This window comes from Aeromonas sp. CU5, assembly GCF_002586745.1.
GTDB lineage: Bacteria > Pseudomonadota > Gammaproteobacteria > Enterobacterales > Aeromonadaceae > Aeromonas > Aeromonas sobria.
In genome coordinates this window covers 861,996-919,063 of record NZ_CP023817.1, presented here as the reverse complement: position 1 = coordinate 919,063, position 57,068 = coordinate 861,996, and the positions used below count along the sequence as shown (strand labels likewise).

Here is a 57,068-nt window from a genome sequence, read left to right as displayed (position 1 = left end):
TTACCCCGTTTTGTCTGGCCATTCCCATCATCGCTATGGCATGGCGCTATGGCTGGCAGGGGGCGCTGCTCGCCACCCTGATGAACACCATCGCCCTACTGGCGAGCCAGGCCTGGCATGATCACCCCCTCGACCTGCTGCTCTCCCTGCTGGCCCAGAGCCTCACCGGCCTGCTGCTCGGCGCCGGGATCCAGCGCCAGCGCGAGCTCAATCAGGCGCTAACCCGCCAGCTTGCCCACAATCGCCAGCTCACCGAGCGGCTGCTGGAGACCGAGGAGAGCATCCGCAAAGAGGTGGCGCGCGAGCTGCACGACGATATCGGCCAGACCATCACCGCCATTCGTACCCAGGCTGGCATAGTGCGCCGCCTCGCCCCCGATAACGCAGGTGTAGGTCAGAGCAGCGCCCTCATCGACACCCTGTCGCTCGGGATCTATGACGCGGTGCGCGGTCTGCTCGGGCGGCTGCGCCCGCGCCAGCTCGACGATATGACCCTGGAGCAGGCGGTGCGCGCCCTGCTGCGGGAGCTGGAGCTGGAACGTCACGGCATCGTCACCCGACTGGAGTGGCAGCTGGCGGATGGGGATCTCTCCGATGCCCAGCGGGTCACCCTGTTTCGGGTCTGTCAGGAGGGGCTCAACAACGTGGTCAAACATGCCAACGCCCACTCGGTCACCATTCGCGCCCGAGCCAGTGGCGAACAGTTGCAACTGGTGCTGGAAGATGATGGCCGCGGCCTGCCACAGATTCGCCCGCAACAGGGCTATGGCCTGCTCGGGATTCGCGAGCGGGTACAGGCGCTCGGGGGCAGTCTGCAACTATCCTGCATCCACGGCACCCAACTGACGGTCAACCTGCCCAGTCGCAAACGGGAGGAGAGTCATGGCTGATCACCATCATCACCAGAGGGCAAGCCTGTGCTGAGTTTTATGAGAAGCGCGCCGCCCCAACCCCTTATCCGGGATCAGGCCGAGATCGACGCCACCTATCGCCACTGGCGACTGCACCTGCTGCTGACCATGTATTTGGGCTACGCGGTCTTCTACTTCACCCGCAAGAGCTTCAACTTCGCCATGCCGGACATGCTGGCGAGCGGCATGCTGGACAAGTCCGACATCGGCATGCTGTGGACCCTGTTCTATCTCACCTACGGCTGCTCCAAGTTTTTCTCCGGCATCATCAGTGACCGCGCCAATCCGCGCTACTTCATGGGGGTCGGACTGATGGCCACCGGCGTCATCAATATCCTGTTCGGCCTCTCGTCAGCCCTCTGGATGTTTGCCGCCCTCTGGGTCGCCAACGCCTTCTTTCAGGGCTGGGGCTGGCCCCCCTGCTCCAAGCTGCTCACCAGCTGGTATTCGCGCACCGAGCGCGGGGTCTGGTGGTCGGCCTGGAACACAGCCCATAACGTGGGCGGGGCGCTGATCCCCCTCATCGTTAGCACCATCGCTCTGCAGCATGGCTGGCGCTACGGCATGATAGTGCCCGGCCTTATCGCCATCGTCGCGGGGTTGTTCCTCTGCTGGCGGCTGCGGGATACCCCGAGCGCCATGGGATTGCCGACAGTGGGCGTGTGGCGAAATGATGCCATGGAGCTGGCCCAGCAGACCCAGGATGCGGGGCTCTCCCACCGCCAGATCCTGAGTAAATATGTGCTGGGCAACCCCTATATCTGGCTGCTCGCCTGCTGTTACGTGCTGGTCTATGTGGTGCGCACCGCCATCAATGACTGGGGCAACCTCTATATGACCGAGCAGCGCGGCTTCAATCTGATGAGCGCCAACTCGGCCATCTCCATGTTCGAGGTGGGGGGCTTTATCGGCGCCCTGGTGGCGGGCTGGGGATCGGACAAGCTGTTCAATGGCAACCGGGGCCCGATGAACCTGATCTTTGCGGTGGGGATCCTGCTGGCGGTGGGGTCGCTGTGGCTGATGCCTTTCTTCAGCTATGTGATGCAGGCGGCCTGTTTCTTCACCATCGGCTTCTTCGTGTTTGGCCCGCAGATGCTGATCGGCATGGCGGCGGCGGAGTGTTCCCACAAAAACTCGGCGGGGGCCGCCACCGGCTTTGTCGGCTTGTTTGCCTACATGGGAGCGGCGCTGTCGGGCTATCCGCTGGCCAAGGTGATGGAGATCTGGCACTGGAACGGCTTCTTCGTGGTGATCTCGGTGGCCGCGGGCGTCTCGGCCCTGCTGCTGCTCCCCTTCCTCAAGGCGCAGGCACCGAGAACAGCTCAAGCGAATTCAGAGTAGCGGGTGGCAGCTGGCAAGCCAGATCCGGCAAGCGGAAACAGGCAGGGCGCGGATCACCGCGCCCTGCTTTTATCCTTGAATCTATCCCTGCATCAGGCAGCCTGACAGACTCGGTTCTTCCCTTCCCGCTTGGCCCGATAGAGGGCATCGTCCGCGCGGCGAAACAGGCGGTCAAAGTGCCACTCCCCCTGCCAGTGGGCGACCCCCATGCTGACGGTGATATGGATCCCCTCCACCTCGCTGGCCGCAAGCTGAACCAGCAGTGACTGGCAATGGGCGCTCGCCTCGTCTGCGGTGGCATGGCGAAACAGCAGCACAAACTCCTCGCCACCAAAGCGACCGGCCAACACGCCCTCCCGCTCGCGCAGCACCAGCCCGACTCGCTCCAGCACCCGATCGCCGACCTCATGGCCATACCGATCGTTGATCTGCTTGAAGTCATCCAGATCAAGCACCACCAGCGCCCCCTGTGGTGCAGGCCGTCTCCGGGCCAGACGTTCCATAAAACCACGGCGATTGAACAATCCGGTCAGCAGGTCATGGCTGGCCTGATAGCGAAGCTCCAGCGCCCGGTGCTGGTTGCAGAGCAGTAACACCCCGAAAGTAAGCATGGAGCTACCCACCAACATGGATACATAGGGCAACACGTTGAACAGCTGGCGCTGGAACGGGCTTTCGATCACCTCGCCCCACACGGCAAACATCCGCATCAGGGTCATGGCAATCAGCACCAGATGCAGGCCAATCAGCACCCAGACCGCCACCTGATAATCGGGTCGGCCGTGACGCCAGAGCTGCCAGATGATGAGCGTACTGAGCACGAGGAAGGTAGTGCTGCTGGTCATCACCCGCACCGCAATCCTGCCATCGATGGCGACCGACCAGGTCATGATGATGGCAAACAGCAGGATAAATCCCCAACAGGCACGCCAGCCGGGCAGTTGACGGAAGAAACAGCGTTGGGCGATCAGCAGCAACAACACATGAAAAATCAGGAAGACATTGCCAATCCAGGAGCCATAGGGGGTAGGGGTCAGTAGCAGACTGGCAAATCCCGCCTGACCCAGCATGGCAAACAGGCTGGACCACCACCAGACCCCGATGCCGGGAATATCGTTGTGGGTAACACGAATGATGGTGAGAGTGAGGAAACCGAGACAATAGCCACACAAGGCCATGATCATCAAAGTAAAAATATCCAGCTTGAGCAGTAGTGAGGCGTCCATACCAAAGCCATGCAGAGAGGGTAACTGAGTATATGAGAAGCGTTTGCCAAGACCCAGAGGCCCCTGACCGTTTTCACAATAAAAACATCCAGTTCACCTGTTTTCGCGCTGCCATATCACTATCGCCATTCCGTCACCAGATGCTCGATTCATACCCGCTAATGAGAACAACCAGACTAAAGCCACATGCGAGCCCCTCGCTGTGTAACAAAATGTCTTAAGCATAATTTGGGCTTGAACCCACCCCATTAGATAGATATGTTGTTTTCGTGTGATTTTATGAATGAAGCCATGGGCAATAAATGTCTCTAACCTGTTGAGTCTTCTGACACAATCTGTTTTTGGTACATTTTTCACTCAACCACTATTCATAGCATCTCATATGGGGCTTTTGTCCCGCTCAAGACATTCATCCTGTCTTGCCTGTTGCCGGATGCAGCAGTCTCTTGTGCCACGGAGTCGCACGGGATCAGGTTCAAGGCCGAACACACCACCGACAGAGACGTCACTTATGATCAAAAAACTGATTCTTTCTACCCTGCTGTTTTGCGGGATCGCCACGGCGGCCCCGACCCCAGCCCCTACGTCCACCCTGGATGCCGTGCTCGAACGCGGCGTGCTGCGAGTCGGCTTCGATGCGGGCTATCAACCCTTCGAGATGACCAACAAGCAGGGCCAATACATCGGCTTTGACGTGGATCTCGCCAAGATGGTCGCCAAAGAGATGGGCGTGAAGGTCGAGTTCGTCAACACCGCCTGGGACGGCATCATTCCGGCGCTGCTGACCAACAAGTTCGACGTCATCATGGGCGGCATGACCGTCACTCCCCAGCGCAACCTGCGGGTCAACTTTGCCGACCCTTACATCGTGGTCGGCCAGACCATAGTGCTGCGCACAGAGAAGGCGGGCGAAATCAAATCGTTCACCGACCTCAACGATCCCAAGTACAAGATCGCGGTCAAGCTCGGCACCACCGGCGAGCAGGCGGTCAAGCGCCTGATCCCCAAAGCCACCCTGCTGCAGTTTGAAACCCAGGATGACGCTAAGCTGGAAGTGATCAACGGCAAGGTCGATGCCTTCGTCTATGACCTGCCCTACAACGCCATCTTCGCCTCCCAGAATCAGGGGGCCGTGGTGCACCTCGACAAGCCGTTCACCTTCGAGCCGCTGGCCTGGGCCATCCGCAAAGGGGATCAGGACACCCTCAACTGGTTCAACAACTACCTGCGCCAGATCAAGGGCGATGGCAGCTACGACCGTCTCTACAAGAAGTGGTTCGAATCCAACGCCTGGCTGAACCAGCTCAAATAACCTCCGGGGGGCGGCATATGCCGCCCCTGCACCACGCAGCTCCCCACACAATAACGAGAAGAGGTTGTGACTGTGCACACACCCAAACCGACAAGACAGATGGAAAAACAGCCCAATCAACTGCTCTGGCATGGGATCTTTCTGCTGATGCTGCTGGTTGCCGTATTCGGCATCTACAAGGCTGTCCAGTCCGTGGATTACACCTGGCGCTGGGAACGCATTCCCCAATACATCGCCTATCAGGCGGAGCAGAATAATCTGGCCAAATTTGACGGCACCGTGATTGCAGGCACCAGCGAGGCTGAGAAGGGCAAGCTGTTCCTGCAAGACGATCTCGACCCCAATGTGCGGCAAGCCATCGCCAGCACCGGCGTACAAGTCGCCGAAGGGGATACCATCTTTCGGGGCGACACCCTGGATACCGAACTCACCTGGACCGCGGGCCCCATCGCTTGGGGCGTCTGGGTCACCGTCAAGCTCTCGCTGGTGGCGGGCATCTTCGCCATCCTGCTCGGCACTCTGGCCGGGCTGGCGCGCCTCTCCCCCAACCCCGCCCTGCGCAATCTGGCGGTCACCTATGTGGAGCTGATCCGCGGCACGCCGCTGCTGGTGCAGATCTTCATCGTCTACTTCTTTATCGGCACCGTGCTGAACCTCGATCGCTTCACCGCCGGGGTCGCCGCGCTGGCGGTCTTTACCGGCGCCTATGTGGCGGAGATCGTCCGCGCCGGTATCAGCTCCATCCACAAGGGGCAGATGGAGGCAGGTCGCAGCCTGGGGATGACCTCGGCCCAGACCATGCGCTACGTCATTCTGCCGCAGGCGTTCAAGCGGGTGCTGCCGCCGCTGGCAGGGCAATTCATCAACCTGATCAAGGACTCCTCGCTGGTCTCGGTCATCTCCATCACCGATCTGACCAAGGCGGGGCGCGAGGTGGTCAGCTCCACCTTCAGCCCGTTCGAAGTGTGGTTTACCGTGGCCCTGCTCTATCTGGTGCTCACCGGCACCCTCTCTTTCCTGGTACGCCGTCTGGAGGTGAAATATGCGCGCAGCAACTGATCCCATTATCAAGGCTCAACAGAAGTCGAGAAGTGCTGCCATCACCGGCACGCCCCGCGCCTTCCCGGTTCGTTTTCTGGAGGCGAAATATGCGCGCAGCAACTGATCCCATCATCAAAGCGACCGGAGTAGAGAAGTTCTACGGCACCGAGGTGCACGCCCTGAAAAACGTCAGTACCGAGGTGGCCGAAGGGGAAGTGGTGGTGATCGTCGGCCCCAGCGGCTCGGGCAAATCGACCTTCCTACGCACCCTCAACCAGCTGGAGACCATCAACGACGGCAACATAGTAGTGGACGGCATCTGCCTGACCGAACCGGGCGACGTCAACAAGCTGCGGGAAGAGGTGGGCATGGTGTTTCAGTCCTTCAACCTCTTCCCACACCTCAATGTGCTGGACAACATCAGTCTCGCGCCGCAAAAGGTACGCGGCCTGTCGCGCCGTGACGCCGAAGACCGGGCCAAGGCGTTGCTGCTGAAAGTAGGGTTATCGGTGAAAGCGGCCAGCTATCCTTCCCAGCTATCCGGCGGTCAGCAGCAGCGGGTGGCCATCGCCCGGGCGCTCGCTATGCAGCCGCGTATCATGCTGTTTGACGAGCCAACCAGTGCGCTCGACCCTGAGATGGTGGGGGAAGTGCTCGATGTGATGAAAGGGCTGGCCCGCGAAGGGATGACCATGGTGGTGGTGACCCACGAGATGGGTTTTGCCCGCGAGGTGGCGGATCGGGTGCTCTTTATGGAGAGTGGCGAACTGCTGGTGGATGAAAAACCCGCTGACTTCTTCGACAATCCCCCCTCCCCTCGCCTGCGCCAGTTCCTAAGTCAGGTGCTGTAGCAAACACGCTCTACTGGATAAACGAAGAGGGACCGCATGGTCCCTCTTCTTGTTGCCCTTCACGCTGGAGCAGACTCAACCCAGCTGAACCCGAGTCCCCATCTCATTGGCTCAGCGCGGGGACTTTCCCAAGTAGCGCTCCACGATGACTTTCACCCCGTCACGTTTCTTGAGCTGATAGAGCTCCTTGTCAAACTGTTCGATAAAGGCCTGCTTGTAGGGATACTCCCCCTTGCGGCTATAGCCGAGAAACCCCTGCTCCTTGCTGAGCACAGGCCCCTGTTTGAGCAGTGACATATCGGCCACCGCCAGCTGATCCCCCTTGATCATGTTAAGCAGTTCATAGAGCAGGGAGAGGCGGTCATTGACGGTGCAATCGACCCGGCCACGGACAATCTTGAGCAGATTCTCCCGATTGCTTTTCACCTCCTCTACGTCGATCTGCTTCTCCTTCACCGCCTGCCAGAAGGCATCGCCACCAATTGCAAATCCGGCATTCATGCCAAAGCGCAAACCGTGATAGTCGAGCGGAAACCTGGCCTGCGGGGTATTGGCCGCCACACTGGCACCACACATCACCACCAGCTCTTCATCCAGCATCGGCTGGGAGTAGGGCCAGATATAGGGTCGAGCATCAGGCAGATAGTAGGGCGGAAAGATGGCAAAAGCAGAGCCCTGCTCCACCATGCTCAGGCCCCGCCGCCACGGCATGGGCTTGAGCACCACCTCATAGTCACTCATGGAGGAGGTCACCTCGCGGATGATGTCGGCATAGATGCCCCTTACCTCCTCCCCTTCCTGCCAGGAGTAAGGAGGATAGGCAGAATCCGCCAAGATCTCGACCCGGGTCTTGGCGTGAATGCCGCTACAAAATACCAGCAATAAACAAATCCATAAGCGCATAAGCTCGATACTCCCGCAACACAGCATGCATCAAGCATAGCCAGCCCATGTCATTTCCTGAGCACCTGTTGCAACTTTCAGTCACGGTGAACCCGCCAGCCAGCGCCTCTACATGTACCAGCACCCGCGCCGACAAAATGTTAATGAAATATTAAAAGCATCCTTTATGCTGGAGAGCAATTGCTCTGAATGGATGGCCGCTTATGGATGTGCAACTGCTCCTGCTCTATCTCTCCCCGATTTTTCTGGCCTTTATCGGCTGGGAGATGCTCTACCTGCGCAAACATGGCGCCGCCTTTCCCAGCGCCACCTACCAGTGGCGGGATCTGTTCGCCAACGCCGCGCTGGCCCTGATGCATCAGGGGGGCGATGCACTGGCGGCCATCGCCATCGTTTATCTGTATGACACCCTCTGGGGCTGGCGGCTGTTCGATATCGAGCTCACCTTCTGGAGCGTGCTACTGCTGTTCTTGCTGCAGGATCTCTGCTACTGGCTGTTCCACTTCACCAGCCACCATGTGCGCTGGTTGTGGGCCTCCCACGTGGTGCATCACAGCTCGGAGCGACTCAACCTCTCCACCGCCTTTCGCCAGAGCCTGATGTATCCGGTCTCCGGCATGTGGCTGTTCTGGATCCCGATGATTGTCATCGGCTTCCCGCCCGAGGCGGTGGTCGCCACCGTGCTGCTGAGCCTGGGCTTTCAGTTCTTCGTCCACACCCAGGTGGTGGGCAAGCTTGGCCGGCTTGAGTGGATCTTCAACACCCCCTCCCACCACAGGGTGCACCACGCCAGCAATGCCAAGTACATAGACCGCAACTTCGCCGGGGTGCTGATCATCTGGGATCGGCTGTTTGGCACCTTTGTGGAAGAAGACCCGGCCGAGCCGTGCCGCTTTGGCATCACCAAACCGATCCACAGCTTCAACCCCCTCACCCTCACCTTCCACGAGTGGCGTGACATGCTGCGCGACACCCATGGCCTGCCGTGGCGACAAAAACTCGCCGTGCTGTTTGGCAAACCGGCCGGGCCAGCCAGTCGCTGAACCTTCGCCCCGAATAGCAACTCCCGGATAGCAAGTCCCTGATAACAAAGAGAGCGCCACTGTGGCGCTCTCTTTTATGGTCAGTCACATCTTCGGTGTCAGAGATGGGCGAACGACCAGACGGCGGGGATCAGGCTCAGCAAAGTCACTCCGGCCAACCATCGCTCGCGGCCGCTCAGGCGCAGATCTGCCCCCAGCTGACGACGGCTGTAGAGAAACAGCAGCAGACCCGGCCCGTAGAGCAGTAAGGAGAGCAGCAGATACTCCACCCCAGCAGCATAGAGCAGCCAGAAGCCGTAACCGCTCGACACCAGCGCAACCGCCAGCATCAGGCTCCGGCCCTGCCCACACTCCCCCTTCCTGCTGAAAGAGAGTTTGAGCAGAAACAGACCGATCAGCAGGTAGGGCACCAGGATCATCGAGGTGGAGATAAGCAGCAAACTGGTGTAGCCCTTGCCGAGCAGCCACACCAGCAGCAGGCATGTCTGCACCGTCAGACTGGTGAGCCAGAGCGAGGCGATGGGTGTGCCGTTGCGGTTCTGGCGCCGGAAGATGGCGGGAAAGGCACCATGACGGGCCGCGCTGAACGGCACCTCGGCCGAGAACAGGGTCCAGCTCACGTAGGAGGCGAGCACCGAGACAATGAGGCCGACACTTATCAGCAGCTTGCCCCAGGATCCCGTCATCTGGGCCATCAGCCCCGCCATGGAGGGGTTGGGCAGCGCCGCCAGCTCAGGCCGACTCAATATCCCCAGCGCCAGCACCGAGATAAGCACATAGAGCAGCAGCGCCAACACCACCCCAAGCACGGTGGCCGTGCCCACATCCCGCCGGTTTCTGGCGCGGGCCGACAAAACGGCCGCCCCCTCGATGCCGGTGAAGACCCAGAGGGTGATTAGCATGGTGTTGCGCACCTGCTCGGAGACCGGTACCGCCAGGGTGCTGCCCTGCTGATCCGCCGCGAAAGTGACCGGGTCGAACCAGTAGCAGGCGAACAGGATAAACAACAGCAGCGGCAGGCTCTTGGCCAGGGTCGCCACCAGATTGAACAGCGCCGCCTGCTGCACGCCACGGGCCACCAGCAGGTGCACCGCCCAGAGGATGCAGGACTCGCCGACAAAAGCCGCCAACGTATTGCCGTCACCAAACCAGATCTGTTCAGGGGTATCGACAAAACTGCCAAGGGCGGCGAACGCGATCACCAGGTAACCCACCACACCTATGGTGGCGCACAGCCAGTAGCCCCAGGCGGAGAAGAAACCCACCAGATCGCCAAAGCCTGCGCGGGCATAGCTGTAGATGCCGCCATCGAGATCCGGTCTTAGCCGCGACAGGTAGAGAAAACTCGCGGCGAGTGCCAGTATGCCCACCCCGGTCACACCCCAGCCGATCAGCACGGCGCGGGCACCGGCCACCTCGGCCATGTTCTGGGGCAGGCTGAAGATCCCCGCCCCCACCATGGAGCTGAATACCAGCGCGGTGAGGGACCAGAGCCCAATCTTGCTCTCTTTCATGGGTGCTCCTTAGCGCAACCGGCTGCTCAGCGCCTGAATATGCTCGGGGCCGATGCCGCAGCAACCGCCGATCAAATTCGCGCCGGCCGCGCGCCAGCGCTCGGCCCAGCCAAGGTAATCCAGCGGCCCCAGATCGCCGCGGATCTCGTCCAGCCCATCGTTGGCGGTGGCCTCTTTGGGTTGCGGCGGGAAGGCGTTGGCATAGGCACCGAGGCGAATATCAGCGCGGCCCACTGCCTGCAATCGGGCGCGGGCAACCTCGAGGGCACCCTCAATCACCTCGGGCTGACAGCAGTTGAACAGGATGGCATCAACCCCGGCCGCCACCAGCGCGGTAACCGCATCGGCCACCCGCTCGCCGGAACGCAACGCAGGCTCGTGGCCCGGCGCCTCATCTTCCAGCGTGAAAGAGACCCAGAACGGCTTGCCATCTTCCGGCAGCAGCGCTCTCAGGGCCAGTGGCTCGGCGATGAGGCTCATGGTCTCGGCCAGCCAGATATCCACATGGGGCGTCAGCGCCCGGATAAGCGGCATTGCCAGCTCGCTCACCCTGTCAACCTCGAACAGATCGGCGCGGTAAGAGCCAAACAGCGGTGGCAGGGAACCCGCCACCTGCACAGCGCCCTTCTGCGCGTCAGCCACCTCACGGGCCAGTTGACCAGCCAGCGCTGCCAGCCCCTCCCCTTCGGCAAAAAAACGTTCATCGCCGATATGAAATGGCACCAGCGCATAGCTGTTGGTGGTGATGACCCGGGCTCCACTCGCCACATAGGCCTGATGCACTTCGCGCACCGTCTCTGGCGCCTCCATCAAGGCCAGCGCCGACCACTCAGGCTGGCGAAACGGAGCCCCCCGCCGTGCCAATTCGCGCCCCATGCCCCCATCCAGCACCCACAATTCCCTGGTTTCCATCTGTCGTGTCTCTTTGTTATGTGCGTTGTTTATTTGCGTGTTTATCTGTTTGTCTTGTTGATCTGCGGTTTCGCGCTGAATCGCTGCAGATCGTCCGGCTTCATCCTGGTGAAGCACCTTTATAACTCAGCCATAAAAACATGCGGACGTTTAGACGTCCAAAGCAAGATAAAACAAAGCACCATTGGCGGCAATCAGTATCAGCAGAAATCAGCATGCAAACGGCTGGGCAAACGCAGAAATGCAAGAGGCCACCCGAAGGTGGCCTCATCACTATCTTGATCCGCTGGCGGCTTAACGCCCGGCCAGCACTCGCTTGATCTGTTTAACCCAGTCGGAAACCCGACCCTGCTGCGGCAAGCCGCGCCAGATCTGCTCCCACTGGGCAGGGCTGAGCGGACGACCCAGCCTGCGCTGCACACCCGCATAGAGGTAGTCATGGGCCGTCATGGCTGCATGCTCGGAGGTAAGGAATTTGGAGACAGGATCGGTTAGCCGCACATCCCGCATGCCGAGCAGCGGATAGTCGTTGTGCACCGCCGCCAGCATGGTCTCGCGCATGGCGGACTCGATGTAACCGCGGGCAAACAGGGCGGTCACTGACTCCAGCGAGCCCTGATCCGGGCCGTGATACTCTTCATCGAACACCGGGCTCGGCTCTGCCATGCCGCTTTGCACCACCGCATCGGGATCCGGCTGCGGCACCACCACGGCGGGCAGGGGAGAAACCGGCTTGGCTGCCACTGTGGCTTTGCGCGGTGCACTCTGGCTACAGGCACCCAGTGCCAGGGCGAGCGCGGCACAGGCAAACACTCGGGAATGAGACTGCATCTTCATGACTCTTATGTCGCTCCTTTACGATTCCTGAGCTGGCTTCTCGGCCACCACCGGCTCAACCCGGGTAACCAGCAGCTGATCAATCTTGTAGCTGTCGATATCCACTACTTCAAACTTGTAACCGGCGTAGGTGACCGAGTCGGTACGCTTGGGGATCTTGCGCAGCATAAACATAATAAAACCAGCGATGGTTTCGTAGTTCTGGCTTTCCGGGAATGCCTCTATGTCGAACGATCGCATCACATCCGAGATGGGGGTCACCCCGTCCACCAGCCAGGAGTTTTCGTCGCGCTGCACAATCTGCTCTTCCACCACGTGGGTCGCCCACTCACCCATCACGGTACTCATCAGGTCGTTCATGGTGACAATCCCCACCACCAGCGCGTACTCGTTCATCACCACGGCAAAGTCGCCACGATGATTCTTGAAGTACTCCATCGCCTCATAGAGGTTCAGGGTATCGGGGATGATGATGACGTTCTGCACCAGGTTGCCACCGATGAGATCGATGCTCTGGCCGCCGATAACGCGGATCAGCAGCTCTTTGGCATCGACAAAGCCCTTGATGCTATCGAGGTTGTGGTCACAGACCAGAAACTTGTTGTGGGGGTGCTCGGCGATCTTGGCCTTGATGCTCTCTTCGCCCTCTTGCAGAGTGAAGTAGATCAGGCTCTCGCGGGCCGTCATGGCGGAGGTTACGCCAAGGGACTGCAACTCGAACACATTCTCGATCAGCTGGTGCTCCTCGCGCTGGATAACCCCAGCCTCGGCGCCGGCATCCATCACCGCATAGATATCGTCGGAGGTGATCTCGTCGTTGCGGATCATGGAGACCCGCAGCAGGCGGAACAGTCCGTTCGCCATGCCGTTGAAGAACCACACCAGCGGCATCAGCAGGGTCACGCACAGCAGCATGGGGCGCACTACCACCACGGCAACCCGCTCCGGCATACTCATGGCAAGGCGTTTGGGCATCAGGTCGGCGATCAGGATAAACAGGCTGGTAACGACGACGAAAGAGACGATCGAGCTTATCTCGGAGAGCCAGGGGCCTTGATAGAAGCGAGCGACAAACAGCTTGATAGCGGGGTTCAGGGCTGACTCACCCAGAATACCGCCCAAAATGGCGACAGTATTGAGGCCAATCTGTACCACGGTAAAAAAGTTGCCCGGCTGGGCTTGCAGCGCCAGCACCTTTTCGGCCTGGCGATTACCTTCGTCCGCCATCACCTGCAACTTGATCTTGCGAGAGGCGGCGAGAGAGATCTCGGAGAGGGAGAAAAACACACTACCGCCAACCAGCAGCATTAAAAAAAACACACTATCGGCAAAACTCATGATGAACCTATTGCTACACCCGTCTTAGCACAAGACGGTAAACTGGGCCTGGGAGACCAGACCGTGAGCCCATCCGGGACCCACACAGGGGCGCTATTCTACCAGAAAACAGCGTATTGGGTGCTTTATCTTACTCTGCGGACAGGTGCAACAAAAAAAGGCGCTTGGCGCGCCTTTTTATTCACTTCAGCTTAGTCCTTACCCAACAGGGCACCCAAGTCATCTCCCTTGGTATGACGCACATCCTTGCCTTTCACGTAGTAAACGATGTATTCGCAGATGTGCTGGCAACGATCGCCGACCCGCTCGATTGCACGTGCCGCCCACAATACGTTGAGAACCTGAGGGATGGTGCGGGGATCTTCCATCATATAGGTCATCAGTTCACGAATGATGGACTCGTACTCCCGATCAACCTTGTCATCTTCCTTGTAGACCGCCAGCGCCGCATCCAGATCCATGCGGGCGAAGGCATCGAGCACATCGTGCAGCATCTTGATGGTGCGACGGCCCATGTTCTCCAAAGAGACCAAGGGTGGCTGAGGCTTGTTGGCGTTATCGGTCAGCATGCGGGCAATTTTGTCAGCCACATCACCGATCCGCTCCAGATCTGTGATGGTTTTGATGATCGCCATCACCAGCCGCAGGTCGGAGGCGGTAGGTTGACGCTTGGCGATGATGCGGGTGCACTCCTCGTCGATCGCCACTTCCATCGCATTGACCGCATGGTCTTTGGCTACGATTTTGCGCGCTGCATCGAGATCCTGATCGTGGATGGCGGCGATGGCATCGGTGAGTTGTTGCTCTACCAGTCCTCCCATCACCAACACCTGATTGCGCACGTTTTCGAGCTCGGCATTGAACTGACCGGAGATGTGTTTATTGAGGTTCATATTGTCCATACAAATAATCCTTGATGCTCCGATTATGCCTTAGCCGTTGAACTGGCTGGTAATCTGTTTATTGATGCTCATGTTACTGATCCCCCTCATTGCGCCACCAGCGGCTTAGCCGTAACGACCGGTGATGTAATCTTCGGTCTTTTTCTTGGCCGGGGTAGTAAAAATGGTGTTGGTATTCGAGTACTCGATAAGCTCGCCCATATACATAAAGGCGGTCTGATCCGACACCCGTGCCGCCTGCTGCATGTTGTGGGTCACGATCACCACGGTGAACTGGCTTTTCAACTCGTTGATCAGCTCCTCGATGGTGAGGGTAGAGATCGGGTCAAGTGCAGAGGTCGGCTCATCAAGTAACAATACTTCCGGCTCGATAGCGATGGCGCGGGCAATCACCAGACGCTGCTGCTGACCACCAGAAAGACCAAACGCGTTGTCGTGCAGACGATCCTTTACCTCCTCCCACAAGGCTGCACCGCGCAACGAACGCTCGGCGGCTTCATCCAGCGTACGGCGATCGTTGATCCCTTGCAGGCGCAAGCCATAGACCACGTTCTCATAGATGGACTTGGGGAACGGGTTGGGACGCTGGAACACCATGCCCACCTGACGGCGCAGGGCGGAGACATCCACGCTCTTGTCATAGATGTTGTGACCATGCAGTTGAATTTCCCCTTCGATGCGGCAGATATCCACCAGATCATTCATCCGGTTGATGCAGCGCAGCAGGGTCGATTTGCCACAACCGGATGGCCCGATAAAGGCGGTTACCTGGCCTTTGGGGATCTTCATGTTGACGTTGAACAGCGCCTGCTTGTTGCCGTAGTACAGGTTGAGATCCTTCACCTCCAGCGCGGTCTGCTGCGGGCTCAGGTTCAGCAAGTCCAGTGCGGTGTGCTGGGTGGCGGTGGTCATTACGTTGATCATCTGTTACCTCAAATCAGTCTGGGGTGGCTGGCACCGCTCGATGCCAACCACCTGAATACCTACTTGGTAACGATGGCGGCAGGCACATTTGCCGCCAATCGATTACCGCTATATCAATCTGGGGTGGCTGGATTAATGCTCCAGCGACCGGAATTTTTCACGCAGATGGTTACGAATACCGATAGCCGTCAAGTTCAGGCCAACGATCACCGTCACCAGCAGGAACGAGGTGGCATACACCAGCGGCCGTGCGGCTTCGACGTTGGGGCTCTGGAACCCGACATCATAGATGTGGAAGCCAAGGTGCATGAACTTGCGCTCCACATGCAGGTACGGGAAGTTGCCATCCATCGGCAGGGTCGGCGCCAGTTTCACCACACCGACCAGCATCAAGGGGGCCACTTCCCCCGCAGCACGGGCAATCGCCAGAATAAGGCCGGTCATGATGGCCGGGCTCGCCATCGGCAACACGATACGCCACAGGGTTTCTGCCTGGGTGGCACCGAGCGCCAGTGACCCCTGACGAATGGTACTGGGAATACGGGACAGTCCCTCTTCAGTGGAGACAATCACCACCGGCAGGGTCAGGATCGCCAGGGTCAGTGCCGACCAGATAACACCGGGTGAACCAAAGGTCGGGCTCGGCAGCGCCTCCGGGTAGAACAGCTGATCCAGTGAACCACCCAGCGTGTAGACGAAGAAGCCCAGACCAAACACACCGTAGACGATGGAGGGCACGCCAGCCAGGTTGATCACCGCGATCCGGATAATCTTGGTCAAACTGTTCTTGCCTGCGTATTCGTGCAGATAAACCGCAGCCACCACTCCCAGCGGCGTGACAATGATCGCCATCAGGATCACCATGAACACGGTGCCGAAGATGGCCGGGAACACGCCACCCTCGGTATTGGCCTCACGGGGATCGTCCGAGACGAATTTACCGATCTGGTGGAACCAGTAACCCACTTTGGCTATCAGGTTCATATCGTTGGGCCACACCACATCCAGCACCTTGGACATCGGCATGGTCACCAGCTCGCCGCGCATATCCTTGACGGTAATCGAGTCGCGGTCTGCCTGGCTGCGCAGAGAGAAGAGCTCCTTCTCGAGCACCTGATAACGGTCGTTCAGCGTCTTTCGCTCGCTGGCCAGTTCGGCTTTGAGCTGCTCGGTCAGCTTGTCATCCAGCTCGGCCTTGCGCTCTTTCAACCGCAGCCGCTCCAACTGATAGTTGATACTGCCAATGTCCCCTTTTTGCAGGTCGTTGGCCTGCTCGGAAAGCGAATTGGCACGGGCCAGCATCCGCAACAATGCAGGATGGAGATCCGCGGTAAACTCGCGCCCATCCTCTTTCACCGAGGCGATGTAACCATAAAAGTTACCATTGGTAGCACGCTCCACCATGGTCAGCTCAGCGGGCTGGCTTTGGGACTTGATATCGGTCTCCAGCACCCAGCGAAAATCGAGGTCGACGAACTCGCGGTTGCCGGTCTTGACCAGATAGCGGGTCAACACCTCACGCTCTTCCCCTTCCAGCGGCAGACCTGCGGCGCGCAGTCGCTCCACGGGCACCAGCTCGCGATCGTTGATCTCGCCGATCAATACACTTTTATTGCCACTGGCATCTTCAAGTTGCCATTCATAGATGGGGTGAGGCCAGAAGTAGACCAGACCACGCCAGCCGATTAGCAGTAGCAGACCCAGCACCGCCACCAGACTCAGGCTGACGGCGCCGCCGGTCATCCAGATCCAGGGGGCCCCTGATTTAAACCACTTACCCATTGTCGATTCCTTGTCCATTACAGAGTCGCCCCTTACATCGAGCTGTATTTTTCACGCAACCGCTGACGGACAAACTCGGCCAGGGTGTTGAAGAAAAAGGTGAACACAAACAGGACGAAGGCCGCGAGGAACAACACCCGATAGTGAGAACTGCCCACTTCCGATTCAGGCATCTCCACCGCGATGTTGGCAGCCAACGTACGCAATCCCTGGAACATGGAGAAGTCCATGATGGGGGTGTTGCCGGTCGCCATCAGTACGATCATGGTCTCGCCCACCGCGCGGCCAAGGCCCATCATCACCGCCGAGAAGATACCGGGACTGGCGGTGAGGATCACCACCCGGCTCAAGGTCTGCCACGGGGTCGCACCGAGGGCCAGCGAGCCCTGAGTGAGGTGCTTGGGCACCGAGAAGACCGCATCTTCAGCAATCGAGAAGATGGTGGGAATGACCGCAAAGCCCATGGCGATACCGACCACCAGCGAGTTGCGCTGGTCAAACTTGATGCCCATTTCGTGGGTCAGCCAGATACGCGAATCGCCGTTCATAAAGACATTCTCGATGAGCGGGCTCAAGGCAAAGGCCCCCCAACCGATGAACAGCAGCACCGGGATCAGCAAGATAGCGTGCCACCCTTCAGGCAACCATGACTTGCCACGCTCCGGCAGATAGTGCCAAAGCAACGCGGTCAACAGCATTCCCATCGGCAGCAATATCAGCAACAAGATGACGCCCGGCAAGGCCCCTTCGATGATGGGTGCTAACCACAGCCCGGCCAGGAAGCCGAGAATAACGGTCGGCAGCGCCGCCATGATCTCGACGGTCGGCTTGACGTATTTGCGCAACCCCGCCGACATGAAGTAAGCGGTGTAGATGGCGCCAGCCACGCCGAGCGGCACCGCAAACACCATGGCGTAGAACGAGGCTTTCAGTGTGCCGAACACCAGCGGTACCAGGCTCAGCTTGGCTTCGAAGTCGTTGCTGGCAGAGGTGGATTGCCACACATATTGCGGCTCCGGATACCCCTCATACCACACCTCTTGCCACAGGGCAGACCAGGTGACCTCTGGGTGATCGTTCTCGACCGCAAACACGGTGAAGGTATTGCCCTGCTGCATCAGCAGCGTGTTGTGACGAGGAGAGATCGCCAACGCAGACAGCTCACCGCCCGCGACCTTCTCACTCAGCAACTTGGTCTCGCCAGTGGCATGGAAGAAGCTGATTGCGCCATCCTTGTCGGCACTGACGAAGCCTTTGCGGTAATGCTCTGGCGTCAGCAGATCCACAGCGCCATCGCCTTTAAAGTCACGGATTTGGGTAAACTGACGTTTGCCATCTTTCGCCACTTCAAACCACTGGGAGATAATGCCATTGTCGTTGCCCACTAGCAGGGAGGAGGCGCCAGAAAGCAGCTCAACCCGGGTCACGTTGGCATTGGGAGCGTTAATCTCCATCACGTTACGCAGCGATATTTCGCTGAGATTATGGATGTCATAGACAGAGAGGCGATTGCCTTCGCGCACCAGCAAGATGCGAAGGTTCGGGGTCAGCAGCAGCTGATCCACATGGCGCGGCAAAGCAGGAATGCTGTAGTTTTGGGAACTCCACTCCACCTCGCCGGAGAGGAAGTTCTCCTCACCGCTCATCACCGTCATCACGCCACGACCATCTTCGGTCACGGCGGCAGTGGCCATCTTGTCCTTGGTGGCTTCGAACACCAGCTGCTGCAACGGCTTGCCTTGCGGGTCGATCACCACCGGCTCTTCGCCGAAAGGATATTGCAAGCTGGGCTCGATCACCCGAACATCGTTGGGATAAGAGACCTTGAACGCCGGTTGGACAACTTGCGCCTTGCCATCGGCAAAGCCATAGGCGATAAGCTTCTGGCCCGGCGCCGGACTGGTCACTGTGGTGATATCACCCGTGACCTGGCCATTACCCAGAGACTGCCCGATCTTGACCTTGCCCTCTCCCTGAAGGGCGAAGAAGTTGACCAGCCCTTTATCGCTGAAGCGATAGCCGATCTCGTTCTGCTCCTCCATTCCGAGCCAGGCAGTCTTGCCTGCAACGGGCAGCGTAAATGACGCAGTCGGCTCCATGGTGGCGCCATTGAAGATGGGTTTCACCACATAAAGCAGATAGAAGAAGATAAGCAACAGGGCCACCAGTACCAGGGCTCCGCCTGTGGTAACACCATATTTGGCTAATTTGTCCTTGATCCGGCGTTTTCTACTGCCCGCCATAACCAAATTTAACGATTCCGATGACATGCAAAACCTCAATGTAAGCTAGGCTTGGCGGGATTATATGGCAGTAACATGACAGTTTTGTTACATGAGAGCCTGTTTGAAAGAGGTTATTGCGGGGTACAAAAAGCGGGATTTATCTCAGGAAGGACAAACTTAACTAACTGTTTATATACACATATTTAAAATAGCGATCAGCGGGCAGTGAGCACTGCCCGCTGAGTAATTCAGGAAAGGACATCGTTTGATTGTTGCAACGCCAGTTTGGCCGCCTTTTTCTCGGCGCGGCGGCGCTTGAAGAAGGCCGACAACTGGGCCGAGCAGGCATCGGCCAGCACCCCGCCAATCAGCTCGATCCTGTGGTTATGACGCGGATCCTGCAAAATCTCGAACACTGACCCGGCAGCTCCGGTCTTGAGATCTCTGGCGCCATAGACCACCCGCTTGACCCGACTATGGATCAGCGCACCGGCACACATGCAGCAGGGCTCCAGCGTCACATAGAGTACGGTGTCGAGCAGCCGGTAGTTCGCCAGCTGCTTGCCCGCAGCCCGGATCGCCATCACCTCGGCATGGGCACAGGCATCGTGTTCGCTGATGGAGCGGTTCCATCCTTCCCCCACCACCTGACCATCCAGCACCAGCACGGCGCCGACCGGGATCTCGCCAATCCCTTCAGCTTGGGCGGCCAATACCATGGCATGGCGCATCCACTGTTCATCCTGTGCTGTGTGACTGAGTATCTCTGTGACCGCTGCTGGTTTCACGCCCATGCCTCTCTATAGATATTGATTCGCTGATCCCTCGCCCATGCCATGCGGTTATCTGAACCGGTACATGACGCCACTATGACAGGACTGCGACGGGTCGGCGATTATGCCAAATCTCCCCTTCAGGCCCAAGCCACATCTTGTCTGCACAATAAAGGAGCAGTTGGCATCTCACTGATAAAAAAGGAGTTGCACCAACAGATTCATATCATTAGACTCCCTTCCGTCAGCTCGAACTGACTCCGTCGGTGTGTAGCGCAGCCAGGTAGCGCATCTGCATGGGGTGTAGAGGGTCGGAGGTTCGAATCCTCTCACACCGACCATTTTCCCCGAGAATAGCCCAGTCAAACGACTGGGCTATTTTTTTGCCTCTGATTTATCCTCCTGACAATGCCTTCCCACCAAGCACAAAAAACAGCCAGAACCACTTGAATCTTTTTGACGAACTCATTAAGATGCGCACCTTTCTGCCGGTAGACAACACAGGGAGGTAGAAACACCAGTGAAGGGATCACTGTCCGGCTTGCGTTCAACACAGGACCAGGCATGAACCAGACCACCGATTTCACACCCGCCATTCCGCTCTATTCCGTTCCTCACGACACCCCTTGCAACACCGAAAACGACGATGAACGAGTCATCCAGCTGGATGTGATCGACTTGGCTGAGCCGGATGATGACTATTGAGCCCGGCCAGGTGGCCGCGCAATCTTCCAGTACTCCCTCTGTTTAACGTCTCTTTTTCCACCACTTGGCGACGACGTAGCAAAAAACGACAAACTGCTAATTCTATCAAGGATGGCAGTATTATTGACTGACATTCATCCCCCTCACCTCCCTGCCATTACCCCCGACAACTGATACAAACCTACGTTATTGCGCTTCACTTTCCATCGCTACAACAGCTAGAGCCAACAGAGCCCACCCCACCCATGCAAGTTTAAAACAGTCGTTCACTCTCCAGTATCAGTAAAGGCAGAACCCTAAATGGCATATTCAAACACGCTTTATACGGCTGTTTTGGCAAAGCCTGGAGTAAGGTCGGGATTTGTTTTTGCATTTGTAATTTTATTACGTAATAAGTTACGAAATGAGGGGCAGGGTCACGGCCCAAATTAGCCGTTGTCCGATGGGAAAAAGCAGGAGCATAACCATCTGTGTAGAGCTTTTATACCAACCATATAAATCGATAAAAAACATCAACTTAACCATATGTCAAAAACGAGCGTTTAAAAAAAACTGTTGACGTAATCAACAATATTTCGCACCTTATCAATCGTGTTATCCCGGTGTTACGGGAAGTTTGCAAGAACAGGGATTCGACTTTAGTCGTAGTTAGTAAGTTCAAAATGTAATTCTCAAAGGAGTGAACCTTATGTCGGCACCGGCTCAGACCCACTGCAGCGCCCGCCTTCGCATCCAGGGCGAGATGCTGCCCGAATACGCGCAAATTCTGACGCCGGACGCGGTGGCTCTGGTCTCCGAACTGGTGGAACGTTTTGCTCCCCAAAGAGGGGAATTGCTGAAACAACGTGTGGCACGTCAAGCCCGTATCGATGGCGGCGAGCTGCCGGACTTCCTGCCGGAAACCGCCCACATCCGTGAAGGTGGCTGGACCATTCGTGGCATTCCTGCCGACCTGCAAGACCGCCGTGTGGAGATCACCGGCCCGGTCGAGCGCAAGATGGTGATCAACGCCCTCAACGCCAACGTCAAGGTGTTCATGGCGGACTTCGAGGACTCACTGGCCCCCGCCTGGAATAAAGTGATCGAGGGTCAAATCAACCTGCGCGATGCGGTCAACGGCACCGTCTCCTACACCAGTCCGGAAGGAAAGGCTTATACCCTGAACGCCGATCCGGCCGTCCTCATCTGCCGGGTGCGCGGTCTGCACCTGCCGGAAAAACATGTCACCTTCGATGGTCAGCCGATCCCCGGCGGCCTGTTCGATTTTGCCCTCTATTTCCTGCACAACTATCAGGCGCTGCTGGCCAAAGGCTCGGGCCCCTACTTCTACGTGCCCAAGTTGCAGAGCAATCTGGAAGGGCGCTGGTGGAGCGAGGTGTTTGCCTGGACTGAGGACAAGTTCGGTCTGCCCCGTGGCACCATCAAGGCCACCGTACTGATCGAAACCCTGCCGGCGGTGTTCGAGATGGATGAGCTGCTCTACCAGATGAAGGATCACATCGTCGCTCTCAACTGCGGCCGCTGGGACTACATCTTCAGCTACATCAAGACCTTGAAGAACCACCCGGATCGGGTACTGCCTGATCGCCAGGTGGTGACAATGGACAAACCGTTCCTCTCCGCCTACTCGCGGCTGCTGATCAAGACCTGTCACAAGCGCGGCGCGCTGGCGATGGGGGGCATGGCCGCCTTTATTCCGGCCAAGGATGCCGCCGTCAACGAGCAAGTGTTTGCCAAGGTCAAAGCCGACAAGGAGCGCGAAGCCAACAACGGCCACGATGGTACCTGGGTCGCCCACCCCGGCCTCGCCGATACCGCGATGGAGGTGTTCAACACCACCATCGCGGCTGGCGCCAAGAACCAGATCGGTGTGCTGCGTGAGCAGGATGCCCCCATCACCGCCGCCGACCTGCTGGCCCCCTGTGAGGGTGAGCGCACCGAGGCGGGGATGCGCACCAATATCCGCGTTGCTCTGCAATATCTGGAGGCCTGGATCAACGGCAACGGCTGCGTGCCCATCTACGGTCTGATGGAAGATGCCGCCACCGCCGAGATCTCCCGCACCTCCATCTGGCAGTGGATCCGCCATGGCAAAAGCCTCGCCAACGGCAAGGTGGTGACCAAGGAGCTATTCCGCCAATTGCTGGCCGAGGAGCAGGAGGTGGTCAAAGCCGAAGTAGGGACCGAACGCTGGCAGGCAGGACGCTTTGCCGAGGCAAGCGAGCTGATGGAGCAGATCACTTGCGCCGACACCCTGATCGATTTTCTGACGCTGCCCGGCTACGAGCGGCTCTGAATCACGGGCCCCGGGCGGGGCTCGCCAATAACAAGTCAATGGAAACGTGAAATCAATGAAAGAGGGAACTGATATGGCACTGACCCGTGAACAACAGATCCAGGCTATCGAGAAAGACTGGGCAGAAAACCCCCGCTGGAAAGGGATCAAGCGCGGCTACAGCGCCGAAGACGTGGTAAACCTGCGTGGCAGCTTGCAGCCTGCACATACCCTGGCCCAACGTGGCGCCGACAAACTGTGGGAGCTGATCCACGGCAGCGCCAAGAAAGGCTACGTCAACTGTCTCGGCGCCCTGACTGGCGGCCAGGCGGTACAGCAGGCCAAAGCGGGCATAGAGGCGATCTACCTCTCAGGCTGGCAAGTGGCGGCGGACAACAACTTGTCCTCCACCATGTACCCGGATCAGTCCCTCTACCCGGCAAACTCGGTACCGTCTGTAGTTGATCGCATCAACAACTCCTTCGCCCGTGCCGATCAGATCCAGTGGGCCAACAAGGTCGGTCCGCAAGATGCCGGCTTTATCGACTACTTCCTGCCGATCGTGGCCGATGCCGAAGCCGGTTTCGGTGGCGTGCTGAACGCCTTCGAACTGATGAAGGGGATGATTGAAGCGGGTGCCGCTGGCGTACACTTCGAAGATCAGCTCGCGTCCGTCAAGAAGTGCGGCCATATGGGCGGCAAAGTGCTGGTGCCGACCCAGGAAGCGGTACAAAAGCTGGTCGCCGCCCGTCTGGCAGCCGATGTGTGCGGCACCACCACTCTGGTGATCGCCCGTACCGATGCTAACGCCGCGGATCTACTGACCACCGACGCCGACCCTTATGATGCTGGCTTCCTGACCGGTGAGCGCACCGCAGAAGGCTTCTACAAGGTGCAGGCAGGCATCGAGCAAGCTATCTCCCGTGGTCTGGCTTACGCCCCCTACGCCGACATGGTGTGGTGCGAAACCGCCAAGCCGGATCTGGACGAAGCGCGCAAGTTTGCCGAAGCGATCAAGGCGCAGTACCCGGATACCATACTGGCCTATAACTGCTCACCCAGCTTCAACTGGAAAAAGAATCTGGACGATGCCACCATCGCCCGCTTCCAGCAGGAACTGTCCGACATGGGTTACAAGTACCAGTTCATTACCCTGGCGGGTATCCACAACATGTGGTTCCACATGTACGAGCTGGCTTATCAGTACGCCCGTGGCGAAGGGATGAAGCACTACGTCGAAATGGTGCAGGAGCCAGAGTTTGCTGCCGCCAGCCGTGGCTACACCTTCGTGGCGCACCAGCAGGAGGTCGGTACCGGGTACTTCGACAAGGTGACCACCGTCATTCAGGGTGGCCAATCCTCGGTCACCGCATTGACCGGCTCCACCGAAGAAGATCAGTTCCACTGATAGGCAGAACTCTTTGAGAAAGTCCTTGAAATAGCAAAACCCCGGCCTGAAGCCGGGGTTTCTTTTTCTCTACCATTTAAACGTCGGTCAGACGCGCAACTGCACACCATCGGCAGGATCAGAGCTCGAGGATCTCTTTGACAAAGGGGATGGTCAGCTTGCGCTTGGCGCGAAATGAGGCGTTGTCGAGCTGATTGAGGGTGGTGAGCAGGGTTCGCATGTCGCGGGAAAGTCGGTTGAGCAGAAAGCGACCCACATCGATGGGCAGTTTGAAGCCCCGCAGCTCGGCACGCAGCTGCAGGGCACTGAGCTTGCCTTCATCATCCAGTTCGTCGAGATGAAAGCTTACCCCCCAGTCGAGACGGGAGGCGAGATCCGGCAACTGTAACCCCAGCTTGCGCGGTGCACTGCAGCCAGTGACCACCAGCGTCCCCTCGCCCTTCTCCTGCCAGCGATTGTAGAAGTCGAACAGCGCCCGCTCCCACACGGCATTGCCAGCGATCGCCTCGAGACTGTCGAGGCAAACCAGCGGCAGGCTTTCGAGGGCATCGAGCATACTGGGATCGAGTTGTTCGAACTGATCGAGAGAGAGATAGGCCGCCGCCGCATCGCGGGCATTGACCTCGGCACAGGTGGCGTGGAGCAGATGAGAGCGCCCGGATCCCTTGGCACCCCAAAAATAGAGGAAAGGCGATCCCTGACCGATGGCCGCATTCTTGAGGGCGGTGATCAGATGAGCATTGTTGCCGGGATAAAAACTGACGAAGGTTTCATCATCCGGTAGTTGTACGGCTAAAGACAGTTGGGCCGGTTGCTTCACTCGTTAGGCTTTGACTGTGACATTTGTGGCTAAGTGTATCATCGCAAAGGCAGATAGAGAACCGCCCGGACAAGCCGGGCGGTATGGAAAAGCCTTATAAAATCAGGGCTGCGACCATTGGTAACGCAAACCGCTGCCATTATCGTCAACCTGGCGCAGTCGGCTCTCGAGTTGCAACGCTCGCCCCAGCTCTGCCGGATCTCCTTGCAGGGTGAAGTTGAAAGTCACCTGATCCCCCTCCAGCTGGCCGATCGCCACCTTGCTGACGCTGGCCATTCCCTGCAGCATTTTCTGCACGGCGATCATGCTGTCCACCTCTGAGAGCCCATCCACCACCAGAGTCTGACTGGTTGCCGGGCCCGAGATACGGGCGCCATAATTTTTCACCAGCCAGGCCGCCAGGGTATCGGCAAACCCTTGTGCCACCTCGGCCTGGGTGCCACTGCTGTTACCACGAGTCAGCTCGGCCACTTCGCCAGCTGCTTTGGCCCCGTAGAGTCCCCAGTCGATGATCCACTTGTCACCTTCCGGTGTCAGCTTGCCCAGCACCACCATCTCGGCGCCATAGCGCTGGCTCGCCTGCAGAATCGGATCGGCAAAACGGCCCCACACATCGGTGGTGCTGACCGCCATGCTGTCGTCAAGATCCATCAGCGGAATACTGATGGGCAGCCCCAACATCTGGGCCTGCTCACGCAAGGCTTGCGCCCAGCCGTCGCTCGACTGATCCGCCAGCAGGCTACGTTCACCCTGATCCATCACCAACCAAATCGCCATCTGGGGGCGCGCCGGCCCCAGCAGGGCAAACTGGCTCTCGGAGACCAGACTGTTGACCTTGTCACTGTTGAATTCGGCTTTCAGATACTTGACCGCGTCCTGATCCTGATAGCCATAGCTTTTGACATAGTCGCCCGGGGCCGCCAGCGCCTTGACTACCACCGGCTGGGTGAGGATATCGCGCTTGCCGGTTACCTTGATCAGCACCTGACCCAGTGCCTGCCCTTGAGCGGCCACCATGTCACCACTGGTCGGTGCCTTGCCCTGATAAAGGTCGGCCACCTGAGCGGCCGAGGCCATGAATGACAAGCCGCAGCATAGGGCGGTCACAACACGTTTGAACATCAACAGAGTCTCGAAATGGGGGCGTGTGCTTATGGTAGCGGCAAGGCACGTCTTGCGGCAAGGCGGGCACAAGCAGCCACAAACAACAGAGCCGGCACAACGCCGGCTCAGATCACTACTCCCGATGAGGAAGCAGGTTAAAGCATCAACTTATTTGGTACCGAAGATCTTGTCGCCGGCATCGCCCAGACCCGGCACTATGTAGCCTTTCTCGTTCAGGCCCTGATCGACAGAGGCACAGTAGAGCTCTACATCGGGGTGAGCCGCTTCCAGCGCCTTGATCCCTTCCGGCGCGGCAACCAGTACCAGCACCTTGATGGATTGGCAGCCTTTCTTCTTCAGCAGATCGATGGTGGCGATCATGGAGCCACCGGTCGCCAGCATGGGATCGATAACCAGTGCCAGACGCTCTTCGATGTTGCTGACGATCTTCTCGAAATAGGGAACCGGTTGCAGGGTCTCTTCATCGCGATAGATACCGACCACGCTGACGCGGGCGCTTGGCATGTGCTCCAGCACGCCATCCATCATGCCAAGACCGGCACGCAGGATCGGCACTACAGTTACCTTCTTGCCCTTGATCTGGTCAACTTCCACTGGCCCGTTCCAGCCGTCGATGGTAACCTTCTCGGTTTCGAAGTCAGAGGTGGCTTCATAGGTCAACAAACTGCCCACTTCTTTGGCCAGTTCACGGAAACGCTTGGTGCTGATATCGCCTTCACGCATTAGCCCGATCTTGTGTTTGACCAGGGGGTGTTTGACTTCAACCACTTTCATTATTGTCTCCTCTAACTCGCCGCAAAAAAATCGCGGAATCATACAATAAAAGCCCGCACTTGTAGAGCCTTTCCGCGCAAAAACGCGCAAACGATTTCCTTTCTGATTTATCACTGCCGCTGGTAGTATATGCCCCGAATTTTACCCTCCACTTCGATACATGACGGGGAATACGCGTGACTGACAAAACCTCACTGAGCTACAAAGATGCTGGCGTAGATATTGATGCTGGCAATGCACTGGTTGAACGTATCAAGGGCGTATCCAAGCGCACTCGTCGTCCTGAAGTGCTGGGTGGTCTTGGCGGCTTTGGGGCCTTGTGTCAAATTCCTGCGGGCTACAAGGAGCCGGTACTGGTCTCCGGTACCGATGGTGTGGGCACCAAGCTGCGGCTGGCCATCGACCTGAAGAAGCACGACACGGTCGGCATCGATCTGGTGGCCATGTGCGTCAATGACCTGATAGTACAGGGTGCCGAGCCACTGTTTTTCCTCGACTACTATGCCACCGGCAAGCTGGACGTGGACACCGCTGCCGCTGTGGTCACCGGGATCGGCGTTGGTTGCGAGCAATCAGGCTGTGCCCTGGTGGGCGGCGAAACCGCCGAGATGCCGGGCATGTATGAAGGGGAAGACTACGACATCGCCGGTTTCTGCGTTGGTGTGGTGGAGAAGAGCGAAATCATTGACGGCTCCAAGGTCGGTGAAGGGGATGCCCTGATCGCGCTGGCCGCCAGCGGCCCCCACTCCAACGGCTTCTCGCTGGTGCGCAAGATCCTGGAAGTCTCCAAAGCCGACGTGCATCAGCCGCTGGGTGACACCACCCTGGCCAACGCCCTGCTGGAGCCGACCCGCATCTACGTCAAGCCGGTACTCAAACTCATCAAGGAGTGCGAGATCCACGCCCTGTCCCACATCACTGGTGGCGGCTTCTGGGAGAACATCCCGCGCGTACTGCCCGCCAACACCCAAGCGGTGATCGACGAGCAGAGCTGGCAGTGGCCGGCGGTGTTCAGCTGGCTGCAGCAGGCAGGCAACGTCACCCGCTTTGAGATGTATCGCACCTTCAACTGCGGCGTCGGCATGATCATCGCCCTGCCTGCCAATCAGCTGGAGAAGGCACTGACCCTGCTCAAGGCGGAAGGCGAGAACGCATGGCACATCGGTCATATCACCAAGGCCGCCGATGGTGAGGAGCAGGTCGTCATCAAATGATGCGGATCATCGTCCTAATCTCCGGCAGTGGCAGCAATCTGCAGGCGATCCTCGACCACTGCGCCAGCGGCAAGATTGCCGGTGACGTGGTCGGCGTCATCAGCAACAAGGCTGACGCCTATGGCTTGGTACGCGCCAAAGAGGCGGGAGTGGCGACGTCAATTCTGACCCAGCAGCAGTTTGCCAGCCGGGAGGAGTATGACACCGCCCTGCTGGCGCTGATGGCGGACTATCAGCCGGATCTGGTGGTGCTGGCCGGCTTTATGCGGATTTTGAGCGCCCAACTGGTGCACCACTTCGCCGGGCGGATGCTCAATATCCACCCCTCCCTGCTGCCCAAGTATCAAGGCTTGCACACCCACCAGCGGGCCATTGACGCTGGTGACAGCGAGCATGGCACCAGCGTCCACTTCGTCACCGAAGAGCTGGATGGGGGCCCGGTGATATTGCAAGCCCGCGTCCCCATCTTCGAAGGGGACGAGGCCGATGAGGTGGCCGCCCGGGTACAGGCGCAGGAGCACAGCATCTACCCGCTGGTGGTGCGCTGGTTCTGCGAAGGCAGACTGCAGATGGTGGATGGCGCCGTGCAACTGGATGGCGCCCTGCTGGGGCCCGCGGGTTATGCCAGCGAGTAAGCAGACGTCTTGTCGAAATGTGAAAAAGGAGGCCGATGGCCTCCTTTTGGTTTCCTGAATTTTCCCACCACAGGCACAGGCTTAAACCTGTTCACGACCTGCAGCGAGAAACCGTCAACAAGGTTACAAGCCGCTCAGGAACCGGAGCGTATAGGCATACGTGAGCACTCTTTGCTGCACATAAGCGAGCAGCACATGAGCCTTGATCACGGTTTCGTAGCCAGATCGTGGACAGGTTTAGACCGGATTGTCGATATCGATAAAGGTCACATCCAACCCGTGCACGGTCGCCAGCCACTCCCCCAGCGCCTTGACGCCGTAACGCTCGGTGGCGTGATGGCCAGCGGCGTAGAAGTGCATCCCCATCTCGCGAGCGGTATGAATGGTCTGCTCGGAGGCTTCACCGGAGATAAAGGCATCGATGCCCTGCTCCGCCGCCAGATTGATGTAGCTCTGACCGCCGCCGGTACACCAGGCCACCGAGCGGATAAGCTCGGGACCGGTATCACCACAATAAAGCGGTTCGCGGCCAAGCCGCTCGGCAATCAGCTTGGCAAAGTCGGCCCCGCTCATCGGCTCTTCCAACTTGCCCACCATGGCGACGCTCTTGCTGTTCCACGGCTCCAGACCGCGGCGTACCTTGATGTCGAGCAGCTTGGCGAGCTGGGCGTTGTTACCCACCTCGGGATGGACATCCAGCGGCAGATGGTAGGCAAACAGATTGATATCGTGAGTCAGCAGGGTCTTGAGGCGACGCTGCTTCATACCGGTGATCTGGGCCGGTTCGCCGCTCCAGAAGTAGCCGTGATGAACCAGAATAGCATCTGCCCCGGCAGCCACCGCCGCATCGATGAGCGCCTGACTGGCGGTGACACCGGTCACTACCTTACGAATGCGCTCGCGCCCCTCTACTTGCAAGCCGTTGGGGCAGTAATCCTTGATGGCGTGGGGTTCGAGCAAATGGTTCAGTACAGTTTCGAGTTTGCGATGAGAGATCATAGGGGTCCCTTTTTAAGGCTCGGTCCCCTGCTTTAGCAATAAAAACAGGGCTCAGGCGCCAAACGCCAAGAGCCCCATGATAATCGAGCGGGGCCGCCAAGACCATGACGGCCCCCACATGATGACAGTTATCGCCACCGGACTCAGGCAGGCAGGTCGATCCCCGCTTCCCGCATCTGGGCCAGCTTGTAACGCAAGGTCCGTGGACTGATGCCAAGCCGATCCGCGACATCTTTACGGCTGCCGTTACAATCTTGCAGGGTATCGAGGATGATCTGGTGCTCCTGCTGCTTGAGCTCGCTGCCGAGGCGATCGCCGCCATAGCTGCGCTCCACGCTGACAAACTCCATCTCCTGCTCGTCCAGCTCCTCCAAAATCAGGTGGCCACTATCAATGACCCCATCCGGGCTCAGGATCAGCGCGCGCTGCACCACGTTGTCCAGCTCCCGCACGTTGCCGGGCCAGGGGTGGGTCAGCAGTCGCTCCCGCGAGGCGTCCGTCAACTGTGGGGTCGGCAACCCCTGCTGACTGGCATGGAGCGCCAACAGGTGTTCCGCCAGCGGCAGAATGTCGCCGGGTCGCTCACTCAAGGCTGACCAGCGCAGCGGGAAGACGTTGAGGCGATAGTAGAGATCTTCGCGAAACAGCCCATCCTGCACCGCCTTTTTCACATCCCGGTTGCTGGTGGCGATGACCCGCACATCGAGCGGGATCATCTTGCGGCTGCCGAGCCGCTCCACCTCTTTCTCCTGCAACACCCGCAGCAACTTGGCTTGCAGCCCTTGATCCATTTCGGTGATCTCGTCAAGCAGCAGGGTGCCGCCCTGCGCCTGCTCGAACTTGCCGGGGCACCCCTGCACCGCACCGGTAAACGCCCCCTTCTCATAGCCAAACAGGGTCGCCTCCAGCATGTTTTCCGGGATGGCGGCGCAGTTGATGGCGACGAAGGTCTGCTCGGCGCGATTGGAGTTATCGTGAATGTAACGGGCCAGCACCTCTTTGCCCGTCCCGCTCGGGCCGGTTACCATCACGGTCGCTTCGCTTCTTGCCACCCGGGTCGCCAGCTGGAACAGCTCGGCGGTTTTGGGATCCCCGTAGACCACAGCGCGCTTTTCCACCTTCTGGGCGGGCACGTAGCGGCTGACCTGATTGAGTAGCACCTCAGGCGAGAACGGCTTGGCCAGATAGTCGATGGCCCCTTCGCGCATGGCGCGCACCGCGCCGTCGATGTTGGCGTAGGCGGTCATCAGCAACACGGGAATTTGCGGATATTGCTGGCGGATGGTGGCCAACAGGGTGAGGCCATCCATCCCCCCCATCTGGATATCGGAGATCACCATGTCAAATGGCTGACGGGAGAGGATCAGCAAAGCCCGCTCGCCGCTGTCTGCTTCACGGCATTCATAGCCACCCAACAACAGGGTGTCTACCAGCGCTTCGCGCAGGCCATTGTCATCCTCAACTACCAGAATTCTGGCCTGTGTCATGCTACACCTCCAAGCTGCACCGGTTGCTGATGCAGGGGGAACGACAGAGTAAAGCAGGTGCCCTCACCGGGCACCGAGGCCACGCCGACCTCCCCCTGATGGGCACGTACTACTGATTGCACCACCGCCAGACCGAGGCCAGTGCCTTGGGATCGGGTGGTAAAGAAGGGTTCGAATACCTGACCAAGCTGGTGAGAGGGGATCCCCTTGCCATTGTCGATAATACGCATCTCCACCCGGGCGCTGCTGCGCACCGCACTGACCAGCAGCGACGTCGCCCCCGCCTGCTGGGCATTGGCGATCAGGTTGTTGATGGCGCCCGCCAGCGCGCTGCTGTTGGCCAGCAGGCAGAGATCCGGCTCCGGCGCTTCCATGTGCAGCTCGCAACCCTGCTGGGCACAAAAGGCCTCGGCACCGGCCTGCACTTCGGCCAGCAGCCCTTGTACCGAGATGGGGGTGACTACCTGGTTGTCGCCGTTGCGGGCAAACAGCAGGATGTCGTTGATCTGCTTCTCCAGATCCTGCAAACGGGCCATCAGCTTCTGCTGAAACTGAGTGCGGGATTCCGGCTTGAGGGTGCGGTTGGCCAGATTGGCGGCATAGAGCATGGCGGCAGAGAGCGGGGTGCGGATCTGGTGGGCGAGCGAGGCCGCCATATTGCCCAGCGCCGACAGCCGCTTCATATGGTTGATGCGGTCTTGCAGTTTGCGGGTTTCGGTCAGGTCGTTGATAAACACCAGCTGGCCGGGCTGATCCGGCAGCGGCTGGGTCGAGAGTTGCACCCGGCGCCCGTCGCGCAGGGAGATCTCGTGGCCATCATCCTCGCGCGGCTCAAAGCAGCGGGCAATGATGTGGCGCCAGAGCTCCCCTTCCAATGGCTCACCCAGCAGGGAGATGGCCGCCGGATTCGCGCGGGTGACCACCCCTGCCCCATCAAGCAGCAACACCCCGGTGGGGAGCGCCTTGAAGATGGCATAGAGCTGGCTCACTTCGTGGGACTGGAGTGGCATGTCCTGCTGCTGGATTGTCATAAAGCTGACCTCAAACTGGCTATTGAGTCAGGTTATTCAATTTCCATGCCACTAAAATATCTTAATTAAAACAAAGAATTGTGCGCTAGCGTCAAGGCTTTGACCCTTATGCGTCTTTGCTCATGCCGTATTTTTTCATCTTCTCCACCAGGGTGGTACGGCGCATGCCAAGCAGGTCAGCCGCGCGGGCCACCACCCCGTCCTGCGACTCCAGCGCCTGACGGATCAGCTCCACTTCGAGGTCGGCCAGCATCTCTTTGAGGTTGACCCCCTCCTCCGGCAACTGCATGGTGCGGGGCGAGGCCAGTGCGTGATCCAGTTCGATCGGCTGTTGAAATACCGCCGCCAGCGCATCCCGTTCATCCATCTCGGTCAACCGCTCATCCCGTGGCTCGCAAGGCAGCAGCCGATAACGGCTCGGCAAGTCTGCCACATCGACGATCTGGTGCGGATAGAGGATCAACAGCCGCTCCAGCAGATTGGAGAGCTCGCGCACGTTGCCGGGCCAGGGGTACTGCATCAGCGACTCCATCGCCCGCTGGGTCAGCCGGATAAAACCGTGATGCTGCTCGGCATGGCGGTTGAGCAGCTCTTGCAGCAGCAGCGGAATATCGTTGATGCGATCCCGCAGTGGCGGCGTCTCAATGGGAAATACGTTGAGGCGATAGTAGAGATCTTCACGAAATCCCTGGGTGCGGATCATCGCCTCCAGATCCCGGTGGGTCGCCGCAATGATCCGCACATCGGCCTGAATGGGCTTGCTGCCCCCCACCCGATCGAACAACCGCTCCTGCAGCACCCGCAGTAACTTGACCTGCATCGGCATCGGCATGTCGCCTATTTCGTCCAGAAACAGGGTGCCGCCCTGGGCTAACTCGAAGCGGCCACGACGGGCAGCCACAGCACCGGTAAATGATCCCTTCTCATGACCAAACAGCTCGCTCTCAAGTAGCTCGGCAGGGATGGCACCGCAGTTGATGGGCACGAAAGGACCGGCACTGCGGGGAGAGAGCTCATGAATGGCACGGGCCACCACCTCTTTACCGGTGCCGGATTCGCCGAGGATCAGCACGTTGGCATCAGTCTCGGCCACCTGGCTGATGAGGCGGCGCACCTCCTGGATCCCCTTCCCTTTGCCCACCAGCAAACGCAGCAAGGCCTGCCCCTTGTCATGGGTCTGCTGGCGAGGATGTAAGGAGACAAAAGCCTGGCAAAAATGCAGATGGCGGGTGAGGGACTCATAGGTAAAAGGAGAGAGCGCTACCCCGATGAAATTGTTGTTGGGCAGCTCCGCCGTGACCAGCGAGAGGAAGGGGGTTCGCGGGAAGGCTGTCAGCAGATCAGGCAACTCCCGACCCGCCAGATCGCCCACCAGCACCCCTTGCAGCGGACCTGAGGATTCGATGGCCACATCCAGATCGCCTTCGGCCACCTCCTGCCACGGGATCCCCATAAACGAGAGCACAGTTCCCAATTGCTGACGTCGTTGCCCATCGGCATCAACAATCAACACGCCCATCTCCACCATATCCATCCCTCGCGATAGCCTGAACTAATTTATTGTTTTTTCTCATCAAACAGTTTTGACTGTTTTGTTGCTGGTGCACAAAGTGCCAAAATTCCGACGCATTGTCAAAAACTGTCGCGTTAGGCTAAGTGTATCGACAGAAACGGGAGACTAGTTGAATTTGTCGACAATTCTTCTGCAACCAAGACAGCCAGAGGCAGAAAGCAAACTGCCCTCGTCAGAGGGCAGCATACAGCACAGTGAGACAAACTCAGTGGGGGTGACGGTGGTGGGGCGCCGCATACCGGCAATCGGGAAAGCGACTACACGCCAAAAACAGCTGACCTGCATGTGGCCCTTTCTTTGCTTCCCGCTCCAGCAGGGGGGCATCACAACGGGGGCAGTGGTGAACCTCTTGCTCTTCATCATCCTCCGTATCGATGAATAAGCCCTCTGCCAGATCCCCCTCCATCGCAGGTAATTCAGCCGTCCACTTACTGTGCCGGGATGACCCCGCCGGTAATTGAGCGCCAGCAGTGGCGATCGATTCTGGCGCTGCACGGCCATGGCTGCCAGTGCCAACATCGACCCCATCCAGCAACAGGGGATTGAAGGTTGGCTCGCGGCGCTGCCCCGGTATCGGCGCATCCACCACAGGCTCGCTACGTTTGATCAGTAACGGCAAAATCAGCTCACGCAGTTCTTGCTCAAGACCGTGGCCACTTTCTGCGATCTGCAGCAGGGGCAGACCCGCGCTATCGCAGGCTGTTTGCAGAACCGAGTCGCGAACCTTGCGTTTCTGATGACGGTGGGTGCTGTCTCCGAGCTCGATGGCACAAATAAAAGAGAGGTCGGCGGGATGACAAAGCAAATAGTCAAAATGCTTGCCGCTGATCTTGCCGAGGTGTTGTTGCCATTTACTTTTGCCAAGCCCCGCCTCGGGCGTCAGCACTTCCGCAACCTGCACCTTGGCAAATACCCGAACCTTGTCGCCCACCGCCATTTCTAGCACTCTGAGGAAAGCGTGCTCTTCAGGGCTGAGCAAGGTCTCCCGAAGATCGTAGGGAAGACGTTTCTTCGGCCGGAATCGAAGCCAGAAAATCGCGATCACCAGCAGTGCAAACAACAGCAATCCCGATACGACAAAGGTATTCATCAGAGCACGTTCCAGTTCACAACACGAAAGGGGCACCACTTTACCACAGCCGCAACAGGGCAAGGCAGCAGTCAAGTACCAGGAAAATGTCAAAGCACCGGATTTTTATCTATTGGTCAGTCTGCGGGGCTTCATATGACCAGCCACTGCAGGCACAATGGCAACAGGCATAACATCCCATATCAAGGAGAGCAGGATGCACAAGCAATTGGTGGTCACCGTGATCGGTGCAGACAAACCCGGTATCGTCGAAAGTCTGGCTGCCGTCATCAGCCGCGAACAGGGCAACTGGCTGGGCAGTGCCATGAGCGAGCTGGCGGGCCAATTTGCCGGTATCCTCCATGTCTCTATCCCCGATGATCACTATCGCAGCCTGTGCGAAGCGCTGGCCCTGTTACCCGGGCTCACCATCAGCTTTGCCGAAGGTACGCCCACCGCAGAACCGGCTCATCAGGTGATGATGACGGTGACCGGCAACGACCGCCCCGGTATCGTCCACGAAGTGGCCAGCATCCTGCGCCAGCTCGAGATCAATGTGGCCGACCTTACCACTGGCTGCGAACCGGCCCCTCACTCCGGCGCCCCACTCTTCTATGCCCATGCGCTGGTTGCCCTGCCTGACGGACTGGCGATGGAGACCCTGATCACCGCGCTGGAGTCCCTCTCCGACGATCTGGTGGTTGATATCGATGAGGCGTTGCACGAGTAACTCTCTTGTCATCAATCTGACATCTTCTCACGCCATAACTGCCGCGCAGACGCGACCTGATACAGAGGCATAACATGAGCACCGACAAGCAGTATGAAGAGAAAGAGCTGAGCTGGCTCTCATTCAATGAACGGGTGTTGCAAGAGGCAATGGACAAAACAGTGCCCCTCATCGAGCGGGTCCGTTTTTTGGGGATCTTCTCCTCCAACCAGGATGAGTTTTTCAAGGTGCGGGTATCTGACGTCAAGCGCCGGATCCTCATCAGTGAAGTTCACGGTGGCGGGGACGATGCCAAGGTGCTGCTGCGCGCCATCCAGCAGAAAGTGATGGCCCTTGGCGAAGCGTTCGATAACACCTACAAGGAGCTGTTGATCGCGCTGGCCCGTCACAACATTTTTCTGGTCAATGAGAGCCAGATCTCCGAGTCGATCCAGCAGTGGCTGCGGGTCTTTTTCCGGGAGAAGGTGCTGCGCCACATCATCCCGATCCTGCTCAACAAGGAGGTCAATCCGGTCAAGTTTCTCAAGGACGAACACACTTATCTGGCCGTCGAAATGAAAAAAGATGGTCAGGTGATCCAGTACGCCCTGGTGGAAGTGCCGACCGACGACCTGCCCCGCTTCTTCCAGTTGCCGCCGGAAGGGACCCGCCGCAAGAAACAGATCATCATTCTGGATAACGTCATCCGCTTCTGTCTCGACGAGATCTTCAAGGGCTTCTTCGACTACGACGAGATTGCCGCCTATGCGGTGAAGCTGACCCGGGATGCCGAATATGATCTCTCCGACCAGCTGGACTTGAGCCTGGTCGACAAAATGAGTGATGGCTTAAAGCAGCGCCTTACCGCCATGCCGGTGCGCTTCGTCTACGAGCGGGAGATGCCCGCCGCCATGATCAGCTTCTTAAAACTCAAGCTGCAGATCAGCTCCTACGACGCCATCATGCCGGGTGGGCGCTACCACAACTTCAAGGATTTCATCGGCTTCCCCAACGTGGGCCGGGACTATCTGGAAAACCCCAAGTTACCGGCCCTCGATTGCCGTGATTTTGACGGCTTCGTCAACGCCTTCGATGCGATTACCAAGCAGGATATTCTGCTCTACTACCCGTACCACAAGTTTCACCACTTCACCGAGCTGGTACGTCAAGCGGCGTTCGATCCGGCGGTGAGTGCCATTCGCATCAATATCTACCGGGTCGCCAAGAAGTCGCGGATCATCCACTCCCTCATCGATGCCGCCAACAACGGCAAGAAGGTGACCGTGGTGGTCGAGCTGCGCGCCCGTTTCGACGAAGCGGCCAACATCGACTGGGCCAACATCCTCACCGATGCCGGGGTCAAGGTGGTGTTCGGGGTGCCGAGCCTCAAGATCCACTCCAAGCTCTGTCTCATCACCCGCCACGAACATGGCGAGGCGGTGCGCTACGCCCATATCGGCACCGGCAACTTCAACGAGAAGACCGCCAAAATCTACACCGATTTCTCGTTGCTGACCCGCCACCCTGATATCACTGCCGAGGTGGAGGGAGTGTTTGAATACATCGAGTACCCCTATAAGCGTTACAAATTCAACCACCTGCTGGTCTCCCCCATCAACAGCCGCCGCCAACTCTATCGCCTCATCGATAACGAGCTATCCAACGCCAAGGCGGGCCAGCCGAGCGGCATCATCCTCAAGATCAACAATCTGGTGGACAAGGATCTCATCAACCGGCTCTATGCTGCAGGTCAGGCGGGGGTGCCGATCCAGATGATCATCCGTGGTATGTGCGCCCTGCGTCCGGGCGTGCCAGGCCTCAGTGACAACATCAAGGTGATCAGCATCATCGACCGCTTCCTCGAGCACCCGCGGGTGATGGTGTTCCACAACAAGGGCAACCCCCAACTCTATATCTCCAGCGCCGACTGGATGAGCCGCAATATCGACGGCCGGATCGAGGTGGGCACCCCCATTTATGATGAGCGCCTCAAGCAGCGCATCATGGACATTCTCGAGCTACAACTGAGTGATACCTGCAAGGCGCGGGTGATCGATGCCGACCAGCAGAACGAGTATGTGAAGCGGGGCAACCGCCGCAAGATCCGCTCTCAGGTGGCGATTTACGACTATCTCAAACGTATCGAGTCAAACAATGGACAATAGTCTCTATGCCGCCGTGGATCTCGGCTCCAACAGTTTTCACATGGTGATCGCTCACCTGAGCGAAGGACGTTTTCGCATCGTCGATCGCATCAAGGAGCGAGTACGTCTGGCCGAGGGGATGGATGAGCAGAAGCGGATGAGCCCGGAGGCGATGGCCCGTGGCCTCGCCTGCCTGTCGCTGTTTGCCGAGCGCCTCACCAATATCAAGCCGGATCAGATCCGTATTGCCGGTACCTATACCCTGCGCCGCGCCAGCAACGCCCGCGAATTCGTAAGCGAGGCAGCCAAGGTGCTCAACCACCCCATTGAAATCATCAGCGGTCAGGAGGAGGCGCGCCTCATCTATCAAGGGGTCGCCCATACCCAGCATATTGAAGGTCAGGTGCTGGTCGTGGATATCGGTGGTGGCAGCACCGAGCTCATCATCGGCGAGGGGTTTGATCACAAGGCTCTCACCAGCCGCAAGATGGGTTGCGTCAGCTTTACCCAGAGCTTTTTTGCCAGCGGCAAGCTGAGCGACAAACACTTCAGCAATGCGGTGCTGGAGGCGCAGCACCAGCTCGCCCCCATCATCAACCAGTATCGCAAGCTGGGCTGGCAGAGCTGCCTTGGCAGCTCCGGCTCCATTCGCACGGTACGCGATGTATTGCAGGGTGAAGGACTGACTGACGGCAGCATTACCCTGGAGGGGCTGGAGCGGCTCAAGGCGGTGATGATCGAGCGCAAACGGGTCGATAACCTCAAGCTGGCAGGGCTCACCGAAGAACGACAAGAGGTGTTTGCCGCTGCTGTGGCTATCCTGCTCGGGCTGTTTACCTCGCTGCCTATTGAGCGACTCGACTATTCTGACGGCGCCCTGCGCGAAGGGTTGCTTTACGAGTTCGAGGAGCGCTTGCAGCACCACGATATTCGCGAGCGCACCGCCCAGGCGCTCGGCACTCACTACCGGATGGACCGTAAGCAGGCCGCCCGGGTGGAACAGAGCGTGTTGACCCTGTTCGATACCTTGCAAGAGCCCTGGCAGATGGAGATGGAGCCCTACCGCGCCATCCTCGGCTGGGCGGCGCGGTTACACGAGATTGGCCTTGCCATCAACTACAGCGGCATTCATCGCCACTCCGCCTATATCCTGCAACACACCGATCTGCCCGGCTTCAACCAGGACGATCAGGCGTTGCTCGCCGCGCTTGCACGCTTTCAGCGCAAGGGGCTCAAGCTCTCCGAACTGCCAGCCCTGCCCAACCACGATCTGCAAACGGTGCTGCGCTGTATCCGCATTCTGCGCCTCGCGGTCGCCGCCCATCACAAGCGGCAAGACAACTTGCTACCGGAGTGGAACGTGCAGGCTGCCGGCGATCAACTGGTGGTCAACCTGCCCGCCAGCTGGAGTGAAGAGAATCGCCTGCTGATGCAGAACCTCGAAAAAGAGCAGCGCTACTGCAATGAGCAAGGCTGGCCTCTGCTGTTTCAGCTGAGCTAAACCGCGTTTTTTCGCAAAAATAGGCCAAAAGCAGCGGAGGGAATGGGGTCGGATTTAGTTGACCACTACAGATAGTGGCTAAAACTGGGCAGCATTTGTTGGGTGAAGGAAGTCGAGAGCCTGTTCGATACGCATAAAAAATCCGAAACCAATCAACAGGTTTCGGATTTTCACACCTCAGAAGGATCGGTCAATAGATCCTTAACTGATCGGCATTACGCCATGTACGCCGGTTTTTTATGAGTGAAGAGCTAGTGGGCCTTACTGCGCCTGCTCTATGTGTTGCTGGTAGCGCTGCTGCCACTTACTGGTTTCAGCTTCATCTCCCTGATCCTTCCAGAAGGCGCAGATGGAGTTGGCAAGTTCGGAGGCCATGGCGTGGTCCCCGTCACGGCGACTCATTAAATAATCAGCCAGCCAGCTTTGATATTGCTTCATTACCCGATCTCCTTATCTCATGAGCTCTTGATGGTGTCGTTGCTAACAGTATCTTGTTAGCTCGCTATCCGAGGTGACATCATCAGGCATGATGGTGCAAAGTCACGACCCGGGCAGACAGCCCGATGGGCAATCTGGCGGCGAACGTGAAGTGAGATGTCAAAAAACGAGCGCTATGGTAGCACAAACTGACCAACTTGGGGGGATTGTCGCCACACCTAGCGGCAGTTCAGCCCCATCTCCTTGTTCCCAAAACAGAAAAACCGCCTTGATGGCGGGATTATTTGCTGATAAATACGCTGAAATTGACTAGCGCCGAGCACTGGCCAGGCACTTGGCCATCCCATCGGTGGCCCCTCCCCGCTGCGTGAAGCCAAGGCCACCGCCGTACAGTGTGAAAAAACCAATAAAGAATGCCAGTCAGGCTTAACTGACTGGCATTCGGACCTCGGCCCCTCTCATGATACTAAATTGCGCTATTAGCGAATTTGCAAGATGGTCTGCTGCAACGAACTGTTGACCTCCAGGGAACGGGAGTTTGCCTGGAAGTTACGCTGGGCGGTGATCAAGTCAACCAGTTCGGAGGTCAAATCCACGTTGGACTGCTCCAGCGAGGATGACTTGATGGTGCCAAAAGTCCCTGAGTTGGGCGTCCCCGGCAAGGCATCGCCAGAGAGCAGGGATTGTCGCCAGGAGGTATCGCCAACCTGAGTCAATCCTTGCGAGTTGGCAAACTTTGCCATGGCAACCATAGCGACCTTGAGTGTGGTGGCATTGCTATAGGTAGCAGAGACAATCCCGTCTGGCGTGATCTCCACCTTGGTCAAACGGCCGACAGTAGAGCCATCCTGAGTCAACTTGTTGACTTCAAACGGAGAAGAATACTGAGTCACGGTACCGAGTTGAATCTCCACTTGCTGAGTGGGATCCGCACCGTTGGTGATAATGCCAGCGCCTGCCGGGGGCGCGGCGCCCAATTGCTCTGTCTTGATGGTTGCCGGTGTTGTGGGCGTCACCATCTTGCCATCAGCACCAAAGGTGATGCGTGCGGCAAGCGGCGGGACAGAGGTCACACTAGCCGCCATCGTTGTTGGAACCCCCCCAGCAACATCAATGGGTTTATCCCCCTCATACATGTACATACGCCAAGCTGTAGGATTGGCGGGCTTTGTCACATCAGCTGGGTCCGCTTCCTTGACAAAATATTGTGTGATCACATGAGGGGAACCCAATGAATCATAAATAGTGACCGATGTAGATGAGGCATAGCTTTTAGTATTATTGATCGGGTCAAAAATGGAGGCGTCTGCAGCAGTGTTACCTGCCGCCGAAGGGGTTGAATCAGACTTCAGATTGAAGCTGGCTTCAATCTTGGTTGTTTGTTTCGGCTCCCCTGCCCGATCCGGGATCTGGATAGGCTTGGTTGCGTTTATGCTCACCGCTTTTGGCGTTCCATCCACGTTCACCTCATACCCTTGCAGATAATGGCCCTGATTGTTGACCATATAGCTGTTTTCATTGAGCTTGAAGGCCCCGGCACGGGTGTAAGTACGATCCAGGTTGGTCAGACCGTCGGAGGTCACAAAAAAGCCGTTTCCCTGGATTGCCAGATCCAGTGCGTTATTGGTAAATTGCAGCGCCCCTTGATGAAACTGCTGGGCCACCGCCCCCGTTGCCACACCATTACCGACCTGGGTCTTGGCATTGACAAAGATGGAGTTGGCATAAACATCGGCAAACTCCGCACGAGACTCTTTAAAGCCCATGGTGTTGACGTTGGCAATGTTGTTAGCGGTAACGTTCAAATCTTTTTGTGCCGCGTTGACACCGCTCAAGGCATTGTTAAATGACATATCCAGCTCCTTAGATCGATGCTGTCGACGTGGTTTTTGACTGAGTAGTTGGTTTGTTTTGATTAGACCCTGAAATTTGCAGGATACTGTTAAGCGTTGTGGTGCCGAGACCTCTCAGGTTGAGCTGGGTCGGATTGGTTCCATTACCGAGAACCACACTATCGACCTTGCCATAAGTCAGGGCCGAGATGCTCTCAGACTTTCCATCCATGGTGCCGTTGGCTTTAATCACATATTTTCCAGACTTGGCTGGATTGCCAGACTTGTCTTTCCCATCCCAAGAGAATTCAACGTTGCCCCGCAAATCACCTTCCAGAGGGAACTCCTGAATAACCTGACCTTTTTCATCTTCCACTGTTATCTTGACGTTCGAGTACTTGTTCTCGACACCCACTGCCACAACACCGTTGACGGAGCCATCCTTTTCCAGATAACCGATATTGCTAGGTAGCAACACATTCTGTCCTACCAAAGCAGAGGCTTGTAGTGCCTGGCTGGAGGTCATCAGGGTATTGAGGTTCCCCATCTGGGTCGACAAGCTATTAATCCCCTCCGATGTTGACATTGACGTCATCTGGGAGAGCATCTGGGCGTTATCAACCGGCTTGAAGGGGTCCTGATACGACAGTTGCATAGTGAGCAGTTTCAAAAAGGAAGCCTGGTCCAGCTCTTTTTTGGGGGCTGTCGTCGTGCCTGCCGTCTGAGGTGTGGTACGGCTGATACCGTTCACACTGTTGGTTGTATCGACCATATTGCATCCCTCCTATCAGGACTTGCCAAGCTGGAGCGTCTGCTGCAACATTCTCTTGGCCGAGTCGGCAACCTGGACGTTAGTCTGGTAACTGCGGGACGCATTGATCATGTCAGCCATCTCTTCCACCATGTTGACGTTCGGTTTGAAGATGAAGCCATCTTTGTCCGCCATCGGGTGGTTCGGGTTAAATTCCTTAAGCAGAGGGGCCTTACTCTCAACAATGCCCTTCACCTCAACCCCGACTGCCCCCTGTTTATCAGACATTGCCTGGTCAAGCTGAGCGGCAAATATTGGCCGCCGGGCATGGTAAGTATTTTCCACACTGGAGCTGACACTGTCTGCGTTGGCCATATTGCTGGCAACCGTGTTGAGCCGCACCGACTGTGCACTCATAGCCGAGCCTGCTATGTCAAAGACCTTGAACAAACTCATCACTGTTCTCCTTTCAGGGCCTTGAGCAGGCCGCTGATCTTGCCATTCATAAATTCCAGGGAGGTTTGATACTCAAGACTATTACGCAGGAAATCACTACGTTCCTGCTGCACGTCAACAGTATTGCCATCGCCGGTGTCCGGTTGTAACGGATTGCGATATTGCACAGTACCTGGAGCATCCATATTCAAGGCAAAATGCTTCTCGCTGGTCGTTGCCAGTCCAAAGCCCTGCTGATGTTGAGCATCCTGCAGCGCCTGAGCAAAATTGATGTCCCTGGCTTTGAACCCGGGGGTATCAGCATTGGCAATATTGCTTGCAAGCACCTCAGCACGCTTGGCACGAACGCTGATCGTGTGTTGGTGCACACCAAATACCTTGTCAAATGAAAGAGCCATAGCACACCTCCTGCTTGGTATTTGTCTAGCAATAGGTATGCCAGAAGAGCGTCCACGGCAGCGAGGTTCGAAATAGCAGCGCCTGATATAGCGAAAAGATCGCAGGAGCCTGCCCATAACGGGGAGAGCCGATCCTATTTTTCCACCTGTATCGACGTGATTTTGAAGTCAAACATAAAGAAAGAGGGAAGCAGAATGCTTCCCTCGGGTATCACAGTAAGAGTCGATACAACCCTCAGATTGCGCGGTTACCGAGCCTATTTGACCTTATAAACGATCCCTGGATTACAACGGATCATCTCGAATCTGTCGGTCAGGCCGGCCAATGATTCTGACGCGCCCAGCATCAGATAACCACCAGGGTTAAGGCTGCTGGCAAACTGGTTGAGGATCTTCGACTTCACATCCGGAGCAAAGTAGATAAGCACATTACGACAAAAAATAATGTCAAATTTTCCGAGCAAGCTGTAACTTTCCAGCAGATTTATTGGCCGGAAAGTGGTCAATTTTCTGACTCGCTCAACTACGCGCATCTTGCTATCACCATAGGGCTCAAAAAACATTTTTTTGCGCTCTGGTGACAGCCCCCGAGCCAAGGCCAGGCTGTCATAGACGCCCTCCTTGCACTGGTTCAACATAGTTGTCGAAATATCCGTTCCCACAATCTGCACGCCACCAGGCAAGGTGCCGGGTTTTTTCATCTGTTGCTCAATGGCGGTCATGGCAATCGAGTAGGGCTCCTGCCCGGATGATGACGCAGCAGACCAGATCTTGATGGGACGACCACTTTTTCCCAACTCTGGGAAAATTTTATCGGTCAGTAACTGAAACGGATAGGTATCACGAAACCAAAGGGTCTCGTTGGTGGTCATGGCATCAACCACCGCCATTTTCAGGTCACGCTCTCGTACACTCATTGCACGAGTGACCAGATCAGACAAACTCTCGATGCCAAACTGCGCCATCAAAGGTGAAAGACGGCTCTTCACCAGATACTGTTTGTTATCACCCAGCACGATCCCGCTCTGTACCGCCAGAAAGTTGCTGAACTGTTTGTATAAGTCGTCCGAAAGTGTCTTCATGCAGCGATTCTTCTTTATTAGAGTGCGTTTTGTACGGCTTTGGCCAACTCATCCGGTTGAAACTTGGCGATGAAGTTGTTCGCACCGACTTTCTGCACCATTGCCTGGTTAAATACCCCACTGAGGGATGTATGCAGAATAACATGCAAATCCTTGAGATTTGGATTATTCCGGATCTCGGCAGTAAAGGTATAGCCATCCATTTCCGGCATTTCGATATCTGAAATCACCAGCGCAATCTGATCCTTGATAGGGCCATTCTTGGCCATTTCCAGCAGCATGTTTAACGCTTCCCGACCATCTTTTGCCAGCACACACTCAACCCCAATCGCTGCAAGTGCACGTTGCACCTGTTTACGCGCGACAGACGAGTCATCTGCAACCAGCACAGGGCGCCCCAAAGTTGGATGATCGGAACTGGCTTCCACCAACTCTTGGCTTACTTCAGTAGATACCGGAGAAATTTCGTTGAGGATCCGCTCAACGTCCAGGATCTCTACCAGCTCACCATCGACCTCAGTGACTGCGGTCATGTAGTTGATACGGCCAGCCCCCTTAGGAGGCGGCAAGATGGATTCCCAGTTCATATTGATGATGCGCTCGACCGAGTGCACCAGAAAACCCTGAACAGATCGGTTGTACTCGGAGATAATGATGAAGCACTTGCTCAAATCTTCAATCGGGCGCTTACCCACCGCCATGCTGAGGTCGATGACAGAAATAGTCTGGCCACGAATATGGGCAACCCCGCGAATGCAGGAGTTCAACTTGGGCATCACAGTCAAATGCGGACATTGCAACACCTCACGTACTTTAAATACGTTAATGCCAAATCTTTGACGTCCATTGAGACGAAATAACAATAACTCCAGCCGGTTTTGCCCCACTAGCTGGGTACGTTGGTTGACCGAGTCCAGGATACTGGCCATAAAAACTCCCTAAAAGACGCTTGGCATTAATCATGCATGCGTAATGGATTGCATCAGACTATCGATGTGACCACAAACAGATTCTGAAGCAATCATAGTTAAATATGGTGATATGCGTGAACAACTTATCGACCAACGAGCGAAAATGATTAACCGTCTTTTACTCATCAGCCTCTTTTTAGGTAGCATCTCTTCCAGCTATGCCTCGGACGTCACCACCTATCTGCAAGAAAAAGCGCAAGAGTTCGTTTATGGCCAGCTAGAAGTGCCCTTGGATGCTAGGGCTGATGTCACCTCGGCAACGCTGGATGAACGGCTCCCACTGACCCGCTGCGAAGACCGATTAACCATCAGCTTACCCGCTAAAATGGAAATTCGTCGAAATACAACTGTTTACCTTAAGTGTGAAGAAGACAAACCTTGGGATGTCTATTTGCCTGTACGGGTTAGCATTCAAAAACCCTATGTCACCGTCGCCAACCCTATTGCTAAAGGGGATCTGCTGACCGAGCCGCAACTTATACTTGCCTATCAGGATCAAACCCTGATCCGTGGCGACTATCTGACCGACCCCACCCCACTCATAGGGGTACGTAGCAAACGCGAAATCAAACCGGGGCAGCCCATCCGTTTGAGCCAGGTGTGTGTGGTATGCAAAGGGGATCAGGTCACCCTGACAGCAGAAAACAACAACTTCCAGATCAAAACCATGGCCCGAGCCTTGCAAGATGGCAGCTTCGGAGAGATCATCAAACTCGTCAATATTCGATCCGGCAAAACCGTTGAGGGTAAAGTAAGTGGTGTTGGTGCTGTATCGATCACTTTCTAATGCCAGATGTTCGATAATTTTTCTAAAGTTCTGACCTGCTGCACCGATAAACAGGTAAGCAAACCTTAAAGCAGACGAAGGTAACTAAAATGGCCATCAACAATATCAACAACTTGGCGAATAATCGGTTGCAAAATACCGGTAACAGCCAGGGGACAGGCAGCAAGTCAGTCACCTCATCGCCCGAAAACAAAGCGGCTACTGTCAAGCTGGACTCAGTCTCCTTGACCAGTGAGGCGCAACAATTGCAAAAGATGCAACAGACCCTCAATACCGCGTCTACCGGTAATGAAAGCAAGGTCGAACAACTGAAAAAAGCCGTCGCGAGTGGCGAATATCAGGTCAATAGCGATGCAGTAGCCAAGAAGATGTTCAGTTTCGAAGCTAATCTGGACAACGTTCTTAGATGATGGACTTACCTTCGTTACTGCACACCCAAGATGATTACCTCACCCAGATGCAAGGCATTCTGGAAGAGGAGTTCCGCTTGCTCGAGCAGCATCAGGCACTGGCCCTGCCTGCACTGACCGAGCGCAAACAGCTGTTGCTTGCTGCGATAGAAACCCTGGACAAGACGCTGGCAGAGATGCCGGAACTGGCACTACAGCTGGCAGCCTATCCCGATGAGATGACGCAGCTGCGTGAAAAACTGGATGCATGCCAAGCACAAAATGATATCAACGGTCGGCTGCTTGAATTGAGCATCGTCTCCAACCGTCGTCTGGCAACCTTTCTGAGTCAGCTGCGCGATCGCAACAGCCTGACCTATGACGCCAAAGGCAACACTCGCTCTGGCACCCGCTCCTACGGTATCAAGGCCTGACATCTCTTATCAGGCCTTGCATTTTTCTGTCCGTTTTTTATAGCGCCAATCGCAGCAACTCTCGTCCATCCTCACACGCATTCACTCGAAGCACCCCGGCCTCATAGCTACCATAACTGGCAGGCAATTCGCCGCGCGGAAAACAGATTGAACCCGGATTCATCAATACTCGCTCCCCCTGCAACTCCAATACCGGTACATGGGTATGGCCGCTCAGGAACAGACTACCCGGCGGCAGTTGTACCTCGTCAGGATGATAGAGATGGCCATGACTGACAAACCAGCGCCGTTCATCGACCAGCAGCTGGTTGTAGGGGGCGGTGATGGGGAAACGCAATAACATCTGATCCACTTCAGAATCACAGTTGCCACGCACGGCGATGATCTGCGAGGCCAACTCGTTGAGCCGATCGGCCACGGCTGGCGGGTTATACCCGTCAGGCAGAGGGTTACGCGGCCCATGATTGAGCAGATCACCGAGCAGCAGGTAGTGATCGGGCTGCCATGGCTCAAGCAGGGTCAGCACCCGCTCCAGCGCAATGATGCTGCCGTGGATGTCGGAAATAATGGCAAGTTTCATTCAATGCTCCTCACTGCTGGCTGAAATAGAGATCCTTGGTGGCAATCGTCCCTCTCAAACTCTCGCTAGGCAGCCCACGCAGTGTGGGATCGACCAGCCTCATCTGATTGTAATGATACACGGGAAGGATCGGCGCCTCCTCAAGCAGCAATTGCTCGGCATGTCGATAGAGTTCGACTCGGCTCGCGCTGTCCAGCGTATTGGCAGCCTGCTCCAGCAACAGATCAAAATCGGCATTGCAATAGCCACTCTCGTTGCGCAGGTCCTGGCAACGGAAACTCCCCAGCATGGCTGACGGCTCCACGTAATCGCCAAACAGGAAGCTTCTGGCTACCTGGAAGTCACCACTATCCTTGGCCATCTGATAGCCTCCCCACTCCAGATGGTTGAGGGTGACCTGCACCCCCAGCTTCTGCCACATGGCCGCGATAGCCTGCGCCATCTTCTTGTGGGTCTCGGCGGTGTTGTAGGTAATGCTCAGCTTGAGTGGATTCGCACTGTTATACCCCGCTGCTGACAGCAGCGCTGCCGCTTTGGCCTGCCGGGTCGGCATATCCTCCAGCGCCACGGGCAAGACCACCCGCGGATAACCCGGCATCTCCGGCAACAGCGACCATGCCGCCAGCTCATCCTGCCCGCTCACCGATCCAATGAGTTGCTGCCGATCAATCGCCATGGAGAGCGCCTGACGCACCCGCACATCCTGCAGTTCGGGGCGCTTCAGATTGAAGGCGTAGAGATAGGTACCAAACAGCGGCAAGCCCCAGAGCCGCTCCGGGAATTCGCGCTTCATCTTCTGGTAATAGCCGAGCGATACCTTGTTGGTGAGCTGGATTTCTCCGGCCTCATAGCGCAGCCGTTCCGCATGCTGCGAGGCGATTGGCAGATAGGTGACCCGGGCAATCCGGCTATGGAGATCGTCCCAGTATTGGATATTACGCTCAGCTTCAAGCCGCTCATGAGGTACCCATTGTATTAATCGGTAAGCACCATTGCTCACCAGTTTGCCTGGCGCCGTCCACTGCTTGCCAAACTTGGCTATCGCCTTCTGGCTAACCGGCACGAAGGGGCGCTGGCTGATAAGCTGCAGGAAATAGGGGGAGGGTCGTTCCAGGGTGATTTTAAGAATCTGATCGCTTTGCGCTTCAATCCCCAGGTTATCGAGTTCCAGTGCTCCCGCATAAATGGATTGGCCGTTGTTGATGCCAGTCGCCAACAACAGCTCAGCGGAAGGGGAACCCATTGCCGGATCGAGCAGACGGCGCCAGGCATAGACAAAATCAGCGGCAACCAAGGGGTCGCCATTGGACCACCTCAGCTGAGGACGCAGGAAGAATCGCCACTCCAGTCCATCCTCACTCACCTCCCAGCGCTGCGCCTGCGCCGGAACGATATGCCCTTGCCCATCGTCGCTGACCAGCCCTTCAAACAGATCGACCAGTACCGCCTCCCCCGGGAAACCGGATCGCACCAGCGCAGGATCCAGCGACTCCGGCTCACCACCATTACCCTTGACCAGGGTTTGCCGATCGGCAAGCAGAGGCTGCTGCTCGACTGTGGTTGCATGGGCCAAGGGCCCTGCCAGCACGGCAAGCAATAGCGGGGAGAGCCAGCGTTGCGCCAGCTTGGGGAAGAAACCATACCTCATGATAAAACCTCGAATAAAACCACTGCCGGAGGGGAAGGCCGAGGGTGCGCCTGATGAATGCCTGATGCCGCTCTTGTTATCCCCGAAAACGCCCCGTATTGTATCGGGCTTGCCCGAGAGATGGAGTCTTTCGGGCTATTTTTTTCAGGAGTTTTTATGGGGTATGAGTGGCTGGCACTGGGTTCGGCCAGTTTATGGGCAGTTGCTGCGCTAATTTCGGTCAAACCGGCCCGTCATCTGGGGGCATTTGCCTACAGCCGCTGGCGTATGTTTTTGGTCAGCCTGATGCTCGGCAGCGTGAGTCTGCTCACTGGTGGCTGGCAAACACTCACTGCCGGTGCACTGCCCTTGCTTGCCATCTCGGGGCTGATCGGCATTTTTGTTGGCGATACGGCGCTGTTTGCCTGCATGAATCGGCTGGGGCCAAGACGCAGTGCCCTGCTCTTCTCCTGTCATGCGCTGTTTTCTGCCCTGCTCGGGCTCTGGCTGTTTAACGAAACACTCACTGATTGGCGACTGCTGGGGGCCATGCTGGTGTTTGCCGGCGTAATGCTGGCGATCCTGTTTGGCAGACGCAGTAGCAGCAACGAGTGGGAGCAGATCCGGGGCAATCTGGCTCTGGGGATTGGCCTTGGCCTGACGGCGGCGCTTTGTCAGAGTCTGGGGGCCATTATAGCCAAACCGGTGATGATGAGTGGCGAGGTGGATGCGGTGAGTGCATCGGGTATCCGGATGGGCAGTGCCCTGCTGGCCCACTGCGTCCTGCGGCTGGGGCGCTTGCCTCTAGCCATGCCGCTCAAACCGGTCAATCGCCAGATCCTTGCCATGATTGCCACCAACGGTTTTCTGGCGATGGGGCTGGGCATGACCCTGATCCTGATGGCCTTGCGTAAGGGCGAAGTCGGTATGGTAGCCATACTCTCCTCCTCCACTCCCGTGCTACTGCTGCCGCTGTTGTGGTGGCACTCGGGGAGCGGCCATCCATTGCCGCCTGGGCTGGAGCCCTGATTGCCACACTCGGCACCGCGCTGGTACTGGGTTTCAGCGGTCACTGAAACCCGATAAGGCACGCGCAATCAGAACAGCGCGATCTCCTCAGCAGTGAGTTCGCGATAGTCACCCGGCGCCAGCGCATCATCGAGCACCAGGCTACCAATTTGCTCACGATGCAGGCCCACCACCTTGTTGCCGATCGAGGCAAACATTCGCTTGACCTGATGGTACTTGCCTTCATGGATGGTCAGTCTGGCCTCGCACTCATCGAGAATTTCAAGCTGGGCAGGACGAGTTTTGTCATCCTCATTGCGCAGGAATACTCCTTCGGCAAACAGATCTATGGCATCCGGGCTCACCGGGTCGGCCAGCCAGACGTGATAAGTCTTGGCACACTCGTGGCGCGGCGATGTGATGCGGTGGGACCATTTACCATCATCGGTCACCAGCACCAGACCCGTGGTGTCGAGATCGAGTCGCCCAACCACATGCAGTTTGCCCATCGCTGGCTCATCCATCAGGAAAAACACTGTCGGGTGATCAGGGTCTTCATTTGAGCAGACGTAACCGACCGGTTTGTGCAGCATGAAATAGCGGTTGCGCTGCTCTAGCATCAAGGTGACACCGTCAAATTCGATCTGGCTCTGCTCATTGATATGAAAAGCGGGTTGCTTGACCACAATGCCATCCACCATGACCTCACCCTGACGGATCAGTTTGCCGGCAAGCGAGCGGGTCAAATCAGAACAATCGCAAAGAAATTTATCAAGCCGCATTCACAACCTCAGGTCCAACAAGTAAAGGGGCGTCATTATATCGGGCGGCGGCCACAACGCCACTGTTAAGGGGTTACCCATCATGACGATCTGGGCTTCCAATGTTACACTTATCACTAATACCTCATCTGAACGATGCTCATAATAATAAACGCCAGGAAAAATCCATGAAGTCCCAAGCATCCTATCCCGTGATCCCCGTCAACCAGCTGAAACCCGGCATGTATGTCATTGCTATCGCCAGCCAGACCGGTGGGATGGAGATCGCCCAGATGGGAATGGTGACGAATGTGGCACAAATTGCCAATCTGGTGCGACAGGGGGTGCTGACGGTGCGCATCGATCTGGCCCGCAGCAAACTGGGCAGTGCCGAGAGCGAAGCCATTACCTCCCCCGACCTCAATGCCAATAGCGCTCAAGTGGGACGCAGGGCCAGTGCCAACAGCGAAGGGCGAGAGCTGAAGATCCGCCGTCTTTATCAGGAGGCACGCGAGCTACAGAGCAAATTCATTAGCCACCTCAAGGCAGGTGAACCCATCGACATCACCCCGCTGGCCGCAGTGGCCGAGGAGATGGTCGACACCATGTTCACCCATGGCGATGCCATGCTCTGTCTGGCCCGCATTCGCGCCAAGGATGCCTACCTGATGGAGCACTCCATGAACGTGGCTATTCTGCTCGCCAACTTCGGCCGCTATCTGGGGCTGGAGCGTAGTGTGCTCAAAGAGCTGACCCTGGGGGGCCTGCTGCACGACGTGGGCAAGATCATGACCCCGGACGAGGTGCTCAACAAACCGGGCAAACTGACCGACGAGGAGTTCGCCATCATGCGCCAGCATGTGGTGCACAGTTACGAGATCCTCAGCAATACCCCGGGCATCACCCCCACCATGCTGGAGGTGGCCGCCAACCATCACGAGCGGCTCGATGGCACCGGTTACCCGCAGCGGCTCAAAGGCGATCAACTCTCTCTTTATACCCGCATGAGCGGTATCGTCGATGTCTATGATGCCATCACCGCAGATCGGGTCTACAAGGCTGGCATGCAGCCAACCCAAGCCTTCCGCATCCTGCTCAAGGGGATCAATCAGCACTTCGATGCCGAACTGGTGACCAAGTTCATCAAATGCATGGGGGTCTATCCGGTGGGAACGCTGGTGCAACTTTCCAACCAGCGGTTGGCCATCGTAATGCAGCGCAACGAGCAGCAGCCGCTCAAACCTATGGTCAAGGTGATCTATCACGCTACCCAGCGCCACTACCTCGATGTGCAGTGGCTGGACTTGGCCAAATCAGGTGTGCAGGAGAGTATCGAAAACACCGTCGACCCCAAAGAATTTGGCATCAGCCTCGCCAACTTCTTCTAGGGGCAGTCGTCCATTTCACTACCCTATCGGCCTCGTCAACGTAACTATGTGCAGCTACAGGACAACACCTGCACTCACTGCCACGATATCTCTGACCGAGTATGGACCTTACTCGATCCTCATATATTGGGGAACAAGGCCGAGTGGCGCCTTCGACATAGGCAATGCATTGTTTATTAACTGATTTCTTCTGGCGCGGCCTCTCTGGCGAGACTTGCCGTCTGATTGTTGCTGGGCCGTGAGGGTAGAAGGGTTCAGGGCGTATCACCTCTGTTGCTTGAGCTGCTTGCAGGAATCAATCTGCAGGATACGCCACCCTTTTATCCTTGCGTACATCCGAAATCCCCCTGAACCCACTTATTACACTCCTCCACTCATCTGTTGGCATTCTAATTGCTTTCTTCCGGTCAGAGTCATCTGTTTGACGGAGAATGCCATGGATCACCTGCTTTATATCGCCATGTCCGGGGCCAAAGAGACCATGAACAGCCTGGCTGTTCGGGGTAACAACCTCGCCAATGCCAATACCACGGGTTTCAAGTCTGACTTTGAGCAGGCCAGAAGCATGCAGGCGTTTGGCGAGGGCTTGCCGACTCGTGTGTTCGCCATGGCGGAGCGTCCTGGTCAAAATCTGCAGCATGGCATGCTGATGACCACCGGACGGGATCTCGACGTGGCAGTTGATGGCCCGGGCTGGATTGCGGTGCAAGACCCCAAAGGGGGCGAAGCCTATACCCGCATGGGGAATTTGCAGGTCAATGCGACCGGCAATTTGCAAACGTCGACCGGATTGAACCTGGTGGATGACGGTGGCCAGCCTATCGTGCTGCCGATGCCGATGGAAAAACTCGAGATCAATCGTGACGGCACCATCAGTGGCCGCCCCGAAGGGGCAGCCGCCAACTTGCCGGAAGATTTTCAGCGGATCAAACTGGTCAATCCGGCTGCTGATGCCGTGGAGAAGGGACAGGATGGTCTGTTTCGCCGCAAGGATGGTCAAAATGAGGCCGCCTCAGCCAATGTTGGCTTGATTGCCGGCTCTCTTGAAGGGAGCAACGTCAATGTGGTGGACGAGATGACCAACCTGATCCGGTTGCAACGCCAGTTCGAAACCCAGGTCAAAATAATGAAGACGGCCGAAGAGAATGATGAAGCCCAAACCCAGCTGCTGCGTATCAGCTAATCAAGGAGTTACACCATGAATCCTGCACTCTGGATCAGCAAGACCGGGTTGGATGCACAGCAGACCAATATTTCGGTCACCTCCAACAACCTGGCGAACGCCAGCACCGTGGGCTTCAAAAAGTCGCGGGCCATCTTCGAAGATCTGCTTTATCAGAACATCAATCAGCCCGGTGGCCGCTCCTCTGCCGATACCGAACTCCCCTCCGGCTTGATGCTCGGTGCGGGAGCCAAGGTGGTAGCGACCCAGAAAAACCACAGTCAGGGCAACGTGCAAACCACCGACAACTCACTGGATCTGATGATCAGTGGCCGGGGCTACTTTGAAATTCAGCTGCCCGATGGCAGCGCTGCTTATACCCGTAACGGCCAGTTTACCCTCAATGATGAAGGCACCATTGTCACCCCTGGTAATGGGTACCCTCTACAGCCGGAAATCCAGATCCCGGAAAACGCCCAGAGTGTCACGGTGGGTGAAGATGGTCAGGTCTCGGTGCAGCTCAAAGGAGACGGCGCCTCACAGGTGGTGGGGCAGGTCAATATCTCCGACTTTGTCAACGCCAGCGGCTTGCAGCCGATGGGGGAGAACATGTTTGTCGAGACCCAATCCAGTGGCGCCGCGATTCAGGGGGTTGCCGGGGCGGATGGTCTGGGAGTGATCAAGCAGGGGATGCTGGAGACCTCCAACGTCAACGTGACCGAAGAGCTGGTGAACCTGATCCAGGCCCAGCGGGTGTACGAGATGAACTCCAAGGTTCTCTCGGCAGTGGATGGCATGATGTCCTTCCTGATCCAGCGTACCTAATTAGGAGGCGCATGATGAAAGCCGTATGGATGCTGGGATTGCTGGTGCTGGGAGGGTGTAGCAGTACCCCCAATACGCCCAGGCCGGATGATCCCGAATTCTCCCCCGTCTACGGGGAGTCGGATCCTGTCTCGGTGCGACCGACAGGAGCCATTTTTCAGCCGGATCAGGTCAATGGCATCTATTCGGATATCAAGGCGCACAAGGTAGGCGACATCATCACCATTGAACTGTCGGAATCGACCTCCGCTTCCAAAAAAGCCAATACCCAGAGTGGCAAGGACAACAAGTTCAATCTGGAACCGGTGACACTGGGTGGCGTGCCGGTCACGGCCAGCCCCTACGACCTCTCTGCCTCTATTGGTCAAAACAGTGCGTTCAAGGGCCAAGCCAAGGCGGATCAGAGCAACAGCCTGCAGGGTAATATTTCGGTCAGCGTGGCCAAGGTGCTGCCCAACGGCAATCTGGTAGTACGCGGCGAGAAGTGGATCATGCTCAACAATGGTAATGAGTACATCCGTATTACTGGCCTCATCCGTCCTGGCGATGTGACCTCGGATAACAGTGTCTCGTCACAGAAGGTGGCCAATGCCCGAATTTACTATGGTGGTACCGGCGATCTGGCCAATAGCCAGGAGCAAGGGTGGCTTACCAGCTTTTTCAATGGCCCCTGGTGGCCGCTCTAGGAGATGTTATGAAGTCACTCCGTCTCGTTACCCTGCTCTGCTGTCTGCTGCCCTTGGGGGCGGCGAACGCGGCCCGGATCAAGGACATCAGTTCGGTTGATGGGGTGCGCAACAACCAGTTGATTGGCTATGGTCTGGTGGTCGGTCTGCCCGGTACTGGCGAGAAGAACAACGCCTTTACCGAACAAACGTTCCGCACCATGCTCAACAACTTTGGCATCAAGGTGCCGGACAACATCAAGCCCAAGATCAAGGATGTGGCACCGGTGGCGATCCACGCTGACTTGCCCCCCTTCTCCAAGCCGGGCCAGACCATCGATGTGACGGTTTCTGCCATCGGGGAAGCCAAGAGCCTGCGCGGTGGTACCTTGCTGCAAAGCTTTTTGAAGGGGCTTGATGGGCGGGTATATGCCGTGGCACAAGGCAGTCTGGTGGTCGGTGGTTTGGGGGCTGAAGGGGCTGACGGTTCCAAGGTGGTCGTCAATACGCCGACAGTTGGACGTATCGCCAATGGCGCGACTGTGGAGCGGGAGGTGCCCAACTCCTTCAGTCAGGGCGACACCATTACCTTCAACCTCAATCGTCCCGACTTTACCACTGCCCGTCGTCTGGCTGATGTGGTCAATGACCTGATCGGCCCCAACATGGCGCAGGCACTCGACGCCACCTCGATCAAGGTTTACGCACCGCGCGATCCGAGCCAGCGGGTGGCGTATCTGGCCACTATCGAGAATCTGGAAGTCGACCCGGCCAATGAAGCAGCCAAGATCATCGTCAACTCCCGTACCGGCACCATAGTGATCGGCAGTCAGGTCAAGCTCAAACCCGCGGCCATCAGCCATGGTGGGCTAACGGTGACCATCGCCGAAAACCAGCAGGTCTCCCAGCCCAACCCATTGGCGGGAGGAGAGACAACTGTCACCAACAACTCGACGATCAATGTGCAACAGGAGCCGGGGCGGATGTTCAAGTTTGATACCGGTGCGACCCTGGATGATCTGGTGCGGGCGGTGAATCAGGTCGGGGTGGCCCCCGGTGATTTGATGGCGATCCTTGAGGCGTTGCAGCAGGCCGGAGCCATCGAAGGACAACTGGTCATATTGTAACAAGCGGCAAGTGATTGCCATGGGTGGCAATGAGGTAAGCAAAATGGCGGAGTTTGACACCAACAGCGGCATGAATCTCGGGATGGTGCAGGACATCAAGAACCTGGATCGTCTGCGCCAGATGAGCCAAAGCAAAGAGGGACAGGCCGAAGCACTCCAGAGTGCGTCACGTCAGTTCGAGTCAATCTTTACCCAGATGCTGTTTCAGGGCATGCGTCAGGCCAATGCGGTACTGACCCAGGACAACCCGATGAACAGCAGTTATACCCAGTTTTATGAAGGGATGCTGGATGAGCAACGGGTAGCCGACCTGTCCAGCAAGGGCGGATTGGGGTTGGCCCAGATGGTCGTCAAGCAATTCTCCCCGGAGGCGTTTACTCACCAGGATGGTCGGGTGCTCAAGATGCCGCAGCGCACCGAGCGGGTCTATAAACCCTACGAACCACCCAAGGCCGCCGCAGATGAATTGATCACTGCGTCAAAAGTTGGCAAAGATTTTGCTGAGAAAGAGATGGCTGTGCCCCATGGGCTCGCCATGCCCAGTCGGCCACATCGCAGCGTACCGCCAATGGGACACCCCGCCAGCGAAGCGGACACGGCCCCTGGCAGGGGTAGCAAAGAGTTTGATACCCCGGAAGAGTTCGTCAATCGCCTGATGCCGCTGGCCAAGAAAGCGGCCGACAAGTTGGGATTGAGCCCGGCGGTACTGGTCGCCCAAGCGGCATTAGAAAGTGGCTGGGGCAAGCGAGTGATCAAGGATGGTGACGGCCAGATGACCCATAACCTGTTTGGCATCAAGGCAGATCCTCGCTGGGAAGGGCCCAAAGCAGTGGTCAGCACCCTGGAGTATGAAGAGGGCGTCGCCTCCCGCCAGAAAGCGGCATTTCGCTCCTATGAGTCATTTGAAGAGAGCTTCAACGACTATGTGGACTTTCTCACCTCCGGTTCTCGTTACAAGGGAGCCCTGACGAAGGTGGATAGCCCGGATCGCTACTTCGAGGCGTTGCAACAGGCGGGTTATGCCACTGATCCGCAGTACGCCAGTAAACTGAAACAGGTATTGCGCAGTGATGCCATTGCCCA

Annotated in this window: 53 protein-coding genes, 1 tRNA gene and 1 pseudogene (2 of these 55 cut by a window edge); 26 read left to right on the top strand and 29 right to left on the bottom strand. The window is 57.3% G+C overall.

Annotated elements, in window-relative coordinates:
* Both uhpB and CK911_RS04195 read left to right on the top strand, forming a co-directional pair.
* Window positions 1–890 carry the 3' portion of a signal transduction histidine-protein kinase/phosphatase UhpB gene (uhpB, locus tag CK911_RS04200; RefSeq protein WP_098969090.1) on the top strand. The gene continues 631 nt to the left of window position 1, outside the view, so only the last 890 of its 1,521 coding nucleotides appear in the window; its start codon lies beyond the left edge, outside the window; its stop codon occupies window positions 888–890.
* A 27-nt stretch (window positions 891–917) separates the two neighbouring features.
* Window positions 918–2,252, top strand: a complete 1,335-nt coding sequence (locus tag CK911_RS04195) for an MFS transporter (RefSeq protein ID WP_098969089.1) — start codon at window positions 918–920, stop codon at window positions 2,250–2,252.
* A 92-nt stretch (window positions 2,253–2,344) separates the two neighbouring features.
* Here CK911_RS04195 and CK911_RS04190 read toward each other — a convergent pair whose 3' ends face one another.
* A complete protein-coding gene (locus CK911_RS04190; RefSeq protein ID WP_098969088.1) occupies window positions 2,345–3,478 on the bottom strand; it encodes a GGDEF domain-containing protein in 1,134 nt (377 codons plus the stop codon).
* 511 nt (window positions 3,479–3,989) lie between these two features.
* Here CK911_RS04190 and CK911_RS04185 point away from each other — a divergent pair.
* The 4 genes from CK911_RS04185 (at window position 3,990) to CK911_RS04175 (ending at window position 6,682) form a co-directional block, all read left to right on the top strand.
* Window positions 3,990–4,790 carry a transporter substrate-binding domain-containing protein gene (locus CK911_RS04185; RefSeq protein WP_172953951.1) on the top strand — a complete coding sequence of 267 codons (801 nt, stop codon included), beginning with the start codon at window positions 3,990–3,992 and terminating at the stop codon, window positions 4,788–4,790.
* Window positions 4,791–4,889: 99 nt separating this feature from the next.
* Window positions 4,890–5,849 carry an amino acid ABC transporter permease gene (locus CK911_RS04180; protein WP_098969086.1) on the top strand — a complete coding sequence of 320 codons (960 nt, stop codon included), beginning with the start codon at window positions 4,890–4,892 and terminating at the stop codon, window positions 5,847–5,849.
* The gene (locus CK911_RS21580) at window positions 5,833–5,955 is read left to right on the top strand and encodes a hypothetical protein (RefSeq protein ID WP_287976796.1); all 123 of its coding nucleotides are present in this window, start codon (window positions 5,833–5,835) and stop codon (window positions 5,953–5,955) included. The genes CK911_RS04180 and CK911_RS21580 overlap by 17 nt, the downstream gene beginning before the upstream one ends.
* Window positions 5,939–6,682: an amino acid ABC transporter ATP-binding protein gene (locus CK911_RS04175; RefSeq protein WP_098969085.1), complete on the top strand. Its 744-nt coding sequence runs from the start codon at window positions 5,939–5,941 to the stop codon at window positions 6,680–6,682. The genes CK911_RS21580 and CK911_RS04175 overlap by 17 nt, the downstream gene beginning before the upstream one ends.
* Window positions 6,683–6,793: 111 nt before the next feature.
* Here the strand turns inward: CK911_RS04175 and CK911_RS04170 are convergent, their stop codons facing one another.
* Window positions 6,794–7,585 (bottom strand): ABC transporter substrate-binding protein, encoded by a 792-nt coding sequence (locus CK911_RS04170; RefSeq protein ID WP_098969084.1) that lies wholly within the window; start codon window positions 7,583–7,585, stop codon window positions 6,794–6,796.
* 203 nt (window positions 7,586–7,788) lie between these two features.
* Between CK911_RS04170 and CK911_RS04165 the strand changes: the two genes are divergently transcribed.
* Complete coding sequence (locus CK911_RS04165) at window positions 7,789–8,628, top strand: sterol desaturase family protein (RefSeq protein ID WP_098969083.1); 840 nt, start codon at window positions 7,789–7,791, stop codon at window positions 8,626–8,628.
* Between the two features lie 98 nt (window positions 8,629–8,726).
* Here the strand turns inward: CK911_RS04165 and CK911_RS04160 are convergent, their stop codons facing one another.
* The 9 genes from CK911_RS04160 to tadA all read right to left on the bottom strand — a co-directional run bounded on the left by CK911_RS04160 (window position 8,727) and on the right by tadA (window position 19,793).
* Window positions 8,727–10,142, bottom strand: coding sequence for a basic amino acid/polyamine antiporter (locus CK911_RS04160; RefSeq protein ID WP_098969082.1), 1,416 nt, complete (start codon window positions 10,140–10,142; stop codon window positions 8,727–8,729).
* 9 nt (window positions 10,143–10,151) lie between these two features.
* Entirely contained in the window at window positions 10,152–11,054 is a 903-nt protein-coding gene (locus CK911_RS04155) for a homocysteine S-methyltransferase family protein (protein ID WP_098969081.1), read from the bottom strand.
* A gap of 294 nt (window positions 11,055–11,348) precedes the next feature.
* Window positions 11,349–11,891, bottom strand: coding sequence for a hypothetical protein (locus CK911_RS04150; RefSeq protein WP_172953950.1), 543 nt, complete (start codon window positions 11,889–11,891; stop codon window positions 11,349–11,351).
* An 18-nt stretch (window positions 11,892–11,909) separates the two neighbouring features.
* A complete protein-coding gene (locus CK911_RS04145; protein WP_042022106.1) occupies window positions 11,910–13,229 on the bottom strand; it encodes a hemolysin family protein in 1,320 nt (439 codons plus the stop codon).
* Window positions 13,230–13,420: 191 nt separating this feature from the next.
* Window positions 13,421–14,131, bottom strand: coding sequence for a phosphate signaling complex protein PhoU (phoU, locus tag CK911_RS04140; protein ID WP_042022103.1), 711 nt, complete (start codon window positions 14,129–14,131; stop codon window positions 13,421–13,423).
* Window positions 14,132–14,236: 105 nt separating this feature from the next.
* A complete protein-coding gene (pstB, locus tag CK911_RS04135; RefSeq protein ID WP_098969080.1) occupies window positions 14,237–15,055 on the bottom strand; it encodes a phosphate ABC transporter ATP-binding protein PstB in 819 nt (272 codons plus the stop codon).
* A 132-nt stretch (window positions 15,056–15,187) separates the two neighbouring features.
* Window positions 15,188–16,837 (bottom strand): phosphate ABC transporter permease PstA, encoded by a 1,650-nt coding sequence (gene pstA, locus CK911_RS04130; RefSeq protein ID WP_098969079.1) that lies wholly within the window; start codon window positions 16,835–16,837, stop codon window positions 15,188–15,190.
* Window positions 16,838–16,869: 32 nt separating this feature from the next.
* Window positions 16,870–19,107: an ABC transporter permease subunit gene (locus CK911_RS04125; RefSeq protein ID WP_042022097.1), complete on the bottom strand. Its 2,238-nt coding sequence runs from the start codon at window positions 19,105–19,107 to the stop codon at window positions 16,870–16,872.
* Window positions 19,108–19,310: 203 nt separating this feature from the next.
* The gene (gene tadA / locus CK911_RS04120) at window positions 19,311–19,793 is read right to left on the bottom strand and encodes a tRNA adenosine(34) deaminase TadA (RefSeq protein WP_253860373.1); all 483 of its coding nucleotides are present in this window, start codon (window positions 19,791–19,793) and stop codon (window positions 19,311–19,313) included.
* 306 nt (window positions 19,794–20,099) lie between these two features.
* Between tadA and CK911_RS04115 the strand changes: the two genes are divergently transcribed.
* The 4 genes from CK911_RS04115 (at window position 20,100) to aceA (ending at window position 24,223) form a co-directional block, all read left to right on the top strand.
* Window positions 20,100–20,176, top strand: a tRNA-Pro gene (locus CK911_RS04115).
* 223 nt (window positions 20,177–20,399) lie between these two features.
* Entirely contained in the window at window positions 20,400–20,540 is a 141-nt protein-coding gene (locus CK911_RS21325; RefSeq protein WP_162850117.1) for a hypothetical protein, read from the top strand.
* Between the two features lie 688 nt (window positions 20,541–21,228).
* A complete protein-coding gene (aceB, locus tag CK911_RS04110; protein WP_098969078.1) occupies window positions 21,229–22,836 on the top strand; it encodes a malate synthase A in 1,608 nt (535 codons plus the stop codon).
* Window positions 22,837–22,909: 73 nt separating this feature from the next.
* On the top strand, window positions 22,910–24,223 hold the full coding sequence (aceA, locus tag CK911_RS04105) for an isocitrate lyase (RefSeq protein WP_042022090.1): 1,314 nt from the start codon (window positions 22,910–22,912) through the stop codon (window positions 24,221–24,223).
* Window positions 24,224–24,341: 118 nt separating this feature from the next.
* On the opposite strand, the gene hda is transcribed toward aceA, so the two are convergent.
* The 3 genes from hda to upp all read right to left on the bottom strand — a co-directional run bounded on the left by hda (window position 24,342) and on the right by upp (window position 26,942).
* On the bottom strand, window positions 24,342–25,043 hold the full coding sequence (hda, locus tag CK911_RS04100) for a DnaA inactivator Hda (RefSeq protein ID WP_042022088.1): 702 nt from the start codon (window positions 25,041–25,043) through the stop codon (window positions 24,342–24,344).
* Window positions 25,044–25,145: 102 nt separating this feature from the next.
* Window positions 25,146–26,165 (bottom strand): DUF2066 domain-containing protein, encoded by a 1,020-nt coding sequence (locus tag CK911_RS04095; protein ID WP_098969077.1) that lies wholly within the window; start codon window positions 26,163–26,165, stop codon window positions 25,146–25,148.
* Between the two features lie 150 nt (window positions 26,166–26,315).
* Entirely contained in the window at window positions 26,316–26,942 is a 627-nt protein-coding gene (upp, locus tag CK911_RS04090; RefSeq protein WP_005320172.1) for a uracil phosphoribosyltransferase, read from the bottom strand.
* Between the two features lie 176 nt (window positions 26,943–27,118).
* On the opposite strand from upp, the gene purM reads away from it, so the two are divergent.
* Window positions 27,119–28,156, top strand: a complete 1,038-nt coding sequence (gene purM / locus CK911_RS04085; RefSeq protein WP_098969076.1) for a phosphoribosylformylglycinamidine cyclo-ligase — start codon at window positions 27,119–27,121, stop codon at window positions 28,154–28,156.
* A complete protein-coding gene (purN, locus tag CK911_RS04080) occupies window positions 28,153–28,791 on the top strand; it encodes a phosphoribosylglycinamide formyltransferase (RefSeq protein WP_098969075.1) in 639 nt (212 codons plus the stop codon). Before purM ends, purN begins: the two co-directional genes overlap by 4 nt.
* Before the next feature lie 237 nt (window positions 28,792–29,028).
* Here the strand turns inward: purN and CK911_RS04075 are convergent, their stop codons facing one another.
* From CK911_RS04075 to CK911_RS04055, 5 genes are all read right to left on the bottom strand, one after another.
* The gene (locus CK911_RS04075; RefSeq protein ID WP_098969074.1) at window positions 29,029–29,790 is read right to left on the bottom strand and encodes a Nif3-like dinuclear metal center hexameric protein; all 762 of its coding nucleotides are present in this window, start codon (window positions 29,788–29,790) and stop codon (window positions 29,029–29,031) included.
* Window positions 29,791–29,933: 143 nt separating this feature from the next.
* Window positions 29,934–31,277 carry a sigma-54 dependent transcriptional regulator gene (locus CK911_RS04070; RefSeq protein WP_098969073.1) on the bottom strand — a complete coding sequence of 448 codons (1,344 nt, stop codon included), beginning with the start codon at window positions 31,275–31,277 and terminating at the stop codon, window positions 29,934–29,936.
* Complete coding sequence (locus tag CK911_RS04065) at window positions 31,274–32,308, bottom strand: PAS domain-containing sensor histidine kinase (RefSeq protein WP_098969072.1); 1,035 nt, start codon at window positions 32,306–32,308, stop codon at window positions 31,274–31,276. Before CK911_RS04065 ends, CK911_RS04070 begins: the two co-directional genes overlap by 4 nt.
* A gap of 106 nt (window positions 32,309–32,414) precedes the next feature.
* Window positions 32,415–33,836, bottom strand: a complete 1,422-nt coding sequence (locus tag CK911_RS04060; RefSeq protein WP_172953948.1) for a sigma-54 dependent transcriptional regulator — start codon at window positions 33,834–33,836, stop codon at window positions 32,415–32,417.
* Between the two features lie 250 nt (window positions 33,837–34,086).
* On the bottom strand, window positions 34,087–34,971 hold the full coding sequence (locus CK911_RS04055; RefSeq protein WP_098969071.1) for a DUF2726 domain-containing protein: 885 nt from the start codon (window positions 34,969–34,971) through the stop codon (window positions 34,087–34,089).
* Between the two features lie 196 nt (window positions 34,972–35,167).
* On the opposite strand from CK911_RS04055, the gene CK911_RS04050 reads away from it, so the two are divergent.
* The 3 genes from CK911_RS04050 to ppx all read left to right on the top strand — a co-directional run bounded on the left by CK911_RS04050 (window position 35,168) and on the right by ppx (window position 39,304).
* Window positions 35,168–35,680 (top strand): glycine cleavage system protein R, encoded by a 513-nt coding sequence (locus CK911_RS04050; RefSeq protein WP_098969070.1) that lies wholly within the window; start codon window positions 35,168–35,170, stop codon window positions 35,678–35,680.
* A 74-nt stretch (window positions 35,681–35,754) separates the two neighbouring features.
* Window positions 35,755–37,824: a polyphosphate kinase 1 gene (ppk1, locus tag CK911_RS04045; RefSeq protein ID WP_068977199.1), complete on the top strand. Its 2,070-nt coding sequence runs from the start codon at window positions 35,755–35,757 to the stop codon at window positions 37,822–37,824.
* Window positions 37,814–39,304 (top strand): exopolyphosphatase, encoded by a 1,491-nt coding sequence (gene ppx, locus CK911_RS04040; protein ID WP_068977200.1) that lies wholly within the window; start codon window positions 37,814–37,816, stop codon window positions 39,302–39,304. Before ppk1 ends, ppx begins: the two co-directional genes overlap by 11 nt.
* Before the next feature lie 261 nt (window positions 39,305–39,565).
* On the opposite strand, the gene CK911_RS04035 is transcribed toward ppx, so the two are convergent.
* From CK911_RS04035 to CK911_RS04005, 7 genes are all read right to left on the bottom strand, one after another.
* A complete protein-coding gene (locus CK911_RS04035) occupies window positions 39,566–39,742 on the bottom strand; it encodes a hypothetical protein (protein WP_098969069.1) in 177 nt (58 codons plus the stop codon).
* A gap of 479 nt (window positions 39,743–40,221) precedes the next feature.
* A complete protein-coding gene (flgE, locus tag CK911_RS04030) occupies window positions 40,222–41,595 on the bottom strand; it encodes a flagellar hook protein FlgE (RefSeq protein ID WP_098969068.1) in 1,374 nt (457 codons plus the stop codon).
* A 10-nt stretch (window positions 41,596–41,605) separates the two neighbouring features.
* Complete coding sequence (locus CK911_RS04025) at window positions 41,606–42,346, bottom strand: flagellar hook assembly protein FlgD (protein ID WP_098969067.1); 741 nt, start codon at window positions 42,344–42,346, stop codon at window positions 41,606–41,608.
* A gap of 15 nt (window positions 42,347–42,361) precedes the next feature.
* The gene (flgC, locus tag CK911_RS04020; protein ID WP_042022049.1) at window positions 42,362–42,781 is read right to left on the bottom strand and encodes a flagellar basal body rod protein FlgC; all 420 of its coding nucleotides are present in this window, start codon (window positions 42,779–42,781) and stop codon (window positions 42,362–42,364) included.
* Window positions 42,781–43,179, bottom strand: a complete 399-nt coding sequence (gene flgB, locus CK911_RS04015; RefSeq protein ID WP_068977203.1) for a flagellar basal body rod protein FlgB — start codon at window positions 43,177–43,179, stop codon at window positions 42,781–42,783. Before flgB ends, flgC begins: the two co-directional genes overlap by 1 nt.
* Window positions 43,180–43,436: 257 nt before the next feature.
* Window positions 43,437–44,261 (bottom strand): protein-glutamate O-methyltransferase CheR, encoded by an 825-nt coding sequence (locus CK911_RS04010; protein WP_042022045.1) that lies wholly within the window; start codon window positions 44,259–44,261, stop codon window positions 43,437–43,439.
* Between the two features lie 17 nt (window positions 44,262–44,278).
* Window positions 44,279–45,190 carry a chemotaxis protein CheV gene (locus tag CK911_RS04005; RefSeq protein WP_042022043.1) on the bottom strand — a complete coding sequence of 304 codons (912 nt, stop codon included), beginning with the start codon at window positions 45,188–45,190 and terminating at the stop codon, window positions 44,279–44,281.
* Between the two features lie 145 nt (window positions 45,191–45,335).
* Here CK911_RS04005 and flgA point away from each other — a divergent pair, with 145 nt between their 5' ends.
* From flgA to CK911_RS03990, 3 genes are all read left to right on the top strand, one after another.
* On the top strand, window positions 45,336–46,019 hold the full coding sequence (flgA, locus tag CK911_RS04000) for a flagellar basal body P-ring formation chaperone FlgA (protein ID WP_082186813.1): 684 nt from the start codon (window positions 45,336–45,338) through the stop codon (window positions 46,017–46,019).
* An 89-nt stretch (window positions 46,020–46,108) separates the two neighbouring features.
* Entirely contained in the window at window positions 46,109–46,429 is a 321-nt protein-coding gene (flgM, locus tag CK911_RS03995) for a flagellar biosynthesis anti-sigma factor FlgM (protein WP_042022041.1), read from the top strand.
* Entirely contained in the window at window positions 46,426–46,842 is a 417-nt protein-coding gene (locus CK911_RS03990) for a flagella synthesis protein FlgN (RefSeq protein WP_042022039.1), read from the top strand. The genes flgM and CK911_RS03990 overlap by 4 nt, the downstream gene beginning before the upstream one ends.
* Window positions 46,843–46,879: 37 nt before the next feature.
* Here the strand turns inward: CK911_RS03990 and yfcE are convergent, their stop codons facing one another.
* Both yfcE and CK911_RS03980 read right to left on the bottom strand, forming a co-directional pair.
* Entirely contained in the window at window positions 46,880–47,422 is a 543-nt protein-coding gene (gene yfcE, locus CK911_RS03985; RefSeq protein ID WP_098969066.1) for a phosphodiesterase, read from the bottom strand.
* A 10-nt stretch (window positions 47,423–47,432) separates the two neighbouring features.
* On the bottom strand, window positions 47,433–49,070 hold the full coding sequence (locus tag CK911_RS03980) for a peptide ABC transporter substrate-binding protein (RefSeq protein ID WP_098969065.1): 1,638 nt from the start codon (window positions 49,068–49,070) through the stop codon (window positions 47,433–47,435).
* A gap of 156 nt (window positions 49,071–49,226) precedes the next feature.
* Here CK911_RS03980 and CK911_RS03975 point away from each other — a divergent pair.
* A pseudogene (locus CK911_RS03975) lies at window positions 49,227–50,125 on the top strand (DMT family transporter).
* A 21-nt stretch (window positions 50,126–50,146) separates the two neighbouring features.
* Here the strand turns inward: CK911_RS03975 and rsuA are convergent.
* The gene (gene rsuA / locus CK911_RS03970) at window positions 50,147–50,839 is read right to left on the bottom strand and encodes a 16S rRNA pseudouridine(516) synthase RsuA (protein ID WP_098969064.1); all 693 of its coding nucleotides are present in this window, start codon (window positions 50,837–50,839) and stop codon (window positions 50,147–50,149) included.
* Window positions 50,840–51,006: 167 nt separating this feature from the next.
* Between rsuA and CK911_RS03965 the strand changes: the two genes are divergently transcribed.
* The 6 genes from CK911_RS03965 to flgJ all read left to right on the top strand — a co-directional run.
* Window positions 51,007–52,206 (top strand): HD-GYP domain-containing protein, encoded by a 1,200-nt coding sequence (locus CK911_RS03965; protein WP_098969063.1) that lies wholly within the window; start codon window positions 51,007–51,009, stop codon window positions 52,204–52,206.
* 436 nt (window positions 52,207–52,642) lie between these two features.
* Window positions 52,643–53,389: a flagellar basal-body rod protein FlgF gene (flgF, locus tag CK911_RS03960; protein WP_042022025.1), complete on the top strand. Its 747-nt coding sequence runs from the start codon at window positions 52,643–52,645 to the stop codon at window positions 53,387–53,389.
* 15 nt (window positions 53,390–53,404) lie between these two features.
* Complete coding sequence (flgG, locus tag CK911_RS03955; protein WP_042022024.1) at window positions 53,405–54,193, top strand: flagellar basal-body rod protein FlgG; 789 nt, start codon at window positions 53,405–53,407, stop codon at window positions 54,191–54,193.
* Between the two features lie 14 nt (window positions 54,194–54,207).
* Entirely contained in the window at window positions 54,208–54,879 is a 672-nt protein-coding gene (flgH, locus tag CK911_RS03950; protein ID WP_098969062.1) for a flagellar basal body L-ring protein FlgH, read from the top strand.
* 8 nt (window positions 54,880–54,887) lie between these two features.
* Complete coding sequence (locus tag CK911_RS03945; RefSeq protein ID WP_042022020.1) at window positions 54,888–55,985, top strand: flagellar basal body P-ring protein FlgI; 1,098 nt, start codon at window positions 54,888–54,890, stop codon at window positions 55,983–55,985.
* 43 nt (window positions 55,986–56,028) lie between these two features.
* A protein-coding gene (gene flgJ, locus CK911_RS03940; protein ID WP_098969061.1) for a flagellar assembly peptidoglycan hydrolase FlgJ crosses the window boundary here: on the top strand, window positions 56,029–57,068 show its 5' portion. The gene runs 22 nt beyond the window's last position; only the first 1,040 of its 1,062 coding nucleotides appear in the window; it begins with the start codon at window positions 56,029–56,031; the stop codon falls past the right edge of the window.

Excerpts from the sequence above, each read along its gene's own strand:
- CK911_RS04190 (WP_098969088.1), bottom strand. The coding sequence starts at position 3,478 with ATGGACGCCTCACTACTGCTCAAGCTGGATATTTTTACTTTGATGATC.
- CK911_RS04185 (WP_172953951.1), top strand. The coding sequence starts at position 3,990 with ATGATCAAAAAACTGATTCTTTCTACCCTGCTGTTTTGCGGGATCGCC.
- CK911_RS04180 (WP_098969086.1), top strand. The coding sequence starts at position 4,890 with ATGGAAAAACAGCCCAATCAACTGCTCTGGCATGGGATCTTTCTGCTG.
- CK911_RS21580 (WP_287976796.1), top strand. The coding sequence starts at position 5,833 with ATGCGCGCAGCAACTGATCCCATTATCAAGGCTCAACAGAAGTCGAGA.
- CK911_RS04175 (WP_098969085.1), top strand. The coding sequence starts at position 5,939 with ATGCGCGCAGCAACTGATCCCATCATCAAAGCGACCGGAGTAGAGAAG.
- CK911_RS04170 (WP_098969084.1), bottom strand. The coding sequence starts at position 7,585 with ATGCGCTTATGGATTTGTTTATTGCTGGTATTTTGTAGCGGCATTCAC.
- CK911_RS04165 (WP_098969083.1), top strand. The coding sequence starts at position 7,789 with ATGGATGTGCAACTGCTCCTGCTCTATCTCTCCCCGATTTTTCTGGCC.
- CK911_RS04160 (WP_098969082.1), bottom strand. The coding sequence starts at position 10,142 with ATGAAAGAGAGCAAGATTGGGCTCTGGTCCCTCACCGCGCTGGTATTC.
- CK911_RS04155 (WP_098969081.1), bottom strand. The coding sequence starts at position 11,054 with ATGGAAACCAGGGAATTGTGGGTGCTGGATGGGGGCATGGGGCGCGAA.
- CK911_RS04150 (WP_172953950.1), bottom strand. The coding sequence starts at position 11,891 with ATGAAGATGCAGTCTCATTCCCGAGTGTTTGCCTGTGCCGCGCTCGCC.
- CK911_RS04145 (WP_042022106.1), bottom strand. The coding sequence starts at position 13,229 with ATGAGTTTTGCCGATAGTGTGTTTTTTTTAATGCTGCTGGTTGGCGGT.
- phoU (WP_042022103.1), bottom strand. The coding sequence starts at position 14,131 with ATGGACAATATGAACCTCAATAAACACATCTCCGGTCAGTTCAATGCC.
- pstB (WP_098969080.1), bottom strand. The coding sequence starts at position 15,055 with ATGATCAACGTAATGACCACCGCCACCCAGCACACCGCACTGGACTTG.
- pstA (WP_098969079.1), bottom strand. The coding sequence starts at position 16,837 with ATGGGTAAGTGGTTTAAATCAGGGGCCCCCTGGATCTGGATGACCGGC.
- CK911_RS04125 (WP_042022097.1), bottom strand. The coding sequence starts at position 19,107 with ATGTCATCGGAATCGTTAAATTTGGTTATGGCGGGCAGTAGAAAACGC.
- tadA (WP_253860373.1), bottom strand. The coding sequence starts at position 19,793 with ATGCGCCATGCCATGGTATTGGCCGCCCAAGCTGAAGGGATTGGCGAG.
- CK911_RS21325 (WP_162850117.1), top strand. The coding sequence starts at position 20,400 with ATGAACCAGACCACCGATTTCACACCCGCCATTCCGCTCTATTCCGTT.
- aceB (WP_098969078.1), top strand. The coding sequence starts at position 21,229 with ATGTCGGCACCGGCTCAGACCCACTGCAGCGCCCGCCTTCGCATCCAG.
- aceA (WP_042022090.1), top strand. The coding sequence starts at position 22,910 with ATGGCACTGACCCGTGAACAACAGATCCAGGCTATCGAGAAAGACTGG.
- CK911_RS04095 (WP_098969077.1), bottom strand. The coding sequence starts at position 26,165 with ATGTTCAAACGTGTTGTGACCGCCCTATGCTGCGGCTTGTCATTCATG.
- upp (WP_005320172.1), bottom strand. The coding sequence starts at position 26,942 with ATGAAAGTGGTTGAAGTCAAACACCCCCTGGTCAAACACAAGATCGGG.
- purN (WP_098969075.1), top strand. The coding sequence starts at position 28,153 with ATGATGCGGATCATCGTCCTAATCTCCGGCAGTGGCAGCAATCTGCAG.
- CK911_RS04075 (WP_098969074.1), bottom strand. The coding sequence starts at position 29,790 with ATGATCTCTCATCGCAAACTCGAAACTGTACTGAACCATTTGCTCGAA.
- CK911_RS04070 (WP_098969073.1), bottom strand. The coding sequence starts at position 31,277 with ATGACACAGGCCAGAATTCTGGTAGTTGAGGATGACAATGGCCTGCGC.
- CK911_RS04065 (WP_098969072.1), bottom strand. The coding sequence starts at position 32,308 with ATGACAATCCAGCAGCAGGACATGCCACTCCAGTCCCACGAAGTGAGC.
- CK911_RS04060 (WP_172953948.1), bottom strand. The coding sequence starts at position 33,836 with ATGGTGGAGATGGGCGTGTTGATTGTTGATGCCGATGGGCAACGACGT.
- CK911_RS04055 (WP_098969071.1), bottom strand. The coding sequence starts at position 34,971 with ATGAATACCTTTGTCGTATCGGGATTGCTGTTGTTTGCACTGCTGGTG.
- CK911_RS04050 (WP_098969070.1), top strand. The coding sequence starts at position 35,168 with ATGCACAAGCAATTGGTGGTCACCGTGATCGGTGCAGACAAACCCGGT.
- ppk1 (WP_068977199.1), top strand. The coding sequence starts at position 35,755 with ATGAGCACCGACAAGCAGTATGAAGAGAAAGAGCTGAGCTGGCTCTCA.
- ppx (WP_068977200.1), top strand. The coding sequence starts at position 37,814 with ATGGACAATAGTCTCTATGCCGCCGTGGATCTCGGCTCCAACAGTTTT.
- CK911_RS04035 (WP_098969069.1), bottom strand. The coding sequence starts at position 39,742 with ATGAAGCAATATCAAAGCTGGCTGGCTGATTATTTAATGAGTCGCCGT.
- flgE (WP_098969068.1), bottom strand. The coding sequence starts at position 41,595 with ATGTCATTTAACAATGCCTTGAGCGGTGTCAACGCGGCACAAAAAGAT.
- CK911_RS04025 (WP_098969067.1), bottom strand. The coding sequence starts at position 42,346 with ATGGTCGATACAACCAACAGTGTGAACGGTATCAGCCGTACCACACCT.
- flgC (WP_042022049.1), bottom strand. The coding sequence starts at position 42,781 with ATGAGTTTGTTCAAGGTCTTTGACATAGCAGGCTCGGCTATGAGTGCA.
- flgB (WP_068977203.1), bottom strand. The coding sequence starts at position 43,179 with ATGGCTCTTTCATTTGACAAGGTATTTGGTGTGCACCAACACACGATC.
- CK911_RS04010 (WP_042022045.1), bottom strand. The coding sequence starts at position 44,261 with ATGAAGACACTTTCGGACGACTTATACAAACAGTTCAGCAACTTTCTG.
- CK911_RS04005 (WP_042022043.1), bottom strand. The coding sequence starts at position 45,190 with ATGGCCAGTATCCTGGACTCGGTCAACCAACGTACCCAGCTAGTGGGG.
- flgA (WP_082186813.1), top strand. The coding sequence starts at position 45,336 with ATGATTAACCGTCTTTTACTCATCAGCCTCTTTTTAGGTAGCATCTCT.
- flgM (WP_042022041.1), top strand. The coding sequence starts at position 46,109 with ATGGCCATCAACAATATCAACAACTTGGCGAATAATCGGTTGCAAAAT.
- CK911_RS03990 (WP_042022039.1), top strand. The coding sequence starts at position 46,426 with ATGATGGACTTACCTTCGTTACTGCACACCCAAGATGATTACCTCACC.
- yfcE (WP_098969066.1), bottom strand. The coding sequence starts at position 47,422 with ATGAAACTTGCCATTATTTCCGACATCCACGGCAGCATCATTGCGCTG.
- CK911_RS03980 (WP_098969065.1), bottom strand. The coding sequence starts at position 49,070 with ATGAGGTATGGTTTCTTCCCCAAGCTGGCGCAACGCTGGCTCTCCCCG.
- rsuA (WP_098969064.1), bottom strand. The coding sequence starts at position 50,839 with ATGCGGCTTGATAAATTTCTTTGCGATTGTTCTGATTTGACCCGCTCG.
- CK911_RS03965 (WP_098969063.1), top strand. The coding sequence starts at position 51,007 with ATGAAGTCCCAAGCATCCTATCCCGTGATCCCCGTCAACCAGCTGAAA.
- flgF (WP_042022025.1), top strand. The coding sequence starts at position 52,643 with ATGGATCACCTGCTTTATATCGCCATGTCCGGGGCCAAAGAGACCATG.
- flgG (WP_042022024.1), top strand. The coding sequence starts at position 53,405 with ATGAATCCTGCACTCTGGATCAGCAAGACCGGGTTGGATGCACAGCAG.
- flgH (WP_098969062.1), top strand. The coding sequence starts at position 54,208 with ATGAAAGCCGTATGGATGCTGGGATTGCTGGTGCTGGGAGGGTGTAGC.
- CK911_RS03945 (WP_042022020.1), top strand. The coding sequence starts at position 54,888 with ATGAAGTCACTCCGTCTCGTTACCCTGCTCTGCTGTCTGCTGCCCTTG.